Annotated in this window: 50 protein-coding genes; 22 read left to right on the forward strand and 28 right to left on the reverse strand. The window is 68.2% G+C overall.

Translation table 11 applies throughout. The features are described 5' to 3' along the window. From hemL to QOI01_RS30465, 7 genes are all read left to right on the forward strand, one after another. On the forward strand, positions 1–1,155 hold a 1,155-nt coding region (hemL, locus tag QOI01_RS30435; RefSeq protein WP_526387004.1), incomplete at its 5' end, for a glutamate-1-semialdehyde 2,1-aminomutase. Next, complete coding sequence (locus QOI01_RS30440) at positions 1,152–1,766, forward strand: histidine phosphatase family protein (protein WP_526387006.1); 615 nt, start codon at positions 1,152–1,154, stop codon at positions 1,764–1,766. The genes hemL and QOI01_RS30440, both read left to right, overlap by 4 nt. A gap of 11 nt (positions 1,767–1,777) precedes the next feature. Further along, positions 1,778–2,350 (forward strand): TlpA disulfide reductase family protein, encoded by a 573-nt coding sequence (locus QOI01_RS30445; RefSeq protein WP_526387008.1) that lies wholly within the window; start codon positions 1,778–1,780, stop codon positions 2,348–2,350. A 38-nt stretch (positions 2,351–2,388) separates the two neighbouring features. Next, a complete protein-coding gene (locus QOI01_RS30450; protein ID WP_526387087.1) occupies positions 2,389–3,153 on the forward strand; it encodes a cytochrome c biogenesis CcdA family protein in 765 nt (254 codons plus the stop codon). A 125-nt stretch (positions 3,154–3,278) separates the two neighbouring features. After that, a complete protein-coding gene (gene resB / locus QOI01_RS30455) occupies positions 3,279–4,784 on the forward strand; it encodes a cytochrome c biogenesis protein ResB (RefSeq protein ID WP_526387010.1) in 1,506 nt (501 codons plus the stop codon). A gap of 34 nt (positions 4,785–4,818) precedes the next feature. After that, positions 4,819–5,790, forward strand: a complete 972-nt coding sequence (ccsB, locus tag QOI01_RS30460; protein ID WP_526387012.1) for a c-type cytochrome biogenesis protein CcsB — start codon at positions 4,819–4,821, stop codon at positions 5,788–5,790. Beyond that, positions 5,787–6,917: a MinD/ParA family ATP-binding protein gene (locus QOI01_RS30465; protein WP_526387089.1), complete on the forward strand. Its 1,131-nt coding sequence runs from the start codon at positions 5,787–5,789 to the stop codon at positions 6,915–6,917. The genes ccsB and QOI01_RS30465 overlap by 4 nt, the downstream gene beginning before the upstream one ends. A 15-nt stretch (positions 6,918–6,932) precedes the next feature. Here the strand turns inward: QOI01_RS30465 and QOI01_RS30470 are convergent, their stop codons facing one another. Further along, on the reverse strand, positions 6,933–7,070 hold the full coding sequence (locus QOI01_RS30470) for a hypothetical protein (protein WP_526387091.1): 138 nt from the start codon (positions 7,068–7,070) through the stop codon (positions 6,933–6,935). A 96-nt stretch (positions 7,071–7,166) separates the two neighbouring features. Between QOI01_RS30470 and QOI01_RS30475 the strand changes: the two genes are divergently transcribed. After that, entirely contained in the window at positions 7,167–7,448 is a 282-nt protein-coding gene (locus tag QOI01_RS30475; RefSeq protein ID WP_526387093.1) for a DUF4229 domain-containing protein, read from the forward strand. Between the two features lie 7 nt (positions 7,449–7,455). Next, positions 7,456–8,499: an aminotransferase class V-fold PLP-dependent enzyme gene (locus tag QOI01_RS30480; protein WP_526387014.1), complete on the forward strand. Its 1,044-nt coding sequence runs from the start codon at positions 7,456–7,458 to the stop codon at positions 8,497–8,499. Between the two features lie 70 nt (positions 8,500–8,569). On the opposite strand, the gene QOI01_RS30485 is transcribed toward QOI01_RS30480, so the two are convergent. The 3 genes from QOI01_RS30485 to QOI01_RS30495 form a co-directional block, all read right to left on the reverse strand. Beyond that, positions 8,570–9,244 carry a hypothetical protein gene (locus QOI01_RS30485; RefSeq protein WP_526387016.1) on the reverse strand — a complete coding sequence of 225 codons (675 nt, stop codon included), beginning with the start codon at positions 9,242–9,244 and terminating at the stop codon, positions 8,570–8,572. Positions 9,245–9,322: 78 nt separating this feature from the next. Then, positions 9,323–10,192, reverse strand: a complete 870-nt coding sequence (locus QOI01_RS30490) for a 1,4-dihydroxy-2-naphthoate polyprenyltransferase (protein ID WP_526387017.1) — start codon at positions 10,190–10,192, stop codon at positions 9,323–9,325. Positions 10,193–10,232: 40 nt separating this feature from the next. Then, entirely contained in the window at positions 10,233–10,886 is a 654-nt protein-coding gene (locus QOI01_RS30495; RefSeq protein WP_526387019.1) for a DUF1345 domain-containing protein, read from the reverse strand. Between the two features lie 105 nt (positions 10,887–10,991). On the opposite strand from QOI01_RS30495, the gene QOI01_RS30500 reads away from it, so the two are divergent. The 3 genes from QOI01_RS30500 (at position 10,992) to QOI01_RS30510 (ending at position 14,003) form a co-directional block, all read left to right on the forward strand. Next, positions 10,992–11,768: an S-methyl-5'-thioadenosine phosphorylase gene (locus tag QOI01_RS30500; protein ID WP_526387021.1), complete on the forward strand. Its 777-nt coding sequence runs from the start codon at positions 10,992–10,994 to the stop codon at positions 11,766–11,768. Next, the gene (locus QOI01_RS30505) at positions 11,765–12,796 is read left to right on the forward strand and encodes an NAD-dependent epimerase/dehydratase family protein (RefSeq protein WP_526387023.1); all 1,032 of its coding nucleotides are present in this window, start codon (positions 11,765–11,767) and stop codon (positions 12,794–12,796) included. The genes QOI01_RS30500 and QOI01_RS30505 overlap by 4 nt, the downstream gene beginning before the upstream one ends. Positions 12,797–12,872: 76 nt before the next feature. After that, positions 12,873–14,003 carry a nitronate monooxygenase gene (locus QOI01_RS30510; RefSeq protein ID WP_526387024.1) on the forward strand — a complete coding sequence of 377 codons (1,131 nt, stop codon included), beginning with the start codon at positions 12,873–12,875 and terminating at the stop codon, positions 14,001–14,003. Between the two features lie 85 nt (positions 14,004–14,088). On the opposite strand, the gene QOI01_RS30515 is transcribed toward QOI01_RS30510, so the two are convergent. Next, positions 14,089–15,114, reverse strand: a complete 1,026-nt coding sequence (locus QOI01_RS30515) for a sensor histidine kinase (protein WP_526387026.1) — start codon at positions 15,112–15,114, stop codon at positions 14,089–14,091. Continuing rightward, a complete protein-coding gene (locus tag QOI01_RS30520; protein ID WP_526387028.1) occupies positions 15,104–15,790 on the reverse strand; it encodes a response regulator transcription factor in 687 nt (228 codons plus the stop codon). Before QOI01_RS30520 ends, QOI01_RS30515 begins: the two co-directional genes overlap by 11 nt. Positions 15,791–15,907: 117 nt before the next feature. On the opposite strand from QOI01_RS30520, the gene QOI01_RS30525 reads away from it, so the two are divergent. Genes QOI01_RS30525 through QOI01_RS30535 form a run of 3 tightly spaced genes read left to right on the forward strand, consistent with a single transcriptional unit; the run spans position 15,908 to position 17,854 of the window. Then, positions 15,908–16,549, forward strand: coding sequence for a glycosyltransferase family 2 protein (locus tag QOI01_RS30525; protein WP_526387030.1), 642 nt, complete (start codon positions 15,908–15,910; stop codon positions 16,547–16,549). Between the two features lie 14 nt (positions 16,550–16,563). Then, positions 16,564–17,220 (forward strand): TIGR04282 family arsenosugar biosynthesis glycosyltransferase, encoded by a 657-nt coding sequence (locus tag QOI01_RS30530; RefSeq protein ID WP_526387032.1) that lies wholly within the window; start codon positions 16,564–16,566, stop codon positions 17,218–17,220. A gap of 1 nt (position 17,221) precedes the next feature. Next, positions 17,222–17,854: a methyltransferase domain-containing protein gene (locus tag QOI01_RS30535; RefSeq protein WP_526387034.1), complete on the forward strand. Its 633-nt coding sequence runs from the start codon at positions 17,222–17,224 to the stop codon at positions 17,852–17,854. A gap of 111 nt (positions 17,855–17,965) precedes the next feature. Here the strand turns inward: QOI01_RS30535 and QOI01_RS30540 are convergent, their stop codons facing one another. The 4 genes from QOI01_RS30540 to QOI01_RS30555 are packed head-to-tail and all read right to left on the reverse strand — an operon-like array spanning position 17,966 to position 21,317. After that, entirely contained in the window at positions 17,966–19,321 is a 1,356-nt protein-coding gene (locus QOI01_RS30540; protein ID WP_526387036.1) for a hypothetical protein, read from the reverse strand. Between the two features lie 57 nt (positions 19,322–19,378). After that, positions 19,379–19,885: a DUF302 domain-containing protein gene (locus QOI01_RS30545; RefSeq protein WP_526387038.1), complete on the reverse strand. Its 507-nt coding sequence runs from the start codon at positions 19,883–19,885 to the stop codon at positions 19,379–19,381. After that, positions 19,878–20,687 (reverse strand): LLM class F420-dependent oxidoreductase, encoded by an 810-nt coding sequence (locus tag QOI01_RS30550; RefSeq protein ID WP_526387040.1) that lies wholly within the window; start codon positions 20,685–20,687, stop codon positions 19,878–19,880. Before QOI01_RS30550 ends, QOI01_RS30545 begins: the two co-directional genes overlap by 8 nt. Before the next feature lie 60 nt (positions 20,688–20,747). Further along, on the reverse strand, positions 20,748–21,317 hold the full coding sequence (locus QOI01_RS30555) for a nucleotidyltransferase (protein WP_526387042.1): 570 nt from the start codon (positions 21,315–21,317) through the stop codon (positions 20,748–20,750). Between the two features lie 52 nt (positions 21,318–21,369). On the opposite strand from QOI01_RS30555, the gene QOI01_RS30560 reads away from it, so the two are divergent. Further along, positions 21,370–22,137 (forward strand): endonuclease/exonuclease/phosphatase family protein, encoded by a 768-nt coding sequence (locus QOI01_RS30560; protein ID WP_526387044.1) that lies wholly within the window; start codon positions 21,370–21,372, stop codon positions 22,135–22,137. 24 nt (positions 22,138–22,161) lie between these two features. Here the strand turns inward: QOI01_RS30560 and QOI01_RS30565 are convergent, their stop codons facing one another. From QOI01_RS30565 to QOI01_RS30600, 8 genes are all read right to left on the reverse strand, one after another. Next, on the reverse strand, positions 22,162–24,513 hold the full coding sequence (locus tag QOI01_RS30565) for a glycosyl hydrolase family 65 domain-containing protein (RefSeq protein ID WP_526387046.1): 2,352 nt from the start codon (positions 24,511–24,513) through the stop codon (positions 22,162–22,164). Beyond that, entirely contained in the window at positions 24,510–25,253 is a 744-nt protein-coding gene (locus tag QOI01_RS30570) for a beta-phosphoglucomutase family hydrolase (protein ID WP_526387048.1), read from the reverse strand. The genes QOI01_RS30565 and QOI01_RS30570 overlap by 4 nt, the downstream gene beginning before the upstream one ends. 105 nt (positions 25,254–25,358) lie before the next feature. After that, positions 25,359–26,036, reverse strand: coding sequence for a UdgX family uracil-DNA binding protein (locus QOI01_RS30575; protein WP_526387050.1), 678 nt, complete (start codon positions 26,034–26,036; stop codon positions 25,359–25,361). Continuing rightward, on the reverse strand, positions 26,033–27,181 hold the full coding sequence (locus tag QOI01_RS30580; RefSeq protein ID WP_526387052.1) for an AI-2E family transporter: 1,149 nt from the start codon (positions 27,179–27,181) through the stop codon (positions 26,033–26,035). The genes QOI01_RS30575 and QOI01_RS30580 overlap by 4 nt, the downstream gene beginning before the upstream one ends. Before the next feature lie 15 nt (positions 27,182–27,196). Beyond that, on the reverse strand, positions 27,197–27,358 hold the full coding sequence (locus tag QOI01_RS30585; RefSeq protein WP_526387099.1) for a hypothetical protein: 162 nt from the start codon (positions 27,356–27,358) through the stop codon (positions 27,197–27,199). Between the two features lie 82 nt (positions 27,359–27,440). Continuing rightward, positions 27,441–28,055, reverse strand: coding sequence for a pyridoxamine 5'-phosphate oxidase family protein (locus QOI01_RS30590; RefSeq protein ID WP_526387054.1), 615 nt, complete (start codon positions 28,053–28,055; stop codon positions 27,441–27,443). 7 nt (positions 28,056–28,062) lie between these two features. Beyond that, complete coding sequence (gene menE / locus QOI01_RS30595) at positions 28,063–29,151, reverse strand: o-succinylbenzoate--CoA ligase (protein ID WP_526387056.1); 1,089 nt, start codon at positions 29,149–29,151, stop codon at positions 28,063–28,065. Between the two features lie 56 nt (positions 29,152–29,207). Further along, positions 29,208–29,534 carry a DUF3349 domain-containing protein gene (locus QOI01_RS30600; RefSeq protein WP_526387058.1) on the reverse strand — a complete coding sequence of 109 codons (327 nt, stop codon included), beginning with the start codon at positions 29,532–29,534 and terminating at the stop codon, positions 29,208–29,210. Between the two features lie 254 nt (positions 29,535–29,788). Here QOI01_RS30600 and QOI01_RS30605 point away from each other — a divergent pair, with 254 nt between their 5' ends. From QOI01_RS30605 to QOI01_RS30615, 3 genes are read left to right on the forward strand one after another with little or no spacing between them, the layout of a single operon-like run. Further along, complete coding sequence (locus QOI01_RS30605) at positions 29,789–31,030, forward strand: inorganic phosphate transporter (RefSeq protein ID WP_526387060.1); 1,242 nt, start codon at positions 29,789–29,791, stop codon at positions 31,028–31,030. A 36-nt stretch (positions 31,031–31,066) separates the two neighbouring features. Next, on the forward strand, positions 31,067–31,351 hold the full coding sequence (locus tag QOI01_RS30610) for a hypothetical protein (protein WP_526387062.1): 285 nt from the start codon (positions 31,067–31,069) through the stop codon (positions 31,349–31,351). Positions 31,352–31,363: 12 nt separating this feature from the next. After that, on the forward strand, positions 31,364–31,666 hold the full coding sequence (locus QOI01_RS30615; protein WP_526387064.1) for a DUF3349 domain-containing protein: 303 nt from the start codon (positions 31,364–31,366) through the stop codon (positions 31,664–31,666). Positions 31,667–31,713: 47 nt separating this feature from the next. Here QOI01_RS30615 and QOI01_RS30620 read toward each other — a convergent pair whose 3' ends face one another. From QOI01_RS30620 to QOI01_RS30635, 4 genes are all read right to left on the reverse strand, one after another. Then, on the reverse strand, positions 31,714–32,100 hold the full coding sequence (locus tag QOI01_RS30620; protein ID WP_526387066.1) for a VOC family protein: 387 nt from the start codon (positions 32,098–32,100) through the stop codon (positions 31,714–31,716). Positions 32,101–32,209: 109 nt separating this feature from the next. Continuing rightward, positions 32,210–33,088, reverse strand: coding sequence for an SDR family oxidoreductase (locus tag QOI01_RS30625; RefSeq protein WP_526387068.1), 879 nt, complete (start codon positions 33,086–33,088; stop codon positions 32,210–32,212). An 11-nt stretch (positions 33,089–33,099) separates the two neighbouring features. Continuing rightward, positions 33,100–33,579, reverse strand: coding sequence for a hypothetical protein (locus QOI01_RS30630; protein WP_526387070.1), 480 nt, complete (start codon positions 33,577–33,579; stop codon positions 33,100–33,102). A 33-nt stretch (positions 33,580–33,612) separates the two neighbouring features. After that, entirely contained in the window at positions 33,613–34,623 is a 1,011-nt protein-coding gene (locus QOI01_RS30635) for an SDR family NAD(P)-dependent oxidoreductase (RefSeq protein WP_526387072.1), read from the reverse strand. A gap of 73 nt (positions 34,624–34,696) precedes the next feature. Between QOI01_RS30635 and QOI01_RS30640 the strand changes: the two genes are divergently transcribed. Next, positions 34,697–35,668, forward strand: coding sequence for a helix-turn-helix transcriptional regulator (locus tag QOI01_RS30640; protein ID WP_526387074.1), 972 nt, complete (start codon positions 34,697–34,699; stop codon positions 35,666–35,668). A 99-nt stretch (positions 35,669–35,767) separates the two neighbouring features. Here the strand turns inward: QOI01_RS30640 and QOI01_RS30645 are convergent, their stop codons facing one another. From QOI01_RS30645 to QOI01_RS30660, 4 genes are all read right to left on the reverse strand, one after another. After that, on the reverse strand, positions 35,768–36,709 hold the full coding sequence (locus tag QOI01_RS30645) for a 1,4-dihydroxy-2-naphthoyl-CoA synthase (RefSeq protein WP_526387076.1): 942 nt from the start codon (positions 36,707–36,709) through the stop codon (positions 35,768–35,770). A gap of 9 nt (positions 36,710–36,718) precedes the next feature. Beyond that, positions 36,719–37,405: an HAD family hydrolase gene (locus QOI01_RS30650; protein ID WP_526387078.1), complete on the reverse strand. Its 687-nt coding sequence runs from the start codon at positions 37,403–37,405 to the stop codon at positions 36,719–36,721. Then, positions 37,402–38,622, reverse strand: a complete 1,221-nt coding sequence (locus QOI01_RS30655; protein WP_526387095.1) for an RNA polymerase sigma factor — start codon at positions 38,620–38,622, stop codon at positions 37,402–37,404. Before QOI01_RS30655 ends, QOI01_RS30650 begins: the two co-directional genes overlap by 4 nt. 174 nt (positions 38,623–38,796) lie before the next feature. Further along, complete coding sequence (locus tag QOI01_RS30660) at positions 38,797–39,963, reverse strand: CynX/NimT family MFS transporter (RefSeq protein WP_526387097.1); 1,167 nt, start codon at positions 39,961–39,963, stop codon at positions 38,797–38,799. Between the two features lie 107 nt (positions 39,964–40,070). On the opposite strand from QOI01_RS30660, the gene QOI01_RS30665 reads away from it, so the two are divergent. Beyond that, positions 40,071–40,736, forward strand: a complete 666-nt coding sequence (locus QOI01_RS30665; RefSeq protein WP_526387080.1) for a FadR/GntR family transcriptional regulator — start codon at positions 40,071–40,073, stop codon at positions 40,734–40,736. A gap of 29 nt (positions 40,737–40,765) precedes the next feature. Here the strand turns inward: QOI01_RS30665 and fadD8 are convergent, their stop codons facing one another. Next, positions 40,766–42,388 carry a fatty-acid--CoA ligase FadD8 gene (gene fadD8 / locus QOI01_RS30670; RefSeq protein ID WP_526387081.1) on the reverse strand — a complete coding sequence of 541 codons (1,623 nt, stop codon included), beginning with the start codon at positions 42,386–42,388 and terminating at the stop codon, positions 40,766–40,768. A 51-nt stretch (positions 42,389–42,439) separates the two neighbouring features. Further along, a complete protein-coding gene (locus QOI01_RS30675; RefSeq protein ID WP_526387083.1) occupies positions 42,440–42,868 on the reverse strand; it encodes a YciI family protein in 429 nt (142 codons plus the stop codon). A 137-nt stretch (positions 42,869–43,005) separates the two neighbouring features. On the opposite strand from QOI01_RS30675, the gene QOI01_RS30680 reads away from it, so the two are divergent. Continuing rightward, positions 43,006–44,027 (forward strand): amidohydrolase (locus QOI01_RS30680; RefSeq protein WP_526387085.1); only part of this gene is annotated, 1,022 nt, incomplete at its 3' end.

Raw genomic sequence — 44,027 nt, forward strand, 5'->3', positions numbered from 1 at the left:
GACGACAATCGGTACGTCGACCTGGTGTGCTCGTGGGGACCGATGATTCTGGGCCATGCGCATCCCGCCGTGGTCGAGGCAGTGCAGCGGGCCGCCGCCGACGGGCTCAGCTTCGGGGCGCCGACGCCGTCGGAGAGCGAGCTGGCACGCGAGATCATCGGCCGGGTCGGCGCCGTCGACAAGGTCCGGCTGGTCAACTCCGGCACCGAGGCCACCATGAGTGCGATCCGGCTGGCCCGCGGCTTCACCGGACGCGCGAAGATCGTCAAGTTCTCCGGCTGCTATCACGGACACAGTGACGCGCTCCTCGCCGACGCCGGTTCTGGCGTCGCGACGTTGGGCCTGCCCTCCTCGCCGGGCGTCACCGGCGCGGCCACCGCCGACACGATCGTGCTGCCCTACAACGACGTCGCCGCCACCGAAGCCGCCTTTGCCGATGTCGGTGATGAAATAGCCTGTGTGATAACCGAAGCCGCGGCCGGCAACATGGGCACTGTACCTCCGCTGCCCGGCTTCAACGCCGCGCTGCGGCGCATCACCTCCGAGCATGGGGCGCTGCTGATTCTCGACGAGGTGATGACGGGCTTCCGGGTCAGCCGTTCGGGCTGGTATGGGATCGACCCGGTCGACGCCGACCTCTTCGCGTTCGGCAAGGTCATGAGCGGCGGACTGCCCGCGGCGGCGTTCGGCGGCCGTGCCGAGGTGATGGAACGCCTGGCGCCGCTGGGTCCCGTCTACCAGGCGGGCACGCTGTCGGGTAACCCGGTCGCGATGGCAGCGGGGCTCGCCACGCTTCGTGCCGCCGACGACGCCGTCTACGCGACGTTGGACGCCAACGCCGACCGGCTCGCCGGACTGCTCACCGGCGCCTTGGCGGAAGCTTCTGTGGCGCATCAGATTTCGCGGGCCGGGAACATGCTGAGCGTGTTCTTCACCGACGGTCCAGTGGTCGACTTCGCGACGGCGAAGGCCACCGAGACGTGGCGCTTCCCGCCCTTCTTCCACGCGTTGCTCGCCGCCGGGGTCTACCCGCCGTGCAGTGCCTTCGAGGCGTGGTTCGTCTCGACGGCGCTCGACGACGACGCCTTCGAGCGGATCGCCGCCGCGCTGCCCGCTGCAGCCAGGGCGGCCGCAGGCGCCGAGGCACCGGCATGACGGTCACGACGACCGTGCACGTGATGCGTCACGGCGAGGTGCACAACCCGGACAAGGTTCTCTACGGACGCCTTCCGGACTTCCACCTGTCCGAACGCGGTCGCCTCCAGGCGCAGTCGGCCGAGGACTGGTTGGCGCGCAACGACATCGTCTACATCGTCGCCTCGCCCCTGGAACGCGCGCAGGAGACCGCCGCGCCGATCGCCGCGTCCCACGGGTTGAGCATCGACACCGACGGCGACCTCGTGGAGTCGTGGAACCACTTCGAGGGCGAGAAGGTGGCACCCGGTGACGGCGCCTTGCGCGACCCGAGGAACTGGCCGCGCCTGCGCAACCCGCGCACCCCGTCGTGGGGCGAGCCGTACGTCGAGGTCGCGGCGCGTATGAAGGCGGCGCTGCACCGAGCTCGGGTCCGCGCCGCAGGCCACGAGGCGGTCTGCGTCAGTCACCAGCTCCCCGTCGAGACACTGCGGCGGTCGTTGACCGAGCGGTCGCTGCCCCATCTCCCGTTGCCGCACAGCAGGTTGTGCAACCTGGCCTCGATCACGTCGTTCACCTTCTCCGGAGACACGCTGACCCGCTGGGGATACTCGGAGCCCTGGGGTCTGTAGTGAGATGGCTGGTGGTGTCGTTCGTGTCGTTGGCGGTGTTGCTGACGGGATGTGCCACCGGTGACGACGCCGTAGCCCAGGGCGGCTCCTTCGAGTTCGTGGCGCCGGGCGGCAAGACCGACATCTTCTACGATCCGCCCGAAAGTCGTAGTCGCCCAGGGAAGATCACGGGCCCTGACCTGACCGACCCGGCGAAGGCGATCTCCCTGGACGACTATGCGGGGAAGGTCGTCGTCATCAACGTCTGGGGGCAGTGGTGCGGCCCGTGCCGTTCGGAGATCACCGAGCTGCAGAAGGTATACGACGCCACGCGCGCTGACGGCGTCGCGTTCCTTGGGATCGACGTGCGGGACAACAACCGCGATGCCGCCGTCGATTTCATCGTCGACCGCAAGGTGACGTTCCCGTCGATCTACGACCCGTCGATGCGCACCATGATCGCGTTCGGCGGCAGGTACCCGACCACCGTCATCCCCTCGACGGTCGTGCTCGACCGCCAGCACCGCGTCGCCGCGGTCTTCCTTCGCGAACTGCTGGCCCAGGACCTGCAGCCCGTCGTGCAGAGGCTGGCGACCGAGAAGTGACGAACCTTGCACTGAGCCTCGACCAGGTCGGGCAGTTGATGTCAGCCGGGCCGCTGGCACTCGCGTTCTGCGTCAGCGTGCTGGCCGGATTCGTCTCGTTCGCCTCGCCGTGCGTGGTGCCGCTGGTTCCCGGATACCTGTCCTACCTGGCTGCGGTCGTCGGCGTGGAGGAGGACGGCACCGAGGGTGGCGTCGCGCGCACGACGGTCCGGTCGGCCCGGTGGCGCGTCGCGGGCGCCGCCGCGCTGTTCGTCGCCGGATTCACCGTGGTGTTCGTGCTCGGCACGGTCGCGGTGCTCGGGCTCACCACCACTCTGTTGACCAATCAGCTACTGCTGCAACGCATCGGCGGCGTCGTCACCATCGTGATGGGGCTGGTGTTCGTCGGGTTCATCCCCGCGCTGCAGCGCGAGGCCAGGTTCACGCCGAAACTGGTCTCCACCATCGGCGGAGCGCCGCTGCTCGGGGCGGTCTTCGCGCTCGGTTGGACACCGTGCCTCGGCCCGACCCTGACCGCGGTGATCGCGGTGGCATCGGCGACCGACGGCTCGGCAGTCGCCCGGGGTGTGGTGCTCGTCGTCGCGTACTGCCTCGGCCTGGGAATCCCATTCCTGCTGTTGGCCTTCGGGTCCGCGCGGGCGGTCCAGGGGCTGGGTTGGCTGCGCCGTCACACGAGGACCATCCAGATCTTCGGCGGCGTACTGCTGATCCTGGTCGGCGTCGCGCTGGTGACCGGGCTGTGGGCAGACTTCATCTCTTGGGTGCGGGACGCGTTCGTCAGCGACGTGCGGTTGCCGATATGACCACATCCCCCCCGCGAGCAGTCCCCGCAAGCGGGGGCCCAGCAAATGTGCCCGAACCGCGGCGTGTCGGAGCACCTTTGCGTCTTCTCGCGCTGTTTCGGAACACGTGGCGGACGCTCACCTCGATGGGCACTGCGCTGGTGCTGCTGTTCCTGCTGGCGCTCGGCGCGATCCCAGGGGCGCTGCTGCCGCAGCGCAGCCTCAACGAGGCGAAGGTCGGTGAGTACCTGGCCAAGCACTCGCTCATCGGTCCGTGGCTCGATCGGCTGCAGGCGTTCGACGTGTTCTCCAGCTTCTGGTTCACGGCGATCTATGCGCTGCTGTTCACCTCGCTGGTGGGATGTCTGACCCCGCGGCTGCTCGAACACGTCCGGAGTGTGCGCGCGACACCGGTCGCCGCGCCGAGGAACCTCGCCCGGCTGCCCAAACACCACACCGTCGTCAACGCCGGTGAGCCGGACGCCGTCGCCGCAGCCGTCGAGCAGCGTCTCAAGGGCTGGCGCCGCGTCACCCGCCGAGACGGCGAGATCACCGAGATTTCAGCGGAAAAGGGCTATTTCCGCGAGTTCGGCAACATCGTCTTCCACTTCGCGCTGCTCGGCCTTCTCATCGCAGTGGCCGCAGGCAAGTTGTTCGGTTACGAGGGCAATGTCATCGTGATCGCCAACGGCGGGCCGGGCTTCTGCTCGGCCTCCCCGGCGGCGTTCGACTCCTTCCGTGCGGGCAACACCGTCGACGGCACCTCACTGAACCCGATCTGCCTGCGGGTCAACGACTTCGACGCCCGATATCTACCCAGCGGTGCGGCATTGAGTTTCGCGGCGAACGTCGACTACCAGGCGGGCGACGACCTCGACAGCGGCACGTGGCGGCCCTACCGGCTCGAGGTCAACCACCCGTTGCGTCTCGGCGGCGACCGACTCTACCTGCAGGGCCACGGTTACGCCCCGACGTTCACCGTCACCTTTCCCGACGGACAGACCCGCACCCAGACCGTGCAGTGGCGGCCCGACGAACCCCTGACCCTGCTGTCATCGGGAGTCATCCGCGTCGACCCACCGGGTGGCACCTTTCCCAGCGCCGGTGAGCGGCGCAAGAACCAGATCGCGATCCAGGGGCTGTTCGCACCGACTGAGCAACTTGATGGCAAGCTCCTGTCCTCGAGCTTCCCCGCGCTGAACGACCCCGCCGTGGCGATCGACGTCTACCGCGGTGACACCGGCCTGGACACCGGCCGCCCGCAGTCGCTCTTCAGCCTCGACCCGAGCCTCATTGAACAGAGGCGACTCAACAAGCAGGTGCGGGTGAATCTGAAGGCAGGTCAGTCCACGCGGCTGAAGGACGGCACGGTGGTCCGGTTCGACGGCGCCGTACCGTTCATCAACGTCCAGGTCTCCCACGATCCCGCGCAGGTGTGGGTTTTGGTGTCGGCGTTGGCCATGATGGCGGGTCTGGTGGTGTCGCTCATCGTGCGGCGACGCCGGATCTGGGTGCGGGTCTCCCCGGCGGGGCCGGGTACCGTGAGCGTTGAGCTGGGCGGTCTCGCCCGCACCGACAATTCCGGGTGGGGCGACGAGTTCGAGAGGCTGACCGCGCGGCTGGTTCCACCGTCGGGAGAGAAGAGCGAATGAACACCACCAAGCGAGAAGCCGAGCGGGTTCGCGCATGAGGGCGGCGATCGACGTCGGGCTCTCCCGCTACTCGGACTGGGCCTTCACGTCATCGATCGTGGTGCTGGTCATCGCCCTGCTGCTGCTCGCGGTGGAACTCGCCTACAGCGGCAGCCGCAAGGCCGAGGCCCGTGAGCTGGTAAGCGCGGGGGTTGCCGCCGACAGCCCGAAGCCCGGCGTCGTCGCCGATACTCCGAGACGTCTCGTCGACGAACGGATCGGCCGCGCCGGCCTCGCGCTGGTGTACGTCGGCACCCTGATGCTGTTCGCCTGCATCGTGCTGCGCGGATTGGCGACCTCGCGCGTGCCATGGGGCAACATGTACGAGTTCATCAACCTGACCTGCTTCTGCGGCCTGGTTGCCGCGGCGATCGTATTGCGCCGTCCGAACTACCGGGCGCTGTGGGCGTTCGTGCTGCTGCCCGTGCTGATCCTGTTGGCCGTCTCGGGCAGGTGGTTGTACTCCAACGCCGCACCGGTGATGCCCGCGCTGCAGTCCTACTGGTTGCCCATCCACGTGTCGGTGGTCAGCCTCGGCTCCGGGGTGTTCCTCGTCGCCGGCGTCGCGAGCTTGCTGTTCCTGGTCAAGATGTCGCCGCTCGCGGATCCCGGTCGCGACGGCACGCTCGCGGCCGTCGTCCAGCGCCTGCCCGACGCGCAGACGCTGGACCGGATCGCGTACCGCGCGACGATCTTCGCCTTCCCCATCTTCGGTTTCGGGGTGATCTTCGGCGCCATCTGGGCCGAGGAGGCGTGGGGCCGCTACTGGGGTTGGGACCCCAAGGAGACGGTCGCGTTCATCGCCTGGGTGGTCTACGCCGCCTACCTTCACGCCCGGTCGACGGCGGGCTGGCGCGACCGCAAGGCCGCCTGGATCAACGTCGTCGGATTCGTCGCGATGGTGTTCAACCTGTTCTTCATCAACCTGGTCGTGACTGGCCTTCACTCGTATGCCGGGGTGGGCTGAGCTTGACTTCTCCAGGCTCGTCTCACCCCCGCGCATCTGACCAACCACCGGCGTTCCGGGCGCAAGAGCGGTTCAGCGACCCAGCCCAAGCGATACCGCCGGAATGGACGGCGTCGACACCGCCTCACGGGCTGCCGGTGGTGCACCTGCCGGCACCTCAGCCCGCCGCTTCTGCGGAACCGGACGTGTCGCCACCGAAGCTGGACCTGTCGACCGTCGCGCTTCTGGGCCAGCCCAAGCGAAAGCCGACGCGCGGCTGGCGTCACTGGGTCTACCTAGGCTCGTTCACCCTGGTCAACCTTGGCGAGGGCGCCAAGGCCATGCGCCGCAAAGCGCTCGCCACACAGGCGAGTCGGCCGCTGCGCGGCTGCTACGGGATCGCGGTGCTCTCGCTCAAGGGCGGAGTCGGGAAGACGACGATCACCGCGACGCTCGGTGCCACGTTCGCCTCCGCCAGAGGCGACCGCGTCATCGCCGTGGACGCCAACCCCGACCGGGGCACGCTCAGTGAGAAGGTCCAGCTCGAGACGCCGTCCACGGTCCGTCACCTGCTGCGCGACGCTGAGGGCATCAGCAGTTACAGCGACGTCCGCGCCTACACGTCACAGGGGCCCAGCAAGCTGGAAGTGCTTGCCTCGGAAAGCGATCCGGCGGTGTCGGAGGCCTTCAGCAGCGACGACTACAAACGCACCCTCGAAGTGCTCGAGCGTTTCTACAGCCTGGTTCTGACCGACTGCGGCACGGGGATGCTGCACTCCGCGATGTCGGCGGTGCTGAACAACGCCGACGTGTTGATCGTGGTCGGCTCGGGTTCCGTCGACGGGGCCCGCAGCGCGTCGGCGACATTGGACTGGCTCGACGCCCACGGGTATCAACAGCTCGTCGCGAACTCGATCGCCGTGATCAACGCGGTGCGGCCGCGATCGGGAGGGGGCGGCTCGCGCGTCGACTTGGGGAAGGTCGCCGATCACTTCTCCCGGCGCTGCCGGGCGGTGCTCGAGGTGCCGTTCGACCCGCATCTCGAGGAGGGCGCCGAGATCAGCCTCGACCGGTTGAAGGCGCCGACGCGCGATGCGTTGACTGAGTTGGCGGCCGTCGTGGCAACCGGATTTCCGAGCGTGACGTAGCAGCTCGTGGTGGGCTCAGCGGGGATCCTTGCCGTGGTTGAGCCGGTTCAGGAAGTCCGGGTCGTCGTCCGGCCCGATCGTTCTGGTTTTCGGTCGACTGGCCGTGGCGCGTACTAGGCGCCAGGCCCCATAGGCCAGTCCCGCCAACATCATGGCGAGGAATAAGAACTGCAGCACGAAAACCTCCTTGTTGTCAGGGTACGCGCCGTCGGTAGGCTCGGGATCGTGTCTGGTTCGGAGGGTAGGAGCATGGTGGTCGACGTCCTCGTCTACACGATTGCCCGCATCCTGCTGGTCGGGCTGCTTGCGCTGGTGATCTACCTCGGCGCGCACCTGCTGGGGGTCCAGGAGTTCCCGATCGTGGTGCCGCTGCTGTTCGCGATCGTGCTGGCGTTTCCTCTTGGCATCTGGCTGTTCGCGCCGTTGCGTCGTCGCGCGACCGCCAGCATCGCGGTGTTCGACGAGCGTCGCCGCAGTGACCGCGAACAGTTGCGGGCTCGTCTGCGGGGCGAAGAGCCCCCTACCCGATGACGAAAGCGTGACGACTTCGCCCCGGTCGGCCTTCGGAGCCCAGTTCGTGGGCGCCGCAGGATTTCTCAACTCTCCGACGTATGGCCTGCCACCGGTGTTCCTGATCGATGCCCTGAATCGTTGCCTCAGCGAATGGCAGACGGGCACCATGGACGTTCCGTCGTTCGACGAGTCGGTGCGTCGCGGTCGGGCCGCCTACGCCGAGCTCGTCGGGGTCGGCGTCGAGTCGGTGGTGATGGGTGGCAGTGTGTCGGCCCTGCTCGGGTTGGTCGCGTCGGCGATTCCCGACGGCGCCAAAGTTGCGACGCTGGCCGGTGAGTTCACGAGCACCACCTTCCCATTTGCCGCCCAGGTGGGACGGGGCGTGACGGTCACCGAGATGACGGCAGGGGAGTTGATCGCCGCGGCGGCGAACTACGACGTGGTGGTGGCGAGCCTGGTGCAGTCGGCTGACGGCGAGCTGCTCGACGTCGATCGGCTGCGCGCCGCGCTGACGGGTGCCGACACCATCACGGTCATCGACGTGACGCAGGCGGTCGGATGGAAGGCCCTCGATCTGGGCTGGGTCGACGTCACCGCGGCGGCGGTCTACAAGTGGCTGATGGCGCCGCGCGGTACGGCGTGGATGTCGTTGAGCGACAGGGTTGCTCGCCGGATGACCCCGCATCTGGCCAATTGGTACGCCGGGGCGCAGCCGTGGTCGACGATCTACGGGCTGCCGTTGCGGCTGGCCGACGATGCGCGACGGTTCGATACGTCACCCGCGTGGTTCGGCGTGCTGGGGGCGGGTCTGACGTTGCCCTGGTTGGCGTCGCTCGACCGCGAAGTCGTCGAGGCGCACTGCCTCGGCCTGGCCTCGCAGCTGCGGGCGGAATTCGAGCTGCCACCCGTCGCCTCGGCCATCGTGTCGCTGCCGTTCGCCGATGCCGCCGACAAGCTGAGGAGCGCTGGTGTCATGGCGTCCGTGCGGGCCGGCGCAGTGCGGGTGGGCTTTCACCTCTACAACACCGAGGACGATCTGCAGCGACTGCTCGACGCGCTGGCCGGGTGAGGGGCTCTCGCAAGACTTGACATACGGGTGATGTCAAGTTTCGAACTCACTCCATGCCTCGGGCCTACGGTCAGCCGCCGAGCTGTCCAGCGATGCCCCGTTCGATGCCGTCGCGGGTTGCGGTCGGCAGGACGACGAGCCCGTCGAGTTCCTTGCACGCCAGCGCATACGCCTGCTCACGTTCGTTCTGTGTCGCACCGATGTCCGACGCCACGCTGAGCAGGCTGCGGGCGCGGGCGATCCGCTGCTGAGCCTCGGGGGAGAAGTCGCTGCGGCGTCGGCGGATCGCCTCGGCCTCGGCGGTGTCGAACGCGGTCGTGTAGTCCTCGACCGCCGCGAGGTACCGGGCGGCCGACTCACGGTCGTCGAGCAGGTCCTCGGCCTTCGCGGGTCGCAGCAGATCGGCGCGCAGCTTCGCCTTGTGGAAGTCCGTGGTGAGCGGGTCGCGCATGTCGGTCATCAACGGGAAGTCGAGGAGCTTGTCGCTGTCGAGCTCGTAGGACATCCAGCGCGTGTCCGTGCGGCCGTGTTCGTCGATGGTACGGGTGATCATCCGCCACATGGCGGCGGGGTTGGTTGGCTTGCTCGGCGAGGCGGCTGCGGACGGCGCGTCGTCGAGCCTGGGTCCCTCGGACCGGTCCGACGGCCGCTGGACCCGCTTCCACATGCTGACCGCCGCGACGATGACGCCCGCCACGGGCATGAGCATCAGCAGAAGCTCCGCCAGCCGGAACACGATGCCCATCCAGTCAGGATGCCATTGCCTGGGGCGGAGCGCCGCAACGTGGGCGGTGACGTGTCAACGCTCGGGGTGGGCTGAGAATCAGCCGAACGTCAGCGCGGCCGCCACCGCGACCGACCACACCAACATCGTCAGCCCGGTGTCGCGCAGCACCGGGATCAGGTCCTTGCCGCCGCGGCCGGTGCGCACCGGCGCCGCCGCCCGCACGGCGAGCGGCAGTGCGACCAGGCCGACCGCACACCAAGGCGTCGCGAGCATCAGCACCAGCGTCAGCACGAACGCCAGCGCCACCAACACCTGGAAGAGCACGCGGGTGCGCGCATCGCCGAGGCGCACCGCCAGCGTGATCTTGCCGGAGTCCTCGTCGGTCGGGATGTCGCGGAGGTTGTTGGCCACCAGCACGGCCGACGACAGGGCGCCCGTCGCGACCGCGAGCGCGGCGCCGACCCAGTCCACCCGCAGGGCCTGGGTGTACTGGGTGCCGAGCACGGCGACGAGGCCGAAGAACACGAACACGGCGACCTCGCCGAGCCCGATGTAGCCGTAGGGCCTGGAACCGCCGGTGTAGAGCCACGCCCCCGCGATGCACGCAGCACCGATGGCGATCAGCCACGGTTCGCTGGCGATCGCCAGCGCCAGGCCCGCGACGGCTCCGACGCCGAGGCTGATCGCGGCCGCGGTCGCGACGGCCCGCGGCGACGCCAGCCGGGACCCGACCAGCCGCAGCGGTCCGGCGCGCACGTCGTCGGTGCCGCGGATGCCGTCGGAGTAGTCGTTGGCGTAGTTGACGCCGACGATCAGTGCCAGCGACACGATCAACGCCAGCAGCGCCTTCCACCACACGGCATCGCCCAGCCAAGCCGCTGCCCCCGTGCCAGCGAGAACTGGGGCGACGGCATTGGGCAACGTCCGTGGACGGGCGCCCTCGACCCACTGCGCGAAACTGGCCACGCCGGTCATCGTCGCACGGGATGGCGTCGCACGGGATGGCTCAGTGGCCGCCGAGCAGGCTGGCCACCAGGTTGATGGTGATCGCCAGGATGATGGCGCCCAGCAGGAATGACAGCAGCGCGTGGCGCAACGCCGCCATCCGCACCGGCCGGTCGATCAGGTCGGTGTCCGACACTTGATAGGTCATCCCCAACGTGAAGGCCAGGTACGCGAAGTCGCCGTAGTCGGGCAGGTAACCGTCGCCCTGGTGGAAGTCGATCCCGCCGGGCTCTGCGCCTCCGTAGAACAGCCGGGCGTATCTCAGCATGTACACGGTGTGCACCGTGAGCCACGCCGCCACCACGCTCAGCGCGCCGACGACGGCTGCGGCGATGTCACCGCCCGTCGAGCCCGCGACGAGCAGGTAACCCACCCCGCCCAGACTCGCCATGCTGGCCACCAGCACCGCGATGTCGAGGATCCACGGCGAGGAGTCGTCGTCCCGGTACTTCGTCGCGTGTGCGCGCGTGTCCGCGGTGTCCAGACCCGCAATGATCATCCAGGTCCACGACAGGTAGACCAGCGCCGCGATGATCCACCCGGTGGCCGGTGCGTACGGCCAGCCGACGGTGAACCCGACGAGGATTGCGGCCGCTACGCCGACGGGCGCCGCCAGGCCGACTCGGACGCCGATCACCGCATCGGGGACTGCCATCGCCGGAGTCAAGCACAACCGGCTGTGCGCGGCCGGCGTTCGGGTGGCACGTGTCGAACGCCGCCGGTCGGCAGGCCTTTGAAGAGCATGCACGACAATGGACTCATGCTCGGAGTGATCGGCGGTAGCGGCTTCTACACGTTCTTCGGCCCAGATGCGCGCAGTATCAGCGTCGACACGCCGTACGGCGCACCGAGCGACGCCATCACGGTCGGCACGGTCGGCGAGCACGAGGTCGCCTTCCTCCCCCGGCACGGCGCCAACCACGAGTTCTCCCCGCACACCGTGCCGTATCGCGCGAACATGTGGGCGCTGCGGGCCCTCGGTGTGCGACGGATCTTCGCCCCCTGCGCGGTCGGCAGCTTGACGCCCGAGCTGGGACCGGGCTCGATGGTGGTGCCCGACCAGCTCGTCGACCGCACCAGCGCCCGCATCGACACCTACTTCGACTCCGGCGGCATCCACGTCGGGTTCGCCGATCCGTACTGCCCGGAGTTGCGTGCGGCGGCCGCCGACCTGCCCGGCGTCGTCGACGGTGGCACCATGGTGGTGATCCAGGGCCCCCGCTTTTCGACGCGCGCGGAGAGCCGTTGGTTCGCCTCCCAGGGCTTCACGCTGGTCAACATGACGGGCTACCCGGAGGCGGTGCTCGCTCGCGAACTCGAAATGTGTTATGCGGCAATCGCCTTGGTGACCGACCTGGACGCGGGCATCGATTCTGGAACGGCCGTCAAGGCCGTCGACGTCTTCGCGGAGTTCGAGAAGAACATGGTGCCCTTCAAGAAGCTCGTCCACGAGGCCATAGCTGGGGTGGCGCAGGTCCGCACCTGCACGCACTGCCTTCCGCACGAGGGTCTCACCCTGCCGATCGACCTGCCGTGAGAGTCCTCGTCACGGGTGCCGCCGGCTTCATCGGCACCCGGGTGTGCGCGGCGCTGACCGGCGCGGGCCACGAGGTGGTCGCCATCGACGCGATGCTCGCCGCCGCGCACGGCGACGCCACCACACCCCCCGACGGTGTGCTCGAGTTCGACGTCAGGGATGCCTCGGGCTTGGCCTCGCTGCTGCCCGGCGTCGACGTGGTGTGCCATCAGGCCGCGGTGGTCGGCGCGGGGGTCGATGCCTCCGATGCGCCGAACTACGGCAGCCACAACGACTTCGGCACGACGGTGTTGCTCGCCGAGATGTACGCCGCGGGCTGCCGACGACTGGTGCTGGCGTCGTCGATGGTGGTGTACGGCCAGGGCGGCTTCGACTGCCCGGTGCACGGACCGGTTGACCCGCTGCCGAGGACGCGCGCGGACCAGGACGCAGGCGTCTTCGAGCACCGCTGCCCGGTCGGTGGCGAGGAGTTGCAGTGGCGGTTGGTGGGGGAGGATGCGCCGCTGCGGCCGCGCAGTCTCTACGCCGCGAGCAAGACCGCGCAGGAGCACTACGCGCTGGCCTGGAGTGAGGCGACGGGCGGATCGGTGGTGGCGCTGCGCTACCACAACGTCTACGGCCCACTGATGCCGCGCGACACCCCCTACTCCGGGGTGGCGGCGATCTTCCGGTCTGCGATCGAAAGGGGCGAGCCACCAAGGGTTTTCGAGGACGGCGGTCAGATGCGTGACTTCGTCCACGTCGACGACGTGGCGGCCTGCAACGCGCTGGCCGTCGTGGCCGACACCGAGGGTTTCGCGGCGTTCAACGTGTGTTCGGGGCGGCCCATCTCGATCATGGAGGTCGCGACCGAGATCTGTGACGCCCGCCAGGGGCTGCCGCCCGTCGTCACCGGCCAGTACCGCAGCGGCGACGTCCGCCACATCGTCGCGGATCCCGCCGCAGCGGCCGAGGTGCTCGGCTTCCGGGCGGCCATCGATCCGTCCGACGGTCTGAGTGAGTTCGCGTTCGCGCCGTTGCGAGGCTGAGGATGTCTGGGGCGAGCGAAGCGACGGGGTGAATGTCGCGGGGCGAGCGAAGCGACGGGGGGTTGATACTGACGGGGTGAGTACACCCGGGATCTGTGAGCAGTTCGGCATCGACTTCCCACTGTTCGCCTTCAGCCACTGCCGCGACGTGGTCGCCGCCGTCACCAATGCGGGCGGCTTCGGCGTGCTCGGCGCCACGGCGTACACCCCCGAGCAGCTCGACCAGGAGCTGACGTGGATCGACGAGCACGTGCACGGCAAGCCGTACGGTGCCGACATCATCGTGCCCGCGAAGTTCGAGGGCAAGGGCGAGAATCTTTCCCGCACACAGCTGGTCGACAGGATTCCCGACGAATACCGGGGCTTCGTGGCCCGGCTGCTGAACGAGCATGGCATCGAGGCCGAGTCCAAGCCACGGATCGGCGGGTCGGCGCTGACCGGCGACACCGGCAGGGAGTTGTTGGACGTGGCGATGAGCCACCCGATCAAGCTGATCGCCAATGCCCTCGGCGTGCCGCCCGACTACATGATCGAGGCGGGCCGCGAGCGCGGCATACCCGTCGCTGCCCTGGTCGGCGCCAAGGAGCACGCGGTCAAGCAGGTGGCCGCAGGCGTCGATCTGATCGTCGCGCAGGGCACGGAGGCGGGCGGGCACTGCGGCGAGGTGACCACGCTGGTGCTCATTCCCGAGGTGTTGCAGGCGCTGGAGGCGATCGGCAGCGACATCCCCGTGCTCGCCGCGGGCGGGATCGTGACGGGCAGACAGATGGCCGCCGCCGTCGCGATGGGAGCCGACGGCGCCTGGACCGGCTCGGTGTGGTTGACCACCGAGGAGGCCGAGACCGCGCCGCACACCGTGCAGAAGATGCTCGCGGCCACGTCGCGCGACACCGTCCGGTCCGCTGGGCGAACGGGAAAGCCGTCGCGCCAACTCGTCTCGGACTGGACCGACGCCTGGTTGCCGCACGCCGGAGGTCAGCAGCCGTTGCCATTGCCGTTGCAGTCGATGCTGTGCGAGCCGGTGCTGCGGCGCATCGACGCGCTCGCCGAGGGCGGCCACGAGGGCGCTCGGGCGCTGGCGACGTACTTCGTCGGCCAGGGCGTCGGGTTGATGAACAAGGTGAAACCGGCGCGCGACGTGGTCCTCGAGTTCATCGAGGACTACCTCGCCGCCGCGCAGCGGCTGGGAAACTCGTTGCCGGAGTAAGCCATCACGCGTTCAGATAGCACTGCCGGTCAGCACTGGTCGCAATTCGTCGCCGCCAGCGCTATGTGAAACGTTGGGCGCCGAGCTATTCCTCGCCGGCCAGTGGCAGGCGCACCTCGAAGCGTGCGCCGGTCCCCAGGTTGTACGCCGACACCGTGCCGTGGTGTGCGTGTACCAACCCCGCTGCGATGGCCAGGCCCAACCCGGATCCGCTTGGCAGCGAGGAGTCTTCGCGAGGAACCCGGCCGTTGGATCCCCGGTAGGCGACGTCGAAGACACGGGCCAGATCGGCCTCGTTGATGCCGACTCCGGTGTCGTCGACGCGGGCCCAGGCCCCGTGCCCGTCGGAGCCGATCGTCAGTTCGACGGTGCCGCCCTCCGGGGTGTGGGCGATGGCATTGGCGACCAGGTTGGACAGCACCCGCACCAGGGCGCGATCACTGCCGATCACGCCGACGGGCTTGGGGGGCACCTTGGCGCGAAGCGCGACGCCCGCCCGCTCCGCGGCGATGCGGTGCGCTGCGACCACGTCGTCGACGACCTCGTCCAATGCCACCTTGTCGAAGGCCGGCTGGACGGCGCCCGCGTTGATCTTTGACATCTCGAACAGGTCGTCGACCATCTCGGAGAGCCGGATGCTCTCGTGCTCGATGTGCTTGGCGTGCGAGCGGACCTCGTCGTCTTCGACCACGCCGTCGGCGATCGCCTCGGCCACCGCGCGGATACCGGCAAGTGGCGTGCGCAGGTCGTGGCTGACGAACGCGACGAGCTGTCGGCGCGACTGTTCCGCGATGTCCTCGGACTCGCGGATCTGCTGCTCCCACACCGTGCGCCTGGCCTGATAGCGGGCGAGCATGATCGCGGCGGGGATGGTCACCACCGAGACGATGACGAGGACGATGGTGATGCCTTCGAACCGGGGCGAGAGCATGAACCCGCTCGCGCCGAACACCCCGGTGAACGTGGCCACCGTCGGGATCAGCACGAGCACGACCATGCTGAGCGTCAGGGACCACGAGCGCGCCAGCCGGATCAGGATGGCGCCTGCCGCCACGACCGGCACCGAGCACGCCAGCGCGATGCCGACGATCTCCCAGATGTCAGTCGGCATACCGCTCCTCGCTCCACATGTAGCCACGGCCCCAGACGGTCTGGACCCGTTGCTGGTCACCGAGCTTCGACCGCAGCCTCTTGACGTGCACGGTGACGGTGGAGAGGTCGCCGAAGTCCCACTGCCACACCAGTTTCAGTAGTTCGTCGCGGCTGAAGACGACGCCGGTATGGGTCAGGAAGAACAGGAGGAGGTCGAACTCGCGGTTGGTCAGGCTGATCGGCCGGCCGTTGATGGTCGCCGACCGCGCCGCGGCCGAGACCGTCATGCCCCCCACCGTCACGACGACCGGCGGAGCGCCGACCATCGGCGGCGTGCGCCGAAGGACCGAACGGACCCTGAGCGCCAGCTCGCGCGGACTGAACGGCTTGACGAGGTAGTCGTCGGCGCCCGCCTCGAGCCCCGCGATGCGGTCGTCCTCCTCGCCGAGGGCGGTCAGCAGGATCACCGGCACCCCGTAGCCGCCGCGTTCGCGCAGCACGCGGCAGAGAGCCAAGCCGTCGGGCCCAGGCATCATCACGTCCAGGATGGCGACGTCGATCTGTTCGGTCCCCAGCAGTCGAAGCGCCTGATTGCCGTCGCGCGCCACCGAGACGTCGAGGCCGTCGCGTTCCAGGTATCGGCGCACGACGTCGCGGACGACGTTGTCGTCGTCGGCGATCAGGACGCGGGTCACAACGGTCCAGACTAGTCGGCACCGTCCCAACCTGCGCCGACGTCACCGAATCGTCAGCGTTGCCGCCGTTTGGCACCCAGGATCGTTGGCTAATCTCGCTCCGTGGACCCAGGTCGAGTGACGGTGGTGCTGCCCTGTATGAACGAGGCGGACTCACTTCCAGGGGTGCTCGAGCTGGTTCCCGACGGCTATCTGGCCCTGGTGGTGGACAACAACAGCACCGACGACACTGCCGAGGTGGCCCGCCGCTACGGCGCGCAGGTGGTCGAGGAGGCCCGGCCGGGGTATGGGGCTGCGGTGCATGCGGGAATGCTGGCCGCTTCGACACCGATCGTGGCGGTACTGGACGGCGACGGGTCGATGGATCCCCGCGAGCTACCCAAGCTCGTCGACGTGCTGGAACGGGGCGCCGACATGGCCGTCGGGCGGCGACGGCCGCTGCCGGGCGTGCGCTGGCCGTGGCACGCGCGGCTCGGCAACCAAGTGGTTTGCTGGCGGCTGCGCACCCGGCATGGGATTCCGGTGCATGACATCGCGCCGATGCGGGTGGCGTATCGGGATGCCCTCGTCGGGCTGGGTGTAGAAGACCGCAGATCAGGGTATCCGCTGGAACTGCTGGTCCGGGCAGCTGCCGCGGGCTGGATCGTCTCTGAGCACGATATCGCCTATGGCTCGCGCACCGGAGGGAAGTCGAAGGTGAGTGGGTCGCTACGTGGCAGTTTCTTTGCAGTACTGGACTTTTGGAGAGTGATCTCTTGACAGGGGAGTGTCCGGTGGCGGTGCTCGTGGTTGCGAAGGCCCCAGTGCCAGGCTTGGCGAAGACCCGACTCGCCGCCAGCATCGGCAAAGTCGCCGCGGCCGACGCCGCCGCCGCCGCCCTGTTGGACACCCTCGACGCCGTCGCGGCCGCGCCCGTCGCGTTCCGCATCGTCGCCATGACCGGCGACCTCTCCGCCGCCAGCCGCAGTTCCGACATCCGGGACCGGCTCGAGGACTTCACCGTCGTCGAGCAGCGTGGGGAGGACTTCGCCGACCGTCTCGCCAACGCCCACACCGATGCCTCGATCGCATGCGGCGGACTGCCCGTTCTGCAGATCGGCATGGATACCCCTCAGGTCACGGCGGCTCTCCTCGCTGAGTGCGCGGGCGCGCTCGTCGGCGCTGACGCCGTGCTCGGCATGGCCCGTGACGGCGGTTGGTGGGTCTTGGGCGTCACCACGCCCGAGGCTGCCGAATGCCTGCGAACCGTGCCCATGTCGACCGCGCAGACCGGGGCCGTAACGCTTGCGGCTCTCCGTGACACCGGGATGGACGTGGCATTGGTATCCGAGCTGGCCGACGTCGACACCGTCGACGACGTCGAAGAGGTCCAGCGTGAGTGCATGCCGGACAGTCGATTTCGTCGGGTCACCATGACGGTGGAGGTGTGACTTGCTGGGCAACCTGTACGACGCGGCTCTGACGGGGGAGCGATGTTGGATCCGCTATGACGACGGCAGCGTGCAGGGCCTGCCGGTGCACACTTGGCTGCCAGGGAGCAGGCGTCTCGATCGGGCGTTCGATCAGGCGGTACTCGGGCTGTGCAACGGGCCGACGATCGATCTGGGTTGCGGCCCTGGGCGTTTCGTTGCTCATCTGACCAAGCTCGGCATACCGGCCCTCGGGGTGGACCAGTCGCAGACCGCCGTTGAGCTGGCCCGCCGCAGCGGCGCCCCAGCTCTGCGGCGCGACGTCTTCGAGCGGCTGCCAGGCACCGGCCGCTGGGGCACCGTCCTTCTCGCCGACGGCAACGTCGGCCTCGGCGGCGACCCGACCCGCGTCCTCCGGCGCGCTGGCGAGCTGATGCGCTCGGGTGGGCACTGCGTCGCCGAGTTCGACCCGCTCATCAGCGGGGTCCAGCACCGCTGGGTCCGGCTGGAATCGGTGAAGACCGTCGGGCCGTGGTTTCAATGGGCCTCGGTCGGCGCCGATTGCGCCAAGCGTCTCGCCGCGGACGTCGGCCTCGCCGTCGCGTCCGTCATGCCTGTCGGCGAACGCGTGTTGGCCTGCCTTTCCGCCGCCTAACCCTCCCCCCGCGAAACCCTCCCCCCGCGAGCGTGCGTGTCTGTACACGACACGCCGTGCACGAATGTACGTCCGCGCACGCTCGCGGAAGAGGTGACGACCGGTCGGCGGCTACCAGTTCGTCAGGATCACACTGTTGAGCACCAGGGCTCCAATAACGTTGAGAGCCAGCCAAAAACGGTGTGAACGCAGTGGAAGCAGCGCCCCGGCGGCCGTCAGCCAGACCGTGTACGGCAGCCAGATCCGCTCGACCTCCGCCTTGCTCAGCATGCTGAGGTCCGCGCACACGATGGCCAGCAGCGTGGCGAGCACCACCAGATGCAGGCCGGACCGCCGCTTGATCGACGTGGCGTCGAACGCTCGGCACACGCCCGCGACGGTGCCGAGCCCGACCGCGCAGACCACCGACGCGAAGTTGGCCCACGACCAGTACTGGAATGGCCGGTTCGCGGCGATGCCCTGCCAATAGCGTTCCTGCACCAGGGTGTAACCGTCGACCCACCAGAACCCCACTAGCGCGAAGACACCGACGACCGCGAGTGCGACGAGTACCGCCGGGATGACCGCGCGCAGCGCGGAGCGGACGTCCTTCGCCGCGATCAGCACCGCTACCGCTGGCAGGGCAATGAGCCCGAGGCCGTAGTTGAGGAAGATCCCCCAACCCAACACCAGCCCCGCCGCCGCGCCCGCCACGATCGGCAGCCGCCCGGGACCGCGCACGGCGAGAGCCAGCAGCGCGATGCCCCATGCGGCCACGCCCGCGAAGTAGCCGTCGGCAGACACTGCGACCCAGATCGCCGTCGGCGCCACGGCGACGAAGGGCGCCGCTCGTCGCGCCAGGTCCTCACCGGAGAGCGCTCGCACCGCGACGACGATCGCAGCGGCGGCGCTCGAGCCGACCAGCAAGCACAGCAGGCCCGCCCACGCCCCGCCACTGAGGCCGATGCGGTCGAGCCACACGAACGTCAGCAGGGCGCCAGGCGGGTGTCCCGAGACGTGCGTGATCCACGAATTCGGTTGGAAGTCCAGGATTCTGGACGAGAACGTGCGCAGCGCCTCGGGAATGTCGGTGACCGACGGCACCTGGCGGAGGTACTCGTTGGTGGTCTGGAGGCGCCGCGCGAAACCACGGGCCCAGCCGTCGATCATCGCCAGTGAGAAGGCCCACCCGCACGAGGTGGCCCACGCCGCCCACGGGACGCCACGCCACGGCAGTCGTTGGGCCAGCGACGGACCCCACAGCGCGACCCCGAGACCGATCACGATCGCCGGGACGGTGCCCCACCCCACGTGGACGTTCCACCGCCCGAAGATCGGGGCCGCTGCGGCGAACGCCGCGATCTGCTTCGGGGTGCTGTTGATCAGCGGCGTGACGATGCCGAGGCCGAGGTGCGGGACGACGAACGCCGCGGCGACCAGTAACACCGCCAGGCTGACGACGACGATCTCACGCCGGGCGGTGTTCACGCCTACCCACCCTATGCGTCGTGCCCTTGGGCACGGCGTGACGTTTCGCTGACGGAGTCAGCCAGCTGCGTCGCGCAGCAACCTCACCACGGCGTCGTCGAGCGAGGCCGCGACGGCGGATGCCTCGGCGCTTGCGTAGGGCGCAATCGCGCTGGCGACGCGGTCGTACGACAGCGTCGTCCCTGGATCCCGTTCCGCGACGAGGATGGTCACCGGCGCATACGACCCCGCATCCGTCGCCGTGGCTGTCATCTTGCTCATCGTGACCGGGTTGCCCGCGATGATCCGCAGCAGTCGACGGCTTCGCTCCGGGTCGCGAACCGCCAGGACGGCGCCGTGGTCGAGGCTCATGAACTCTAGTAGGCCGCTGCTTCCGGTCACCGCCGCCACGGTCGCATCGAACTGCTCGGCGTCGCTTGCGGCACTCCACTTCTGCACCAGCGCACGGAAGTCGGGGACGCGCCCCAGGCCTGCGTACACCGCTGCCACCACGCCGTCGAAGGGTCGTTCGGTGGTCACCGTGACCCGCCGGATGGGCACCGTGGTCTCGGCCGTCTCAGCCATCGCGCCACTTGACCATCTGCTCGACGGTGCTGAAGTCGTAGCCGTCGGCATCCGGATGGATCTCGGTGGTGAACAGGGTGACGCCGGCGTCGCGATAGGCGTCGGCGTCGCCCCCGTTCTCCCACACCGATGAGCGCTCGATGTCGGAGTCGTTGCGGCCGTTGGCCTCGGCCAGTTCACCGACGAGCTTGCTGGCCTCGTTGAACTTGTCGACGGGGAGGAAGGCGTGCCAGATGTCGGCGTGCTTGGCCACCGCCGGGAGTGAGCGCTTGGCGCCGGAGCCGCCGATGAGGATGGGGATATCACGCACCGGTGGCGGATTGAGGTTCTCCAGCCGGCGCTCGACGCGATTCAATCCCTCGTCGAACAGGTCGAATCGGGACTTCCACGTGCCGTATTCGTAACCGTATGTGGTGTAGTCCTTTTCGTACCATCCGGCACCGAGGCCGAGGATCACCCGACCGCCGCTGATGTGGTCGACCGTGCGGGCCATGTCGGCAAGAAGGTCGGGGTTGCGGTATCCGATGCCGGTGACCAGCAGGCCGATCTCGGCGCGCGTGGTGATCTCAGCCCATGACGCCAGCGCGGTCCACCCCTCGAAGTTCACGACGTCGGGCTGCTCCTCGGACAGCAACGGCTTGCCGTCGACGATGCCCTCCATCGCGGGCGCGTGAAAGTGGTCGTAGCCGAAGATGACGTCGACGCCCGCGTCCTCCGCACGCAGGACGGCGTCGCGCCAACTGCGGTAGTCGGGTGCGCCTCCCGGCTGCAGTTGGACGCTCACTCGGGTGGGTCGGGTCATGCGGTTCTCCTTGGGGACGATTGAACCGGTCAACCAAGGACAAGACATCTTATTTAACCTTTATTCCAGAACCGCACCATCTCGAGGGGCGAGGCCCAAGCGGTCGGCGAGGAAGAGGAACGCCGCGGCGAAGTCGTTCTCGGCGGTCTCGGCACGTAGCCGGGACCAGTCGACTTGCTCTCTGACCGCCCGGGTGGCTGGTAGCAGTTTTCCGAAATCGCAGTGATGTTCGTGCTGCGACCTGAGCTTCTGGGACAGCACCACCGTCGGCGAGAGAACCCTCATGGAGATCGCCAGGACATCGCGGACCTCCGCGGCCCGGATCAGGTCGGCGTCGACGGCGACGCCGTTGACCCGGTGCAACACGTCGACCATGACACCGTTCGTCTTGGCCTTGAACAGCCAGTCCTCTGGTGTGCGTTCGACGTCGAAACCGGCGTCGCCGAGGGTGACGGCGGCCAGGTCTGCATCGGAGTCGTTGACGACGAAATCGACGTCGTGGACGGGTTCGGGGGCGCCGTACACCCACAACGCATAGCTTCCTGCCAGCGCGAAGTCGGGGCCGTGCGCCTTCAACGCCGATGCTGCGCGCTTCAGTGCGTCACGAAGGGCGTCCTCGTGGGCGAGCATTGGTCAGTCCAGACGGGATCGGTGTGCGGTCATGATGGGTATGAAGTACCCCATGCGGCTCGCGACATTCAACATCCTGCACGGGAGGACCGTCGGTGACGGCGTCGACGTCCAGGACCTGGCGGACTGCGTCCGCGCGATCGACGCCGACGTCTTGGCCCTACAGGAGGTGGATCTCGAGCAACCGCGCTCCGGCATGGTCGATCTGACCGCGGTCGCGGCCGAGGCCATGGGCGCGGTCAGCCACCGGTTCGTCGCCGCGATCGCCGGCACCCCCGGCGCGACGTGGATCGCGGCGACCGGTCGCGAGCAGCCGGGGGCGGCGGCGTACGGGATCTCGCTGTTGTCGAGGTTTCCCGCCATCACGTGGCAGGTGGTGCGACTGCCACGGGTCCCGTTCAAGTTTCCGATGTACCTGCGGGGACCCAACCGGGTGATGGTCGTCGACGAGGAGCCGCGCGCCGCCGTAATCGGTCGATTCGAGACGCCGGTCGGCCCACTCACCGTCGCCAACACCCATCTGTCCTTCGTCCCCGGCTGGAATCGCCATCAACTTCGGCGCCTGGCGCGCGATCTCGGCGGGCATCCCGGTCCTCACGTCCTCACCGGAGACCTCAACCTCACCTCCGAAGCCGTCGGACGTTGCTCCAAGATGCGTTCCCTCGCGACATCGTCCACGTTCCCCGCGCACGCCCCGGAACAGCAACTCGATCACATCCTGACCGATGATCCCGGATTGGTGGCAACCGACGCTCGCGCGCCCGAGATGCCGATCTCCGACCACCGGCCACTGATCGTCGACATCCAGCGTCGCGACTGAGATGCCCTGATGGCGTGTGTGGACTCAGCGCTGACGCCGCTGCGGCGTGCGGCCGGGCGGTTGGCTCGGGGCGGGCAGCAGGGGCTTGCGGGGCTTCAGTTGCACGGTGCGCGGCGCCGCAGTGCTTAGTTTCAGATCGGCGCCGGCGTGCCGGATGGTGAGGGTGCGTTCGGCGCCGTCACGCAGTGTGTAAGCGACCTTGCCGTGGTCGACGTCGACGGTGATGCGAAAACTCCTCCACCGCAGGCGGAAACGCAGCCGGGTGATCTTCTCGGGCAGTTGTGGGTCCAGAGAGAGGACGTCTTCGTCGTCGCGCAGACCGCCGAAGCCGGCCACCAATGCGGTCCAGGCGCTCGCCAGGGAGGCCATGTGCAGACCGTCACGGGTGTTGTGGTGCAGGTCCCGCAGATCGATCATGGCCGCCTCGTACGCATAGTCGTGCGCCAGCTCAAGATGGCCCACCTCGGCGCACAGCACGGCCTGGGTGACCGCCGATAGCGACGAATCGCGCACCATCCGCGGTTCGTAGTAATCCACGTTGCGCGCCTTCTGCTCGCCGGTGAAGGCGTGGCCCTGCCAGTGCATGGCCAGGACGAGGTCCGCCTGCTTGATCACCTGGGCCGGGTACAGCCGCACGTAAGACTGGTGCATGAGCAGGGGATAGGCGGTGTCGTCGGAGAAGTTCCACTCCTGCAGCGTGGTGAACCCCTCGCACTGCTGATGCACGCCGAGACCCTCGTCGAAGGGGAGGTTGACCGCATCGGCGGCGTCCCGCCAGGCCGCCGTCTCCTCGGTGGTCACGTCCATCGCGCGGGCGGCCTCGGGATGGCGCTCACACGCCGCCGCAGCGACCCGCAGGTTGTGGGCGGCCATCAGGTTGGTGAACACGTTGTCGCGCACCACGGCCGTGTACTCGTCCGGCCCCGTGACGCCGTCGATGTGCCACACGCCGTGGCGGTCGTGATGGCCGAGGGACTGCCACAGTCTCGCCGTCTCCACCAACACCTCCAAGCCGCAGTCGGCTTCCAGCGACTGGTCCCCGGTGACGACGCGGTAGCGCTCGAAGGCGGCGGCGATGTCGGCGTTGACGTGCCAGGCGGCCGTGCCTGCAGGCCAGTACGCCGAGCATTCCTCCCCGCGGATGGTCCGCCAGGCGAAGCTCGCTCCCGCCAGGTCGAGCTCAGCGGCCCGCTGTCGCGCCATGTCCAGGGTCGACGCCCGCCAGCGCAGCGCGTCGGCGGCGGCCTGCGGGTGGGTGTAGGTAAGTACGGGTAGTACGAATCCCTCGGTGTCCCAGAAGGCGTGGCCGTCGTAGCCGGTGCCCGTGAGCCCCTTGCCCGCGATGGCGCGTCGCTCGGCGCGGGCGCTGGCCTGAAGCATGTGGAACAGCCCGAAGCGCACGGCCTGCTGAGAGTCGGGATCGCCCTCCACCTCGACGTCGGCGCTGTCCCAGAACTCGTCGAGGTATGCGCGTTGGGAATCCAGCAGCCCCTGCCATCCGGTGTACCGGGCCCCGGTCAGCGCACCGTCCACCTGGTCGTATAGCGCCGGGCGCGACCGCAGGCTCGACCAGCCGTACGCCAGGTACTTCACGATCCGCAGCTTCTGTCCTGGGCGCAGTCCACAGATCACGGTCGTTCGGGCCAGGTCCTCGCGGGTGTCGGTATGTGTTTCGACACGGCCGGGCACGTCCACGTCGTGATCCATCGCCGCGGCCATCATCAGCTGGCTGAGTCGGGTGCGGTGAAGCAGCACCGCTCGCAGTCCGTCGCATTCGCTGGACACGGGTTCCAGTGGCTTGGTCAGGATGGCCGATTCGCGCGGGTCGTTGGACATCGCGGGCTGGTCCTCGTTGGCGACCAGCTCCGATTGGACCGTCACCCTGACGAATTCGTCGACGGCTTCGACGACGTATTCGATGGCGGCCACTCCGCGCTGATTGAGGGAGACCAGCCGGGTGGTGGTGATCGCGACCTGGCGCCCGGCGGGGGAGCGCCACTGGAGGTTGCGCGTCAGGGTGCCTGCCCGGAAGTCGAGCACCCGCTCGTGGTGCTGCAGTTCGCCGTACCGGACGTCGAAGGGTTCGTCATCGACCAGCAGCCGCAGGATCTTGCCGTTGGTGACGTCGACGATCGTCTGCCCCTGCTCGGGATAGCCGTATCCGGCTTCTGCGTAGGGCAGCGGCCGGATCTCGAAGAACGAGTTGAGGTAGGTGCCTGGCAGCCCGTGGGGCTCACCCTCGTCGAGATTGCCGCGTAAACCGATGTGTCCGTTGGACAATGCGAACACCGACTCGGACTGTGCGAGGAGGTCGAGGTCCAGGGTGGTTTCCCGGAGCTGCCATGGCTCGACCGGAAACGTGTCTTCGCTGATCATTGCGCGGCGAGCAGGTCGGAGAGATCCTTGACGACGACGTCGGCGCCGTGTTCTCGCAACGCGTCGGACTGGCCGACCCGGTCCACGCCCACGACGAGGCCGAAGTGTCCGGCGCGGCCGGCCTCGACACCTGAGAGGGCGTCCTCGAACACCGCCGCCTCGGAGGGCTCCACACCCAGACGTTGCGCCCCCGCGAGGTACGAATCCGGTGCGGGCTTGCCCGCGATGTTCTCCTCGCGCATGGTGACTCCGTCGACGCGCTGGTCGACGAACTGGGCGAGGCCGGTGACCTCGAGTACTTCGCGAGTATTGGCCGAGGAAGACACGACTGCGATCGGAAGCCCTTGGTAGGCAACCGCTTCGATGTACCGGCGCGACCCGTCGAACACCTTGACCCCGTCGGTGTGCACGGTGTGCAGGAACGCGTCGTTCTTGCGGTTGCCGAGCCCGTTCACCGTCTCGGCGTCCCGGCCGTCGTCGGGTTCTCCCTCGGGAAGTGAGATGTCCCGACTGTCGAGGAAGGAACGCACGCCGTCCTCACGCTTCTTGCCGTCGACATAAGTGAAGTAGTCGGAGTCGACGTCGAACGGCACGAACGCCGAGCCCTCGCGACTGGACCGTCGGCGCAGAAAGTCGTCGAACATCGCCTTCCACGCCTTGCGATGCACGCTGGCCGTGTCGGTCAGCACGCCGTCGAGGTCGAACAGGCAGGCGCGGACTCCCGCGGGCAGACCCAGCAATGCGCACCTCTTTCATCAGCCATCGCACTGCGACCTTACGCCGCGAGCTCCCACGGGCAGGCGTACCAACTTCCGGCGCGCCGATACTGCGAAGGGCGTGCTGGTTCACTCGGTGTCACTCGTCCGTCCCTCGAGCAGACCCGCGGCGAACCGGAGGTCGGCGACCAGTCCGTCGAAGGATGCGTCGCGTTGCTCGGCGGGCCCGCGCAGGATCGACGAGGGATGCACGGTGACCACCACCTCGGGGTCGAGGCCGAGGCCTTCGTCGGGCAGCCGCAAAACCTCGCCGCGATGCTTGGTGAGTCGGAAGTCGTTGCCGAGCAGTGCCTTTGCTGCTGTCGCGCCCATCAGAACCACGACGTCGGGCGCCACCGCTCCCAACTCGGCGAACAACCACGGTCGGCACGCGACGACCTCGGTGCGGCTGGGAGTCTTGTGAATGCGCCGCTTGCCGCGCTCGTCGCGAGTGAACTTGAAGTGTTTGACGGCGTTGGTGACGTAGAGCGGCCCACGGTCGATCCCAGCGGCGCCCAGAGCCTTGTCCAGAATGTGGCCGGCCGGCCCGACGAACGGTTCACCCGCCCGGTCCTCCTGGTCACCGGGTTGCTCGCCGACGAGCATCATCGCCGCCGAGCGCGATCCTTCTCCGAACACCGTCTGGTCTGCGTCGACATACAGTCCGCAACCCCGGCACTGCTTCGCCGCCATGGCGAGGGTCGCGAGGCTGCGGGACGAAGGCATGAAGTCGGCGGCTGTCTTGCTTTCCATCGGCAATCGAGTCATGCGGGCTCCGGTTGAGCCGGCTCGTCGGACGAGGCTTCGACCAACGGCCCGTCGTCGTCGTCGAGCGCTTCGACTTGAGCACTGGGGTTTTCGGCGGTCAGCACGCGTACGAAGCTGTTGAAGAACGCGATGGCCGGTACCGCGAGTAGGGCTCCGATGATGCCGGCGAGCACGCCGCCCGCGGTGAGGCCGAGCACGACGGCAAGAGGGTGGATGGACACTGCGCGGCCCATCACCAACGGCTGCAGCACGTGCGCCTCCAGTTGCATGACCGCCACGATCAATCCCAGCGTGATCAGGGCGTAGATGAATCCCTTGGCCAGCAGCGCGACGATCACGGCCAGGAATCCCGTGGTCAGGGCGCCGACGACGGGGACGAACGCGCCGAGGAAGATCAGCGAGGCCAGTGGCAGCGCCAGCGGAATCCCCATGATGGCAAGACCGGCGCCGATGGAGACCGCGTCGACGAGTGCGACGAGCGAGGTGGCGCGGGCATAACCGGCCAGCGAATGGAAACCGGCGGCCCCTGCTTCGCGTACGCGTGCGCGGTGCTCGTCGGGCACGACGAGGGTGACGAAGTGCCAGATACTCCGACCACCCAGGAGGAAGAAGATCATGGTGAACAACAGAAGCAAAGCGCCCGCGAGGATTTCGACGAGCGTGCCCGCGGTCGACAGGGCACCGCTGGTGAGCTGGGTCTGATGGGTTTTCAGGGCGTCGGTGAAGGTGTTGACGGCGTGATTGATCTGGTCGCCGCTGAGCTTGGCGGGCCCGTTGATGAGCCAGTCGCGGGTGCCCTCGATGCTGCGCGTGACCTGTTCGACGAGAAGCGGGGCGCCCTCGACGAATTGGTTGACGACGAACGCGAGGATTCCGCCGAACACGGCCAGGCCGAAGACGAGCACGAAGGCGACGGCCCCGCCTCGTGCGGCGCCGCGCCGGTCGAGGAAGTCGACGGCGGGCAGTAGAAGTGCCGTGATGACCAGGGCGAGCGCGACCGGGACCACGACGACGCCGAAGCGAAACAGAGTCTGCAGCAGTACGTACGCAGCGGCGAGCAGGACGAGAAGGCGCCATGCCCACGCCGCGGACGCCCGCACCAGAGGACTGACCCACTGGTCAGCACGGTCCGCAGCGGGGGGCACGACTGCGCTAATGCGCTAGAACCACACTTTTCGGCCGCCGACGGGGCGGCCGACAGCGCCGAGGATCCACAGGATGACGCCGATCACCAGAAGGATTCCGCCGATGGTGTACAGGATCGAGATGCCTGCGAAGTAACCGATCAACAGTAGGACGATGCCGAGGACGATCATGCTCAATCCAATCCGTAGAAGCGAGTGAAACTGCCGCAGAAGGAATTACCCAAATCGTCAATTCCAAACCCCGGAGTCTCACGGACTTCTAATACAGGATCTTCCGCATGTTGTTCTCGGCGTAGTACTCGGCCAGCTGCTCGTCGCTCGTGTCGGGCTTGATGGCCTTGGCGAGTTGCGCGACGCTGGGCACCGCGGTGGGGTCCCAGGTTTCCGGTTTCCATGCGTCCGACCGCAAGAACGCCTTCGCGCAGTGGAAGAAGACCTCGTCAACGTCGATCTCCAGAGCCAGGATCGGCCGCTTGCCCCCGACGATCATCGCGTCGAAGTACGGGGCGTCGGCGATGATCCGGGCGGAGCCGTTGATCCGCAGGGTGTCGCCGCGTCCGGGGATCAGGAACACCGTGCCGACCCGCGGTCGTGAAAGCACGTTGAGGTAGCCGTCGACGCGCTTGTTGCCCGGCCGTTCGGGGATGGCGATCGTCACGTCGTCGATGATGTGGACGAAGCCGGGCGGGTCGCCCTTGGGGGACACGTCGACGCGGCCGTCAGCATCCGTGGTGGCAAGGAATCCCAGCGGCGAGTGCGACAGCCAATCCCGCTGCGCTTCCGACAGCCGGCTCTTTACCTTGTTGGCAACGGCGGGGAGGGGATGACCGACGATCGCGCGCAGCTCCTCGACGGTGGTGACTTCGCGAGACATGTCTCCATCATGCTCCGGCGTCAAAGCGGTTTGTTAACTCCCTTCGGTCGATCTTGCCGATGCCGAGGCGGGGCAGTTCGCCGACGACGTGCACTTCCCGGGGGGCTGCGGTGGCGTCCAGGGTCTGCTCGACGTGCGCGCGCAACTCGGCCACCGTCGGAGCGTCGCGGCCCGCCGCGAGGACAATTGCTGCGGCGACCCGCTGGCCGAGCCGCTCGTCGGTGACGCCGAACACCGCACAGTCGGCGATCGCGGGGTGGGTCGCCAGCGCCCCCTCCACCAACTGAGGCAGCACCGTCAGGCCACCGGTGCCTATGGCGTCGTCGAGGCGTCCCAGAATTCGCAGGACACCTGAATCATCTTTGGCGCCAACGTCATCGGTGCGAAACCAGCCTGCCTCCACGAACGGGTCGGGATCCACCGGGTTGCGGTACCCATTCGCCAGCGTCTCGCCACCCAGCACCACGCGGCCGTCGTCGATGCGCACTCGCACCCCGTCGAGGGCCACGCCGTCGTACACGCAACCACCCGCCGTCTCGCTGGAGCCGTAGGTGCGCACCACCCGGATGCCCGCAGCTGTTGCGCTTTCGCCCACCGTCGCGGGCATCGGCCCGCCGCCGATCAGCACGGCGTCGAGTTCGGCAAGGGCGGCCGTGGCGGCTGGATCACCGAGCGCCTTCACCAGCTGGACCGCGACCAACGACGCGTACCGCGGCCCCGTCCCCAATGCCTCTATGGCGGCGGGCAATTCGTCGACCTCGAAACTGGGGTTGATCGCGACGGGAACCGTACCCGCCAGGATGCTGCGCACCAGGACCTGAAGGCCGGCAACGTGATACGCGGGGAGCGCCAGCAGCCAGCTGCCGGGACCGGCCAGCCTGTCGTGTGTCGCTGACGCGCTGGCGATCAGCGCGGGCGCGGTGAGCATGGCGCCCTTGGGAACTCCCGTCGTGCCGGACGTCGACACCACCACCGCGACGTCGTCGTCGATGTCATCGCCGATCCGCAATGCCCTTGCCAACAGCTCGGCGGCACGCGCGTCCGCGGGCACCGGCAGGATCGCGGATTCGCGGCCGTCGAGCACCCCTTCGAGCACCGCGAGGAGCGGCTGCAGTGACGGGATGGGCGGGATGACGACCCCGCGTAGGGGCGCTATGCCGAATCCTCGTCGTCGCCCTCGATGCTGGAGCCTTCCTCACGCGGATCGTCGAGCGGCCAACCCCTGGCGGCCAGGCGTTCCCTGACCCGCTCGACGTCCTCGCGGCGGGGCAGCTCGTCGGTGGTCTGCGTGATGAGCACGCCGATGTCGACGTGGTCGAACTCGCCGCGGTTGATCAATTCCCGGGCGACGGCCTTGACCTCGTCGTTGGTGAGACGGCGGTTCAAAAGCGACATCAGCGGCACGCGATCGGGCCCCGGCACCCCCTCCGGGTACCCGGCGTTGATCCACGCCACGATCTTGGCGAGAAATGCGTTCACGGCGTCAACTCCCCTAAAGCCGCGGCGCACTGCCCCGGCAACGTGTGATGGATCGATGTTAATGGCGCGCGTGGGTCTAGGCGCTCCGGCACTGCATCGGACTGGATATTCCGGCGTCGCAGACGAACGCGCCTCGCCCGTCAGGTGAACAGTGAATGAACAGGTCTCCGGAAGGCGGAAATCGCCTGGTGAGGCCGTCCGATAGGCCCCCTACCGCCTAGTCAAAACGGCCGACGAAGCACCACAATCTGTACATGAGCACAGAGCTGATCATCCTGGTGTTGCTGATTGCCACGGCGCTGGCATTCGACTTCACCAACGGATTCCACGACACGGGCAACGCCATGGCGACCTCGATCGCCACCGGTGCCCTCAAGCCCAAGACCGCCGTGCTGCTCGCCGGCGTCCTGAACCTCGTCGGCGCGTTCCTTTCCGTCGAGGTCGCCGTCACGGTCACCACCTCGGTCCTGAAGATCCAGGACAGCAAGACGGGCGCCCTGGTCCCGTCGATCGACGCATCGATGGGTCTCACCATCATCTTCGCCGGCCTCATCGGCGGCATCCTGTGGAACCTGCTGACCTGGTTGTTCGGCATCCCGTCCAGCTCGTCGCACGCTCTGTTCGGTGGCCTCATCGGTGCGGGCATCGCCGCCATCGGCCTGGCCGGCGTCAACTGGCCCGGCGTCATCAGCAAGGTGCTGGTCCCCGCCATCGCCGCCCCGTTCATCGCCGGGCTTGTCGCGGCGTGCGGAACCTGGTTGGTTTACCGCATCTCCCGCAACGTCGTGAAGAAGCGCCGCGAGGATGGCTTCCGCTGGGGGCAGATCGCCACCGCATCGCTCGTCGCCCTGTCGCACGGGACCAACGACGCGCAGAAGACCATGGGCGTGATCGCGCTGGCGCTCATCACCACCGGCCACCTCACGGGCAACGTCAAGGCGGACGGTCTGCCGTTCTGGGTGATCCTGTCCTGTGCGCTGGCCATCGGGCTCGGCACCTACATCGGTGGTTGGCGAGTCATCCGCACGCTCGGCAAGGGCCTCGTCGAGATCGAGTCGCCACAGGGCCTGGCCGCCGAAGCCTCGTCGGCCGCGATCATCCTGAGCTCCAGCGCCGCGGGCATGGCCCTGTCGACCACGCACGTGGCGACGGGCTCGATCCTGGGCAGCGGCGTCGGCAAGCCGGGCGCGCAGGTGCGCTGGGCAGTGGCGGGCCGCATGGCACTCGCGTGGCTGGTCACGCTTCCCGCCGCGGCGATCGTCGGTGCGCTGGCCTTCTGGCTGTCCCACTTCGTCGCCGGCGCCACGACGCAGTTGGCGGGCGACGGCGTGATCTTCGTGATCCTGGTGGGGCTGTCCGGCTACATGTACTGGCGTGCGCAGAAGCAGAAGGTCGACAGCAAGAATGTCAACGCCGATTGGGACGACTCGACCAACTCGGTCGTTCCCGCCGACGCCCGCGACGTCGTGACCGAAAGCCCCAAGGCCAGCGTCTAATTCGGCCCATCGAGCTACTAACAGAAGGATTCATTGATGACTTCGTATGTGATACCGCTGATCACGGTCCTCATCGTGGGCCTGGTCCTCGGGGCCGGCCTGCCCGCCGTCTTCGCCTTCGGGCTGGTGGCCTACTCGCAGGGTGTCGGTGGAGCTGAGGCCGACGGGACGGTCGACGCCCCCAACGCCGCGCTCAAGTTCCTCGGCCTGCTGCTGTTCGCCTTGGTCGGGTTCGTGATCTTCGTCGCGATCCTGTGGATCACCCGGTCCACGATCATCCACCACACCGGGTTCGACCCCTTCTTCGGAATCAAGAACTGAGCTGAGGAGAACATGACTGACAAGACCGTTCTCGACAACGTCGTCCGCTGGCTCAACCAGGGTTACCCGGAGGGCGTCCCGCCGAAGGACTACTTTCCACTGCTCGCACTGCTGAAGCGTTCGCTGAGCGACGAAGAGGTCGTCACGGCGGCCCAGTCGATCCTCAAGTCAACCGACGCCGACACGGTCACCGAGGACGAGATCCGCAAGGCGGTCCAGGACGTGATCGACAAGGAGCCGAACCCCGAGGAGATCCATCAGGTCGCCTCGCGGCTGGCCTCGGTGGGCTGGCCGCTGGCGGCACCCGCGCGCTGAAAGACGTTGCACCAGAGATCCCCTCGGCTCATTGAGCCGGGGGGATCTCAGTTTCTGGAGTCGCGGCGCAGCGGGTGCGTGTCGGGGACCTGCACGAAGATCAGCGTCACCCCGTCCGGATCGGTGACGTGCATTTCGTGCAGACCCCATGGCTCCTGCTTGGCCGCCCGGGCGATCTCGACGTCGCGGCCCCCCAGTTCGGCCTGGGTGGCGTAGACGTCACGCACCTGGAGCCACAGTGCGCCAGGGAAGGGTGGTGCCTCATCCGATGTGCGGCCGTGCCCCGCGAGCTCGACGAGCGACTGGCCGGCGTAGAACACCGTGCCTGCGCCGTACTCCCGCGCGACGGCGAGTCCGATGGCATCGCGGTAGAAGCGCAATGATCTCTGATAGTCGGCCGGCCGGAACAGCACGCGACTGGCCAGGATCTCCATGCGTCGGTTCTAACACAGCCACCCGCCGAAATAGCATTCCCTGTCATCAACCGGTCGGTTTGATGACAGGGAATGCTATTTCGGCGCAGACGGAGTTGAGTCGCACCAGTCAGTCACCGCTGGGCTGGACGCGCTGACGCTTCACCACGGCGTCCACGGCGGCGGGCGCGAAACTGTTCACCGCGTGGGCCGTCACGGCCATCCGCGGCGCGATGCGCACCGGCCTGTGCCGCGCGGCCGAGACCATCCAGTCGGCCGCCTCGTCGGCGGACAGTCCGGGCAGACCGTCGTACGCCCTGGTCGGTGCGATCATCGGCGTCTTGACCAGGGGGTAGAACAGGGTCGTCGAGTGCACGCCGCCCGCGGCCCATTCGGTTTCGATGACCCGGCTGACGGCCGTCAGCGCCGCCTTCGACGCGTTGTAGACGGCGAACAGAGGAGACGACTCGCTGAGCACGCCCCAGGTCGAGACGTTGACGATGTGTCCTTCGCGGCGCTCCCGCATCCCCGGCGCGAAGCCGCGGATCAGACGAAGCGGCGAGTAGTAGTTCAGCGTCATCGTCCGCTCGACGTCGTGCCAGCGGTCCAGCGATTCGGCCAGTGGTCGGCGGATCGACCTCCCGGCGTTGTTGATCAGGACGTCCACCCCACCGAACCGCTCATCGACCTCGGCCACCAGGGCGTCCACCGCGTCGAGGTCGGACAGGTCACAGGCGTACGCGCATCCGTCGCCGCCCTCGGAGGTGATGCGCTCGACGACGGAGTCCAGCAGCTCCTGCCTGCGGGCGACGACGATGATGCGCGCACCCTCGCGGGCGAGCTTCACCGCACCCGCCTCGCCGATTCCCGACGACGCCCCCGTGACCAGAATCCGCTTGCCGACGAGGTCGACGTCGTGTCTTGGCTGAAAGAGCTGAGCGGTCATCGGCGGTCGCATGCTGGCCAGCAGCAGCCTGTCCGCGAGACGGCGGAGGGGGTTCTTACTCACGGTCGATGAGCTTAAGTCCCGGCATCGGCGCGTGGTGAGGCGCGAAGGACGCAGCGCGCGTAGCCGATCCAGCAGACGGCGGTCGCGACCACCGCGATCGCGAGAAGGGTCAGCGGTGCCGCGGCCACCTCGACGCCGACCGCACCGCTTCCCGGCACGTGGCGGTCGGCGGCGGGCATCACCATGAACGGCAGGATCGCCGCCGCCAGCGTGGCCATGGCCCCGACGACCGCGAGGCCGAACGCGCTTCTCGCCGCGCAGTAGATCATCACCGCCGCGGACGGGTACACCAGCACGGCCAGCGGCAGCGTTCGGAAGCTGGCGTCGACGTCGCCCGTGGTGATCCAGGCGCCCCATCCCGCCATCTGGGCCGACCCGGTCGCGGCTTGGGCGGAGTACCACGGCAACGCCGTCGCGACCGCGACGGCGACGACGCCGAGGGCGCCGATCGTCCATCGCGTGATCTTCGCTTCGATGACCGGCCCCCTCATGACTACGACGCGCTGACTATCGCGCACCGAACGTTAGCGCGCCCGAATCATCCGCTCGGAGAGGTCCCACAGCCGTTGCGCGGATTCGGGATCGACGGCGTACGGCGTCACGCTCACGGTCATCTCGATCGGCCCTGCCGCGATGTCCGGGTTGACGTCGATGACCTCGTCGTCGATCGGCGCGACGTCGTTGTTCTGAAGGTAGACCCCGCCGACGTCGGCGAGCAGCGGGCTCGTCGCACCCCACACCTGCGTGGAGGCGCCCTGCTGCGGTGTCTTCTGGTCCCGCTCGGGGTCGATGATCGGCTGGCCCGCGTCGTTGACGAGCCCCATGGCCTTCCAGTCGTCGACGGTCAGCCACGGCGCGAGGTTGGTCCCGACAATGCCCCCGGGGTGCAGCGAGTAGCCGCGGATGCCGTCACCCGAAAAGCGGCGGTCGAGCTCGACGGCGAACAACACGTTCGCGGTCTTCGACTGGCCGTAGCCCACCATGCCGTCGTAGTCACCGGTCTCGAAGTGCGGGTCGTCCCAGCGGATGTCGGACAGGTGATGGCCCCAGGAGGAGACCTCGACGACCCGCGCACCGTTCGCGGCGCGCAGCGCAGGCAGAAGTCCGTTGGTCAGCTGGAAGTGACCGAGGTGGTTGGTCGCGAACTGCGACTCGTACCCGCGGGCATCGCGCACCAGTTCGCCGCCCATGATGCCTGCGTTGTTGATCAGGAGGTGCAGTGGCCGCCCGTCGGCATGCCTCGCGACGAAAGCGTCGATCGACGCGGGATCGAGCAGGTCGAGCTGTTCGATCTGCACGCGCTCGATCCCGCCGAGGGCAGGTGCGGCGCGTTCGGGGCTGCGTACGCCGACCGTCACCGAGGCGCCTGCCTTGCTCAAGGCTCGTGTGGTCTCGAGCCCTAGCCCGACGTGCCCACCGGTGACGACGACGTTGCGACCGGTCAGGTCGATGCCCTCGAGGACGTCGTCGGCGGTCGACGCCGCGGTGAATCCGGAGCCGAGGGGATGCTGCTTCTGAGTGGTGTGCTGTGTCATGACTCCACCCTGGACCCACGCACCCGGACTTTGAATAGTTGTCCGTCCGCTTTATCTGCGCGATAGTACGAAGATGGCCGGTGATCAGTTGTCCGAAGTGTTCGACCTCGTCGAGGTGCGTGGCTTGGTGTCCGGCGGTTTCGCCGCGCGCGGTGACTGGGTCGCGCGCTTTCCGATCCATTACCCGCTGAAGCTCGCGGCCGTGGTCTGCGGTCGGGTCCGGCTGACGGCCGACGGCCTGGATCGGCCCATCGACCTCGAGCCCGGCGACGTCGCCATTCTCAACAGCCGGTCGTGGATGGTCCTCGAGGGCGGCCGTGGCGAGGACGCGCCGCGCGAACTCGTCGTGCGGGAGGGCGACCCCTTCGTGCGGTTCGACGATGCGGATTGCACCGGCAGCTCGGCCGACGTCATCGTCGGTGGCCACGTCGACCTCAACACCGCCGGCGAGGCGCTGCTCGTGCAGGCTCTTCCGCCGGTCGGCCACGTCCGCGCGGCGGACGCGTCCAGCCTGCGCGGTAGCCTCGACCGACTGATCGACGAGGTGACGGGCAATCGGATGGGCTCGTCGTTCGCGATCCGGCAGTACGGCCAGCTGTTGCTGCTCGACGTGTTGCGCGCCTACGTCGATCAGGCCGAACTGCCTTCGGGGTGGCTGAGGGTGCTCACCGACGAGCGACTGCGGCCCGCCGTGACCCTGATGCATGCCGAACCCGGAAGGGGTTGGCGGCTGGACGAATTGGCCCACGCGTCGGCGATGTCGCGCACGTCCTTCGCGGAGCGGTTCCGCACGGTGGCGGGCGTGCCTCCGCTGACCTACCTCAACAGCTGGCGCATGAAGCTGGCCCAGCGTGCCCTGCGTGATGGGGACACCCGGGTCGGCGCGTTGGCCGCGGAGCTCGGCTACTCGTCGGAGAGTGCGTTCAGCAATGCGTTCAAACGCGAGGTCGGGATTGCGCCACTTCGCTACCGGTCCCGGATTCGAGATGAGTCGGCGGCCGCGCGCCAGTCACTACCGCTGATGATCCCGGCTCGTCAGGCGTAAAATTCCACGCCACGATCGTCTCGCCGTCGGTGAGCAATGCGACCGAATGCGGGCAGGGCACGATCCCGTTCGTGTCGCTGTGCACCGGAATCTGAGCGCTCAGAAGTAACGCGGGAACTTCGACCAGTCGGGGTCGCGCTTCTCGAGGAACGCGTCGCGCCCCTCGACCGCCTCGTCGGTCATGTAGGCCAGTCGGGTCGCCTCGCCGGCGAACACCTGCTGGCCGACGAGCCCGTCGTCGAGCAGGTTGAACGCGAACTTCAACATCCTGATGGCCTGGGGGGACTTGCCGTTGATCTCGTTGGCCCATTCCAGCGCAACGGTTTCCAACTCAGCGTGGCCGACGACCTCGTTGACTGCGCCCATCGCCTTCATCTGCTCGGCCGTGTACGGCCTGCCTAGGAAGAAGATCTCGCGGGCGAACTTCTGACCCGCCTGACGGGCCAGGTACGCGCTGCCGTAGCCGCCGTCGAAGCTGCCGACGTCGGCATCGGTCTGCTTGAAGCGGGCGTGCTCGCGGCTGGCCAGCGTCAGGTCGCACACCACGTGAAGGCTGTGCCCGCCGCCGGCGGCCCAGCCGTTGACGAGGCAGATCACGGGCTTGGGCATGAACCGGATCAGGCGTTGTACCTCGAGGATGTGCAGTCGGCCGGCCTGGGCGGGGTCCACGGTGTCGGCCGTGTCACCCGCCGCGTACTGGTAACCGGTGCGGCCGCGGATGCGTTGGTCACCGCCGGAGCAGAAGGCCCAGCCGCCGTCCTTCTCCGATGGCCCGTTGCCCGTCAGCAGGATCACGCCGACGTCGTTCGACATCCGGGCGTGGTCGAGCACGCGGTACAGCTCGTCGACGGTGTGCGGCCGAAAGGCGTTGCGGACCTCGGGACGGTCGAACGCGATCCGCACCGTCGGCCTGGCCACCCCGTCGGTGACGTGACGGTGATACGTGATGTCGGTCAGCTCGAAACCCTTGACGGGCTGCCACACCGACGGGTCGAAGGGGTTCTCGCTCTTGTCCGCGCCGGTCGGCGTCGATGTCGGCATGTCCCGAGCCTAGTGGGCGACTCCGAACGCCCCCAGGGCCGCGATGAGCCCATCGGGGCGCTGCCCGGTGGGGAGCGGGTCGACGAGCGCGAACCGGCAGCCGACCGCCACCGCGCCGCCGTCGGCCTCCTCGCTGTCGCCGATCATGAGGGCGTCCGCGGCGTCGACACCCAACCGCGAGAGCGCGGTGCGGAAGATCTCGGCGTTCGGCTTGACCGCCCCGACTTCATAGGACAGCACGAACTCGTCGACGTCCTCCTGCGTGCCGATCGCCACGAACGCCGGGCGGACGTCGAACGCGATGTTGGACACCACGGCGGTCTTCACGCCCCGACGGTGCAGGCCTGCGAGCACCAGGGCGGTGTCGGGGTAGGGAGTCCAGCTCGCCGCGTCGATCACGCGGTCGTAGAGCGCCGCGGCGTGGTGGTCGGCCAACCCGGACTCCCGAAGGACGTGCAGATAGGCCTCGCGGTGCAGGTGCGGGGCCAGGTCGCGGTTGATCCACGCGCGGTAGGCCTGGTCGTCCATCTCGACGGAGCGCCCGGTGGGGGCGGTCAGTCGGCGCATCAACTCGGCTTGGGCGTGGCCGTCGACGGCCCGCTCGTCGACCTCGATCCCGGCAAACCAGCTGTCCTCCTCCTCCAGGCGGAAGAGCGTTCCCGAGAAGTCGAACAGCACCGCACGCGTCGTCGTCACGTCTGCCATCGTGCCCGGTCGGTCTTGTCGAAAAGAACTCTGCGTTCGGTTTCGTTGGTCACCATGCCCGCGGCCCGCTCGAATTCGTCGGCCGCCTCGACATGTCGGCCAAGGCGCGATAGCAGTTCGCCCCGCACGCTCGGCAGGAGATATGACTCGCCGAGACCGTCGATCCGATCGACGATCGCGAGCGCATCGGCCGGTCCCGACCGCATCGCCACCGCGACCGCCCGGTTGAGTTCCACCACGGGCGACGGCGCGATCTGCACCAAGCCGTCGTAGAGCGACACGATGCGCGCCCAGTCGGTGTCCGCCGCGGTCGGCGCGCTCGCATGGCATTCGGCCAGGGCGGCCTGAAGCGCATAGGGTCCCCAGCCGATACCCTTGCGGCGCAACGCCTCCGAGGCGCGCTGAAGGGCGGCGGTGCCGCGGATGACTTGCGCCCGGTCCCACCTGGTGCGGTCCTGGTCCTCCAGCAGGATGGGGTGGCCGTCGTCGCCCGTACGAGCCGCGAACCGCGAGGACTGGAACTCCATCAACGCCACCAGTCCGTGCACCTCGGCCTCGTCGGGCACCAGCGCGGCCAGTACTCGGCCCAGACGCAATGCCTCCGTGCACAATTCGTCGCGGATCCACCGCAGGCCCGACGACGCCGAGTAGCCCTCGTTGTAGATAAGGTAGACGACGCTGAGCACCGCCGAGAGCCGACGCGGGTATTCCGACTTCTCGGGCACCTCGAAGGGCACGTTCGCTTCGCCGAGGGTCTTCTTGGCGCGCGTGATCCGGGCCGCGACGGTGGCCTTCTGCGCCAGGAACGCCTGCGCGATCTCCTCGGTGGTGAGGCCGCCGACGACCCGCAGCGTCAATGCGATCTGGCCCTCCCGCGGGAGTACCGGGTGCGCGGAGATGAAGATCAGCCGCAGGACGTCGTCGTCGATGAGGTCCGGGTCCCACGCTTCGGCCGTCGGATCGTTCAGATGGGTCGCCAACTCGCGGGCCAGCGTGGCGTATTTGGAGTCGAGGCGGTCCTGACGCCGCCAGTGATCGATCGCCTTGCGCTTGGCGACGGTGGTGAGCCACGCACCCGCGTTGCGTGGCACGCCCGTGGTCGGCCACTGCTCCAGCGCGTCGACCAAGGCGTCGGCCGCCAGGTCCTCGGCCATCCCGACGTCGCCGACGGCGCGGGTCAGGGTGGCGACGATCTTGGCGGCCTCCATCCGCCACACCGCGTCGACGGTCTGACGAACGTCGGCGGCGGCGGGCACGCTCCAACCGTAGCCACCCCTCCCCGCGAGCGTGCGTGTCTGTACGCGACGCGCCGAGTCAGGATGTGCAAACCTGCACGCTCGCGCGGGAATTCAGCCGGGGGTCACCCGGGGTGCGCGCGTCGCTCAGACGTAGCGGTTGCGGCCCGCCGCGGCGCCGGCGACGATCTGCACGACGTAGACCACCAGGAACATCACCCAGGCAATGGTCCATCCGTTCGACACGTCGTGCAGAAGGCCGAAGAGGAAGGGCCCGGCACCCGCGATCAGATAACCGAATCCCTGTGCCATTCCAGACAGTTGGGCAGTGTCCTCGGCAGTGCGTGCCCGTAGCGCGATCACCGCGAGCGCCACCGAGAAGGCGCTCATTCCGACGCCGATCAGCAGGCTCCAGACCACCGGTGCCGCGGCGGGCGCAATCAGCAGTCCCACGGTTCCCGCCATCCCGAGCACGCCGATCGCGACGATCCACCCGCTCTGGTTGGGGCTGCGAGCCGCCAGTGGCGAGATCAGCAGGGCGACCGGCACCCCCACCAGTGACGCCAGCCCGACCAGCAACCCGGCCTGCGTCTTGTCAATGCCGTTGTCGATGAAAACCTGTGGCAGCCAACCCATCACGATGTACGCAAGGAACCCCTGGCAGCCGAAGAACAACGTGACCGTCCAGGCGAGCGGGTTGCGCAGCAGCGACCGGCGACCGCCCGCAGGCGCCGCCGTCTGGACCCAGGCGCCACGGTGACGCCGAGCGGCCGGTATCCACGCCGCGAGCGCGATCAGTGCGACCACCGCCCATGCCGCCAGTGCCGTCCGCCAGCCGCCCAGCGGCACCTCGATTCCCGGGGTCACCGCCGAGCCCAGCGCTCCGCCACCCTGCAGGGCGGCGGTATAGATGCCGGTCATCAGGCCGACCTTGGTCGGGAACGAGCCCTTGATCACGACCGGGATCAAGACGTTCACCAGGGCGATGCCCGCGCAGGCGACCAGCGTCGCGCCCATCACGACGTGAGGCCCGTCGAGGGCGCGGACGGCCAACCCCGCGGTGAGCGTCACCAGGGCCAGTGCGATGACACGGCCGAGACCGAACCGAGCGGACAGACGCGGCGCGGTCAAGCCCGCCGCCGCGAAACAGAGGGCGGGCAGCGTCGTCAGCAGGCCGGCCCACGTCGCCGAGGTGCCCAACTCTGCTCGCATGTCGCCGAGCAGAGGGGCGACGCTGGTGACGGCGGGCCGAAGGTTCAATGCAGTGAGGACGACGGCGACGGCGAGCAGCGTTCCGCCCGCGATGACCGGGATGCCGCCGAGTTCGGCCTCCGGTGATCGGAGGTTTCGTTCGTCCTGCTTCTCGCCACGCACGCTGCTACATTGCCATACATCCCATGATTGGTTGAAAGGATGTCCCCGTGCCGTTGAGCACTGCCCGCCGGGCCGGCCTGGTCGACCAAGTCATAGAACAGCTCCGGCAGTCGGTCACCACCGGGGAGTGGCCGGTCGGGCACCGCATCCCCAACGAAGCCGTCCTCGTCGAGTCCCTCGGCGTCGGCCGCAACACCGTGCGCGAGGGGGTCCGCGCATTGGCGCACGCCGGAATCCTCGAGGTTCGGCAGGGCGACGGCACCTACGTCAGGGCGACCAGTGAGGTGTCGGGCGCGCTGCGCCGTCTGTGCGGCACCGAACTGCGCGACGTGCTGCAAGTGCGGCGCGGCTTGGAGGTCGAGGGGGCGCGGCTTGCCGCGGCCAACCGCACCAACGACGACCTCGTCGACCTACGGTCCCTGCTTGCTCGGCGCGACGAATGCCTGCGCGACGGCCGCGACGACGACTTCGCCCGCGCCGACGCGGAGTTCCACCTCGCCATCGTGGCCAGTTCGCACAACGTGATGCTGACCGAGCTCTACCGCGGACTGATGGAGGCCATCACCGCCAGCGTCGCCGCCACCACCGAGACGCCAGTCGAGATCGTCGACCACCGTGTGCTGCTCGAGCACATCGCCGCGGGCGACGTGGAGCAGGCGGGGAGCACTGCCGGTGAGCTACTCGATCGCATCCTCGCCGGGCTGACCGTGTAGCCCGTCTCCCTTCCGCTCGCGCAGGGAAGTCAGCCGATCGCCCGGCCCGCGCCCTCCCAGAACCGTGCGCGGACGGCCTTCTTGTCCGGTTTGCCGAGACCGGTCACCGGTAGCGCGTCGACGACGAACACCTGCTTCGGCACCTGCACCGACCCCTTGCGGTCCTTGACCGCCGCCTGGATCTCGGCGGTCAGCGCCGCGACGGCGGCCTCGTCCCTGGCGGCATCGGAGCGCAGCACCACCACGGCCGTCACGGTCTCGCCCCACTTGTCGTCGGGACTGCCGACGACGCAGACCTGCGCCACCGAAGGATGTTCGGCGACAACGTCTTCCACCTCACGCGGGTAGACGTTGAACCCGCCGGTGACGATCATGTCCTTGACCCGGTCGACGATGAACCAGAAGCCGTCGGAGTCCTCGCGGGCCATGTCGCCGGTGTGCAGCCAGCCGTCCTTGAACGTCTCGGCGGTCTGCTCAGGCAGCTTCCAGTAGCCACCCGACAGCAGCGGCCCGGACACGCACACCTCGCCGACGTCGCCTTGGGCAACGGGATTGCCCTCGGCGTCCAGCAGCGCGCACCTGGCGAACAGCGTCGGTCGTCCGCACGACGTCAGCCGCTTCTCGTCGTGGTCGTTCTTGCCCAGATACGAAATCGCCATCGGCGCTTCGGACTGTCCGTAGTTCTGGGCGAAGATCTTGCCGAACCGCTCGATGGCCTCCGCCAGCCGAACCGGGTTGATCGCCGACGCGCCGTAGTACACCGTCTCCAGCGACGAGAGATCGCGGGTCTTCGAATCCGGATGGTCCATCAGGGCATACAGCATGGCCGGCACCACGAACGTCGCGGTAATCCGCTCCTCCTCGATGACGCGCAGCGCTTCGCCCGGATCGAACTTCGCCATCACGTGCATCTCGCCGCCCTTGACCAGGGTCGGCAGGAAGTACGCGGCCCCGGCGTGCGACAACGGGGTGAGCATCAGGAACTTCGGGCTGTCCGGCCACTCCCACTCGGCGAGCTGGATGGTCGTCATGGTGCTGGTGGCCTGGCTCGTCATCATGACGCCCTTGGGCTTGCCGGTGGTGCCGCCGGTGTAGGAGAGGCCGTTGACGTGATCGGGCGCCAGGTTGGCGGCGACCAGAGGGCGGGGCTCGTACTTGTCCGCCTCTGCCGTCAGGTCGACGACAGTGGTTCCCGCGGCAGCCGCCGCGCTAGCGAGTTCGGGAGGGACCGGTCCGATGGTGAGGACCTGCTTGAGGGAGCCGACCTTCTCGAGCAGCCCGAGCGCCCGTTCGACGAACATCGGGTTGGGGTCGATGATCAGCGTCGTCACCTCGGCGTCGGTGAGCACGTAGGCGTGGTCGTCGAGCGAGCCCAGCGGATGCAGCGCCAGCCGGCGGTAGCCCTGGATCTGACCGGCGCTGGTGATCATCAGCACCTCGGGCCGGTTGAGTGACAGCAGGCCAGCCGTCTCGCCGGAACCGGCGCCCAGTGCCTCGAAGGCCTGCACGTACTGGCTGATCTTCGCGGCCAGCTGGCCACCGGTCAGCGTGGTGTCGCCGAGATGCAGCACCGGCTTGTCCCTGTGGCGCTTGAGCGCGCCGACGAGCAGGTGGCCGGAGTGGATCGGGTGTCGCAGCAGCTCGTCGCTCATAGAGGACAGACTAGAACGTGTTACAGAACGAGCTGCTGCGCATCCCCAAAGTCACTTCGCGTAGCGGGGGTCGTTCTCCTCGCGCCACTTGAGCTCCTTCTGGATCCACTCGTTGTCCTGGTCGAATTCCTCGATCTCGGACACGCGGCGCACCTCGAGCTTCACGCCGGGCCCCAACGGGCACTTCTGCGCCCACTGCTTGGCCTCGTCGACCGACGACACGTCCAGGATCCAGAAGCCGTTGAACAACTCCTTTGCCTCCGCGTAGGGGCCGTCGGTCACCACGGGCGGATCTGAGCTGAAGTCGACGACGAAGCCCTCCTCGGGTCCGGTCAGTCCCTCGCCGGCCAGCATCACGCCCGCCTTGATGAGTTCCTCGTTGTAGCGGCCCATGGCGGCGATGATCTCGCTGAAGTCGACGTTCTCCTCGACGAACTTCTCGGCTTCCGGCGTGGACCGCATGATCAGCATGTAACGCATTGGAGTCTCCTTCTTTCTGTAGGAAGGGGCGCGTCCATCGTGCCCTCGTTCATACGTCGAATGGCAACCCCGGGAAATCGACACGACAAGAAAAGAAACTTCGACGAATTCTCCTTTGCCTCTGCAAGGATGACGGAATGGCTGCTGACCTGGCTTTTTTCGGGACCGTCCTGACGGTCGACGACGCCCGTCCCACCGCAGGGGCGCTCGCGGTGGCCGATGGGCGCATCGTCGCGGTCGGCGATCGGGCCGACGTGCAGAGTTGGATCGGGCCCGACACCGAGATCGTCGAAATCGGAGACGGCTGCCTGATGCCCGGGCTCATCGAGGCGCACGGGCACCCGCTCATGGAGGCCATCGTGCTGTCCGACCGCATCGTCGACATCCGCCCGGTCACCATGCGCAGCGCCGACGCCGTGCTGGCCGCGATCGGTGACGAGGTCGCGGTGCGCGGCGCGTCGGGTGCGTACCTCAACGGGTGGGACCCGCTGCTGCAGGTCGGTCTGCCGGAGCCGACGCTCGCATGGCTGAACGCCGAGGCGCCCGGCACCCCGCTGGTGATCGTCCACAACTCGGGGCACAAGGCGTACTTCAACTCCGCGGCAGCCCGGCAGCTGGGGCTGGATCGCGACACCCCCGACCCGAAGGGTGCGAAGTACGGCCACGACGCCGCGGGCGAGCTCGACGGAACGGCCGAGGAGACGGGCGCGGTGTTCCCGCTGATCGGCGGCGCGATCGACCCGAACGGCTACCCGGCGATGCTGCTCGCCGAGTGCGGGCGACTGAACCGGGCGGGCCTGACCACCTGTTCGGAGATGGCGTTCGACCCGATGTTCCGGCCGGTCCTGGACTCGCTGCGGGACGACCTGACGGTGCGGCTGCGCACCTACGAGATGTCGACGGCACAGATGTCCACCACGCAGACGCCGTCCAACGGGGACGACGTCGTCAGGCAGGTGGGCATCAAGATCTGGGTCGACGGGTCACCGTGGATCGGCAACGTCGACCTGACGTTCCCCTACCTGGACACCGACGCCACCCGCACCATCGGCGTCGTGCCCGGTTCGTGTGGGCACGCCAACTACACGCGCGAGCAGCTCACCGAGATCGTGAGCGCCTACTTCCCGCACGGTTGGCAGATGGCGTGCCACGTGCAGGG

The sequence above is a fragment of the Mycobacterium sp. genome (assembly GCF_032162605.1).
Lineage (GTDB): Bacteria > Actinomycetota > Actinomycetes > Mycobacteriales > Mycobacteriaceae > Mycobacterium.

Bases quoted from the DNA above. Each gene is read 5' to 3' on its own strand.
- QOI01_RS30440 (WP_526387006.1), top strand. From the start codon at position 1,152: ATGACGGTCACGACGACCGTGCACGTGATGCGTCACGGCGAGGTGCAC.
- QOI01_RS30450 (WP_526387087.1), top strand. From the start codon at position 2,389: ATGTCAGCCGGGCCGCTGGCACTCGCGTTCTGCGTCAGCGTGCTGGCC.
- resB (WP_526387010.1), top strand. From the start codon at position 3,279: ATGGGCACTGCGCTGGTGCTGCTGTTCCTGCTGGCGCTCGGCGCGATC.
- ccsB (WP_526387012.1), top strand. From the start codon at position 4,819: ATGAGGGCGGCGATCGACGTCGGGCTCTCCCGCTACTCGGACTGGGCC.
- QOI01_RS30470 (WP_526387091.1), bottom strand. From the start codon at position 7,070: ATGATGTTGGCGGGACTGGCCTATGGGGCCTGGCGCCTAGTACGCGCC.
- QOI01_RS30475 (WP_526387093.1), top strand. From the start codon at position 7,167: ATGGTGGTCGACGTCCTCGTCTACACGATTGCCCGCATCCTGCTGGTC.
- QOI01_RS30485 (WP_526387016.1), bottom strand. From the start codon at position 9,244: ATGGGCATCGTGTTCCGGCTGGCGGAGCTTCTGCTGATGCTCATGCCC.
- QOI01_RS30495 (WP_526387019.1), bottom strand. From the start codon at position 10,886: ATGGCAGTCCCCGATGCGGTGATCGGCGTCCGAGTCGGCCTGGCGGCG.
- QOI01_RS30500 (WP_526387021.1), top strand. From the start codon at position 10,992: ATGCTCGGAGTGATCGGCGGTAGCGGCTTCTACACGTTCTTCGGCCCA.
- QOI01_RS30515 (WP_526387026.1), bottom strand. From the start codon at position 15,114: ATGCCGACTGACATCTGGGAGATCGTCGGCATCGCGCTGGCGTGCTCG.
- QOI01_RS30545 (WP_526387038.1), bottom strand. From the start codon at position 19,885: ATGGCTGAGACGGCCGAGACCACGGTGCCCATCCGGCGGGTCACGGTG.
- QOI01_RS30550 (WP_526387040.1), bottom strand. From the start codon at position 20,687: ATGACCCGACCCACCCGAGTGAGCGTCCAACTGCAGCCGGGAGGCGCA.
- QOI01_RS30555 (WP_526387042.1), bottom strand. From the start codon at position 21,317: ATGCTCGCCCACGAGGACGCCCTTCGTGACGCACTGAAGCGCGCAGCA.
- QOI01_RS30560 (WP_526387044.1), top strand. From the start codon at position 21,370: ATGCGGCTCGCGACATTCAACATCCTGCACGGGAGGACCGTCGGTGAC.
- QOI01_RS30565 (WP_526387046.1), bottom strand. From the start codon at position 24,513: ATGATCAGCGAAGACACGTTTCCGGTCGAGCCATGGCAGCTCCGGGAA.
- QOI01_RS30575 (WP_526387050.1), bottom strand. From the start codon at position 26,036: ATGACTCGATTGCCGATGGAAAGCAAGACAGCCGCCGACTTCATGCCT.
- QOI01_RS30590 (WP_526387054.1), bottom strand. From the start codon at position 28,055: ATGTCTCGCGAAGTCACCACCGTCGAGGAGCTGCGCGCGATCGTCGGT.
- QOI01_RS30605 (WP_526387060.1), top strand. From the start codon at position 29,789: ATGAGCACAGAGCTGATCATCCTGGTGTTGCTGATTGCCACGGCGCTG.
- QOI01_RS30610 (WP_526387062.1), top strand. From the start codon at position 31,067: ATGACTTCGTATGTGATACCGCTGATCACGGTCCTCATCGTGGGCCTG.
- QOI01_RS30615 (WP_526387064.1), top strand. From the start codon at position 31,364: ATGACTGACAAGACCGTTCTCGACAACGTCGTCCGCTGGCTCAACCAG.
- QOI01_RS30620 (WP_526387066.1), bottom strand. From the start codon at position 32,100: ATGGAGATCCTGGCCAGTCGCGTGCTGTTCCGGCCGGCCGACTATCAG.
- QOI01_RS30630 (WP_526387070.1), bottom strand. From the start codon at position 33,579: ATGAGGGGGCCGGTCATCGAAGCGAAGATCACGCGATGGACGATCGGC.
- QOI01_RS30635 (WP_526387072.1), bottom strand. From the start codon at position 34,623: ATGACACAGCACACCACTCAGAAGCAGCATCCCCTCGGCTCCGGATTC.
- QOI01_RS30640 (WP_526387074.1), top strand. From the start codon at position 34,697: ATGGCCGGTGATCAGTTGTCCGAAGTGTTCGACCTCGTCGAGGTGCGT.
- QOI01_RS30645 (WP_526387076.1), bottom strand. From the start codon at position 36,709: ATGCCGACATCGACGCCGACCGGCGCGGACAAGAGCGAGAACCCCTTC.
- QOI01_RS30655 (WP_526387095.1), bottom strand. From the start codon at position 38,622: ATGGAGGCCGCCAAGATCGTCGCCACCCTGACCCGCGCCGTCGGCGAC.
- fadD8 (WP_526387081.1), bottom strand. From the start codon at position 42,388: ATGAGCGACGAGCTGCTGCGACACCCGATCCACTCCGGCCACCTGCTC.
- QOI01_RS30675 (WP_526387083.1), bottom strand. From the start codon at position 42,868: ATGCGTTACATGCTGATCATGCGGTCCACGCCGGAAGCCGAGAAGTTC.